At 71.3% G+C, this 57,034-nt stretch carries 55 protein-coding genes and 1 pseudogene (1 of these 56 cut by a window edge); 26 read left to right on the top strand and 30 right to left on the bottom strand.

Annotation, left to right across the window (positions count from 1 at the left end; genetic code table 11):
- The first annotated feature begins 194 nt into the window (after positions 1-194).
- On the top strand, positions 195-794 hold the full coding sequence (gene wrbA / locus A5700_RS01940; RefSeq protein WP_068069111.1) for an NAD(P)H:quinone oxidoreductase: 600 nt from the start codon (positions 195-197) through the stop codon (positions 792-794).
- An 83-nt stretch (positions 795-877) separates the two neighbouring features.
- On the opposite strand, the gene ilvC is transcribed toward wrbA, so the two are convergent.
- The 3 genes from ilvC to A5700_RS01955 all read right to left on the bottom strand — a co-directional run bounded on the left by ilvC (position 878) and on the right by A5700_RS01955 (position 4,303).
- Positions 878-1,879: a ketol-acid reductoisomerase gene (gene ilvC / locus A5700_RS01945; RefSeq protein ID WP_068069130.1), complete on the bottom strand. Its 1,002-nt coding sequence runs from the start codon at positions 1,877-1,879 to the stop codon at positions 878-880.
- Between the two features lie 97 nt (positions 1,880-1,976).
- On the bottom strand, positions 1,977-2,486 hold the full coding sequence (gene ilvN / locus A5700_RS01950) for an acetolactate synthase small subunit (protein ID WP_068069108.1): 510 nt from the start codon (positions 2,484-2,486) through the stop codon (positions 1,977-1,979).
- The gene (locus tag A5700_RS01955) at positions 2,486-4,303 is read right to left on the bottom strand and encodes an acetolactate synthase large subunit (protein WP_231973764.1); all 1,818 of its coding nucleotides are present in this window, start codon (positions 4,301-4,303) and stop codon (positions 2,486-2,488) included. Before A5700_RS01955 ends, ilvN begins: the two co-directional genes overlap by 1 nt.
- Before the next feature lie 387 nt (positions 4,304-4,690).
- Between A5700_RS01955 and A5700_RS01960 the strand changes: the two genes are divergently transcribed.
- The gene (locus A5700_RS01960; RefSeq protein ID WP_068069103.1) at positions 4,691-5,029 is read left to right on the top strand and encodes a PH domain-containing protein; all 339 of its coding nucleotides are present in this window, start codon (positions 4,691-4,693) and stop codon (positions 5,027-5,029) included.
- 12 nt (positions 5,030-5,041) lie between these two features.
- On the opposite strand, the gene A5700_RS01965 is transcribed toward A5700_RS01960, so the two are convergent.
- Positions 5,042-5,902 carry a DoxX family protein gene (locus A5700_RS01965; RefSeq protein ID WP_068069100.1) on the bottom strand — a complete coding sequence of 287 codons (861 nt, stop codon included), beginning with the start codon at positions 5,900-5,902 and terminating at the stop codon, positions 5,042-5,044.
- A gap of 207 nt (positions 5,903-6,109) precedes the next feature.
- Between A5700_RS01965 and A5700_RS01970 the strand changes: the two genes are divergently transcribed.
- A complete protein-coding gene (locus tag A5700_RS01970) occupies positions 6,110-7,240 on the top strand; it encodes a PQQ-dependent sugar dehydrogenase (RefSeq protein WP_082960439.1) in 1,131 nt (376 codons plus the stop codon).
- Positions 7,241-7,258: 18 nt separating this feature from the next.
- Here A5700_RS01970 and gatB read toward each other — a convergent pair whose 3' ends face one another.
- From gatB to A5700_RS01995, 5 genes are all read right to left on the bottom strand, one after another.
- Positions 7,259-8,773, bottom strand: a complete 1,515-nt coding sequence (gatB, locus tag A5700_RS01975; RefSeq protein WP_068069097.1) for an Asp-tRNA(Asn)/Glu-tRNA(Gln) amidotransferase subunit GatB — start codon at positions 8,771-8,773, stop codon at positions 7,259-7,261.
- 61 nt (positions 8,774-8,834) lie between these two features.
- On the bottom strand, positions 8,835-9,866 hold the full coding sequence (locus A5700_RS01980; RefSeq protein WP_068069094.1) for an ATP-dependent 6-phosphofructokinase: 1,032 nt from the start codon (positions 9,864-9,866) through the stop codon (positions 8,835-8,837).
- 43 nt (positions 9,867-9,909) lie between these two features.
- On the bottom strand, positions 9,910-11,391 hold the full coding sequence (gene gatA, locus A5700_RS01985; protein ID WP_068069090.1) for an Asp-tRNA(Asn)/Glu-tRNA(Gln) amidotransferase subunit GatA: 1,482 nt from the start codon (positions 11,389-11,391) through the stop codon (positions 9,910-9,912).
- A complete protein-coding gene (gene gatC, locus A5700_RS01990; RefSeq protein WP_068069086.1) occupies positions 11,388-11,687 on the bottom strand; it encodes an Asp-tRNA(Asn)/Glu-tRNA(Gln) amidotransferase subunit GatC in 300 nt (99 codons plus the stop codon). Before gatC ends, gatA begins: the two co-directional genes overlap by 4 nt.
- A gap of 116 nt (positions 11,688-11,803) precedes the next feature.
- Entirely contained in the window at positions 11,804-13,048 is a 1,245-nt protein-coding gene (locus A5700_RS01995; protein ID WP_068069082.1) for a glycosyltransferase, read from the bottom strand.
- Positions 13,049-13,263: 215 nt separating this feature from the next.
- Between A5700_RS01995 and A5700_RS02000 the strand changes: the two genes are divergently transcribed.
- The gene (locus A5700_RS02000) at positions 13,264-13,920 is read left to right on the top strand and encodes an amino acid-binding protein (RefSeq protein ID WP_156671039.1); all 657 of its coding nucleotides are present in this window, start codon (positions 13,264-13,266) and stop codon (positions 13,918-13,920) included.
- 1 nt (position 13,921) lies between these two features.
- Here the strand turns inward: A5700_RS02000 and A5700_RS02005 are convergent, their stop codons facing one another.
- The 6 genes from A5700_RS02005 to A5700_RS02030 all read right to left on the bottom strand — a co-directional run bounded on the left by A5700_RS02005 (position 13,922) and on the right by A5700_RS02030 (position 22,339).
- Complete coding sequence (locus A5700_RS02005; protein ID WP_068069076.1) at positions 13,922-16,834, bottom strand: RND family transporter; 2,913 nt, start codon at positions 16,832-16,834, stop codon at positions 13,922-13,924.
- Between the two features lie 7 nt (positions 16,835-16,841).
- Positions 16,842-17,279 carry an MmpS family transport accessory protein gene (locus tag A5700_RS02010; RefSeq protein WP_231973763.1) on the bottom strand — a complete coding sequence of 146 codons (438 nt, stop codon included), beginning with the start codon at positions 17,277-17,279 and terminating at the stop codon, positions 16,842-16,844.
- A 129-nt stretch (positions 17,280-17,408) separates the two neighbouring features.
- Positions 17,409-18,020 carry a TetR/AcrR family transcriptional regulator gene (locus A5700_RS02015; protein ID WP_231973762.1) on the bottom strand — a complete coding sequence of 204 codons (612 nt, stop codon included), beginning with the start codon at positions 18,018-18,020 and terminating at the stop codon, positions 17,409-17,411.
- Positions 18,021-18,065: 45 nt separating this feature from the next.
- Entirely contained in the window at positions 18,066-19,166 is a 1,101-nt protein-coding gene (locus A5700_RS02020; protein WP_068069070.1) for a cystathionine gamma-lyase, read from the bottom strand.
- A gap of 25 nt (positions 19,167-19,191) precedes the next feature.
- A complete protein-coding gene (ligA, locus tag A5700_RS02025) occupies positions 19,192-21,273 on the bottom strand; it encodes an NAD-dependent DNA ligase LigA (RefSeq protein ID WP_068069067.1) in 2,082 nt (693 codons plus the stop codon).
- A 37-nt stretch (positions 21,274-21,310) separates the two neighbouring features.
- Positions 21,311-22,339 carry a methionine synthase gene (locus A5700_RS02030; protein WP_068069064.1) on the bottom strand — a complete coding sequence of 343 codons (1,029 nt, stop codon included), beginning with the start codon at positions 22,337-22,339 and terminating at the stop codon, positions 21,311-21,313.
- A 98-nt stretch (positions 22,340-22,437) separates the two neighbouring features.
- Between A5700_RS02030 and A5700_RS02035 the strand changes: the two genes are divergently transcribed.
- A complete protein-coding gene (locus tag A5700_RS02035; protein ID WP_197502801.1) occupies positions 22,438-23,082 on the top strand; it encodes a sensor domain-containing protein in 645 nt (214 codons plus the stop codon).
- Here the strand turns inward: A5700_RS02035 and mnmA are convergent.
- From mnmA to A5700_RS02055, 4 genes are all read right to left on the bottom strand, one after another.
- On the bottom strand, positions 23,079-24,155 hold the full coding sequence (mnmA, locus tag A5700_RS02040; RefSeq protein ID WP_068069058.1) for a tRNA 2-thiouridine(34) synthase MnmA: 1,077 nt from the start codon (positions 24,153-24,155) through the stop codon (positions 23,079-23,081). The genes A5700_RS02035 and mnmA overlap by 4 nt on opposite strands.
- Positions 24,152-25,354 (bottom strand): cysteine desulfurase family protein, encoded by a 1,203-nt coding sequence (locus A5700_RS02045; RefSeq protein ID WP_068069054.1) that lies wholly within the window; start codon positions 25,352-25,354, stop codon positions 24,152-24,154. Before A5700_RS02045 ends, mnmA begins: the two co-directional genes overlap by 4 nt.
- A 79-nt stretch (positions 25,355-25,433) precedes the next feature.
- Positions 25,434-26,402, bottom strand: coding sequence for a 1-acyl-sn-glycerol-3-phosphate acyltransferase (locus A5700_RS02050; protein ID WP_068069051.1), 969 nt, complete (start codon positions 26,400-26,402; stop codon positions 25,434-25,436).
- Positions 26,399-27,253 carry a GNAT family N-acetyltransferase gene (locus A5700_RS02055; protein WP_068069049.1) on the bottom strand — a complete coding sequence of 285 codons (855 nt, stop codon included), beginning with the start codon at positions 27,251-27,253 and terminating at the stop codon, positions 26,399-26,401. Before A5700_RS02055 ends, A5700_RS02050 begins: the two co-directional genes overlap by 4 nt.
- Before the next feature lie 222 nt (positions 27,254-27,475).
- Here A5700_RS02055 and A5700_RS02060 point away from each other — a divergent pair, with 222 nt between their 5' ends.
- On the top strand, positions 27,476-28,966 hold the full coding sequence (locus tag A5700_RS02060) for a cryptochrome/photolyase family protein (protein ID WP_068069046.1): 1,491 nt from the start codon (positions 27,476-27,478) through the stop codon (positions 28,964-28,966).
- Positions 28,966-29,343, top strand: a complete 378-nt coding sequence (locus A5700_RS02065; RefSeq protein ID WP_068069043.1) for an SRPBCC family protein — start codon at positions 28,966-28,968, stop codon at positions 29,341-29,343. Before A5700_RS02060 ends, A5700_RS02065 begins: the two co-directional genes overlap by 1 nt.
- A gap of 73 nt (positions 29,344-29,416) precedes the next feature.
- Here the strand turns inward: A5700_RS02065 and A5700_RS02070 are convergent, their stop codons facing one another.
- Both A5700_RS02070 and A5700_RS02075 read right to left on the bottom strand, forming a co-directional pair.
- Positions 29,417-30,373 carry an electron transfer flavoprotein subunit alpha/FixB family protein gene (locus A5700_RS02070; protein WP_068204398.1) on the bottom strand — a complete coding sequence of 319 codons (957 nt, stop codon included), beginning with the start codon at positions 30,371-30,373 and terminating at the stop codon, positions 29,417-29,419.
- A gap of 40 nt (positions 30,374-30,413) precedes the next feature.
- Positions 30,414-31,205: an electron transfer flavoprotein subunit beta/FixA family protein gene (locus A5700_RS02075; protein WP_068069038.1), complete on the bottom strand. Its 792-nt coding sequence runs from the start codon at positions 31,203-31,205 to the stop codon at positions 30,414-30,416.
- A 270-nt stretch (positions 31,206-31,475) separates the two neighbouring features.
- On the opposite strand from A5700_RS02075, the gene A5700_RS02080 reads away from it, so the two are divergent.
- The 4 genes from A5700_RS02080 to A5700_RS02095 are packed head-to-tail and all read left to right on the top strand — an operon-like array spanning position 31,476 to position 36,485.
- Positions 31,476-32,285 (top strand): bifunctional 2-polyprenyl-6-hydroxyphenol methylase/3-demethylubiquinol 3-O-methyltransferase UbiG, encoded by an 810-nt coding sequence (locus A5700_RS02080; RefSeq protein ID WP_068069035.1) that lies wholly within the window; start codon positions 31,476-31,478, stop codon positions 32,283-32,285.
- Complete coding sequence (locus A5700_RS02085) at positions 32,282-33,862, top strand: glycoside hydrolase family 57 protein (protein WP_068069032.1); 1,581 nt, start codon at positions 32,282-32,284, stop codon at positions 33,860-33,862. Before A5700_RS02080 ends, A5700_RS02085 begins: the two co-directional genes overlap by 4 nt.
- Before the next feature lie 13 nt (positions 33,863-33,875).
- Positions 33,876-35,120, top strand: a complete 1,245-nt coding sequence (locus A5700_RS02090) for a glycosyltransferase family 4 protein (RefSeq protein WP_068069122.1) — start codon at positions 33,876-33,878, stop codon at positions 35,118-35,120.
- 9 nt (positions 35,121-35,129) lie between these two features.
- Positions 35,130-36,485, top strand: coding sequence for a TIGR01777 family oxidoreductase (locus A5700_RS02095; protein WP_068069029.1), 1,356 nt, complete (start codon positions 35,130-35,132; stop codon positions 36,483-36,485).
- A 4-nt stretch (positions 36,486-36,489) separates the two neighbouring features.
- On the opposite strand, the gene A5700_RS02100 is transcribed toward A5700_RS02095, so the two are convergent.
- From A5700_RS02100 to A5700_RS02125, 6 genes and pseudogenes are all read right to left on the bottom strand, one after another.
- A complete protein-coding gene (locus A5700_RS02100; RefSeq protein ID WP_068069027.1) occupies positions 36,490-37,569 on the bottom strand; it encodes an NAD-dependent epimerase/dehydratase family protein in 1,080 nt (359 codons plus the stop codon).
- A 21-nt stretch (positions 37,570-37,590) separates the two neighbouring features.
- Positions 37,591-38,268, bottom strand: a complete 678-nt coding sequence (locus A5700_RS02105; protein ID WP_068069024.1) for a phosphodiesterase — start codon at positions 38,266-38,268, stop codon at positions 37,591-37,593.
- 45 nt (positions 38,269-38,313) lie between these two features.
- Positions 38,314-39,348, bottom strand: a complete 1,035-nt coding sequence (locus tag A5700_RS02110; RefSeq protein WP_068069021.1) for a sulfate/molybdate ABC transporter ATP-binding protein — start codon at positions 39,346-39,348, stop codon at positions 38,314-38,316.
- A gap of 25 nt (positions 39,349-39,373) precedes the next feature.
- A complete protein-coding gene (gene cysW / locus A5700_RS02115) occupies positions 39,374-40,192 on the bottom strand; it encodes a sulfate ABC transporter permease subunit CysW (RefSeq protein ID WP_068069018.1) in 819 nt (272 codons plus the stop codon).
- Positions 40,189-41,036: pseudogene (gene cysT / locus A5700_RS02120) on the bottom strand (sulfate ABC transporter permease subunit CysT). The gene cysW and the pseudogene cysT overlap by 4 nt, the downstream one beginning before the upstream one ends.
- A 51-nt stretch (positions 41,037-41,087) precedes the next feature.
- Positions 41,088-42,122, bottom strand: coding sequence for a sulfate ABC transporter substrate-binding protein (locus A5700_RS02125; protein ID WP_068069015.1), 1,035 nt, complete (start codon positions 42,120-42,122; stop codon positions 41,088-41,090).
- A 682-nt stretch (positions 42,123-42,804) separates the two neighbouring features.
- Between A5700_RS02125 and A5700_RS02130 the strand changes: the two genes are divergently transcribed.
- Entirely contained in the window at positions 42,805-43,293 is a 489-nt protein-coding gene (locus A5700_RS02130; RefSeq protein WP_082960437.1) for an STAS domain-containing protein, read from the top strand.
- Between the two features lie 21 nt (positions 43,294-43,314).
- On the opposite strand, the gene A5700_RS02135 is transcribed toward A5700_RS02130, so the two are convergent.
- A complete protein-coding gene (locus tag A5700_RS02135; RefSeq protein WP_068069013.1) occupies positions 43,315-43,803 on the bottom strand; it encodes a MarR family winged helix-turn-helix transcriptional regulator in 489 nt (162 codons plus the stop codon).
- 295 nt (positions 43,804-44,098) lie between these two features.
- Between A5700_RS02135 and A5700_RS02140 the strand changes: the two genes are divergently transcribed.
- From A5700_RS02140 to A5700_RS02205, 14 genes are all read left to right on the top strand, one after another.
- Complete coding sequence (locus A5700_RS02140) at positions 44,099-45,199, top strand: polyprenyl synthetase family protein (protein ID WP_082960436.1); 1,101 nt, start codon at positions 44,099-44,101, stop codon at positions 45,197-45,199.
- Between the two features lie 27 nt (positions 45,200-45,226).
- On the top strand, positions 45,227-46,744 hold the full coding sequence (gene crtI / locus A5700_RS02145; protein WP_068204399.1) for a phytoene desaturase family protein: 1,518 nt from the start codon (positions 45,227-45,229) through the stop codon (positions 46,742-46,744).
- Complete coding sequence (locus A5700_RS02150; RefSeq protein ID WP_068069467.1) at positions 46,741-47,700, top strand: phytoene/squalene synthase family protein; 960 nt, start codon at positions 46,741-46,743, stop codon at positions 47,698-47,700. Before crtI ends, A5700_RS02150 begins: the two co-directional genes overlap by 4 nt.
- Positions 47,697-48,020, top strand: coding sequence for a lycopene cyclase domain-containing protein (locus tag A5700_RS02155; RefSeq protein ID WP_068069465.1), 324 nt, complete (start codon positions 47,697-47,699; stop codon positions 48,018-48,020). The genes A5700_RS02150 and A5700_RS02155 overlap by 4 nt, the downstream gene beginning before the upstream one ends.
- A complete protein-coding gene (locus A5700_RS02160) occupies positions 48,017-48,328 on the top strand; it encodes a lycopene cyclase domain-containing protein (protein ID WP_068069464.1) in 312 nt (103 codons plus the stop codon). The genes A5700_RS02155 and A5700_RS02160 overlap by 4 nt, the downstream gene beginning before the upstream one ends.
- Positions 48,315-49,022: a class I SAM-dependent methyltransferase gene (locus A5700_RS02165; RefSeq protein ID WP_068069463.1), complete on the top strand. Its 708-nt coding sequence runs from the start codon at positions 48,315-48,317 to the stop codon at positions 49,020-49,022. Before A5700_RS02160 ends, A5700_RS02165 begins: the two co-directional genes overlap by 14 nt.
- On the top strand, positions 49,019-50,551 hold the full coding sequence (locus tag A5700_RS02170; protein WP_068069461.1) for an FAD-dependent oxidoreductase: 1,533 nt from the start codon (positions 49,019-49,021) through the stop codon (positions 50,549-50,551). The genes A5700_RS02165 and A5700_RS02170 overlap by 4 nt, the downstream gene beginning before the upstream one ends.
- Positions 50,548-51,558 carry a DUF5914 domain-containing protein gene (locus tag A5700_RS02175; protein WP_068069460.1) on the top strand — a complete coding sequence of 337 codons (1,011 nt, stop codon included), beginning with the start codon at positions 50,548-50,550 and terminating at the stop codon, positions 51,556-51,558. The genes A5700_RS02170 and A5700_RS02175 overlap by 4 nt, the downstream gene beginning before the upstream one ends.
- 84 nt (positions 51,559-51,642) lie before the next feature.
- A complete protein-coding gene (locus A5700_RS02180) occupies positions 51,643-52,038 on the top strand; it encodes a DUF2784 domain-containing protein (RefSeq protein ID WP_068069459.1) in 396 nt (131 codons plus the stop codon).
- A 253-nt stretch (positions 52,039-52,291) separates the two neighbouring features.
- A complete protein-coding gene (locus tag A5700_RS02185) occupies positions 52,292-52,582 on the top strand; it encodes a lipopolysaccharide assembly LapA domain-containing protein (RefSeq protein ID WP_068069457.1) in 291 nt (96 codons plus the stop codon).
- Positions 52,583-52,712: 130 nt separating this feature from the next.
- Positions 52,713-54,185, top strand: coding sequence for a DUF2867 domain-containing protein (locus A5700_RS02190; protein WP_068069455.1), 1,473 nt, complete (start codon positions 52,713-52,715; stop codon positions 54,183-54,185).
- A 34-nt stretch (positions 54,186-54,219) separates the two neighbouring features.
- On the top strand, positions 54,220-54,435 hold the full coding sequence (locus A5700_RS02195; protein WP_068069454.1) for a DUF2945 domain-containing protein: 216 nt from the start codon (positions 54,220-54,222) through the stop codon (positions 54,433-54,435).
- A 15-nt stretch (positions 54,436-54,450) separates the two neighbouring features.
- Entirely contained in the window at positions 54,451-54,783 is a 333-nt protein-coding gene (locus A5700_RS02200; protein WP_068069452.1) for a DUF3140 domain-containing protein, read from the top strand.
- Positions 54,784-54,926: 143 nt separating this feature from the next.
- Positions 54,927-55,535: a MarR family winged helix-turn-helix transcriptional regulator gene (locus A5700_RS02205; protein ID WP_068069451.1), complete on the top strand. Its 609-nt coding sequence runs from the start codon at positions 54,927-54,929 to the stop codon at positions 55,533-55,535.
- Between the two features lie 11 nt (positions 55,536-55,546).
- On the opposite strand, the gene A5700_RS02210 is transcribed toward A5700_RS02205, so the two are convergent.
- Together A5700_RS02210 and fni are read right to left on the bottom strand one after the other, a co-directional pair.
- Entirely contained in the window at positions 55,547-56,788 is a 1,242-nt protein-coding gene (locus tag A5700_RS02210) for a glycosyltransferase (RefSeq protein WP_068069450.1), read from the bottom strand.
- A gap of 6 nt (positions 56,789-56,794) precedes the next feature.
- Positions 56,795-57,034, bottom strand: the final stretch of a protein-coding gene (gene fni, locus A5700_RS02215) for a type 2 isopentenyl-diphosphate Delta-isomerase (RefSeq protein ID WP_156671044.1). The gene runs 786 nt beyond the window's last position; 240 of the gene's 1,026 nt are visible here — the last part of the coding sequence; its start codon lies beyond the right edge, outside the window — the gene reads right to left on this strand; the stop codon is at positions 56,795-56,797.

A 57,034-nucleotide genomic window follows, 5' to 3' on the forward strand; every position in this document is an offset into this window, starting at 1 on the left:
GGGTTTCGGCGACGGGGCGCACCCGCACCTCGGCGCGGGCGGCGACGGCTCGGCGCGGGCGACCGGCGGCGGCGGCTCGACGGGGGCGGCGCGGGCGGCTCGGCGGGGGTTTGTCGCTACGAGGCGGGCACTTCGCCAACCACTTCCCGACCGGTCCACTACGCCCGCGACCTCCCCGGCCCTACGATGGCGCCGTGACGAAACTCGCGATCATCTACTACTCCGCCACCGGCCACGGCACCACGATGGCGCGCCGCGTCGCCGCCGCGGCGCAGGCCACCGGCGCCGAGGTGCGGGTGCGCCCCGTCGCCGAAACCCTGCCTCCGGAGTCGTTCGCGCACAATCCCGCGTGGACGGCGAATTACGAAGCCACCAAAGACCTTCCGGCCGCGACCGGCGACGACATCGGCTGGGCGGACGCCGTCATCTTCGGCTCGCCGACGCGCTTCGGCTCCCCCGCAGCGCAATTGCGCGCCTTCCTGGACTCCCTGGGCGGCCTGTGGGCGCAGGGCAAGCTCGCCGACAAGGTGTACGCCGCTTTCACGTCGTCGAACACGCTGCACGGGGGCCAGGAGACGACACTGACCTCGCTCTACACCACGCTGATGCACTTCGGCGGCATCATCGTCCCGCCCGGCTACACCGACCCGCTGAAATTCGTCGACGGCAATCCCTATGGAGCCAGCCTGCTCACCACCCACGACAACATCGACAAATTCGACGACGCCACCAACGACGCGCTGGACCACCTGGCCCGCCGCGTGGTGACCATCGCCGGCCGCCTGGCGGCCTAGCCGCGAACGCGAAATCGACGCCAGCGCGGCGGTATCTCGAAAGTCCGCGCGCTGACGTCGATCTCGACGAAGTACCGAAGGACCTAAGCGGTCTCGGTGATCGGGCGGTCCACCCAGCTCATCAGGTCGCGCAGCTTCTTGCCGGTGACCTCGATGGGGTGCTCGGCGTTTTCCTTACGCAGCGCCTCGAGCTGCTTGTTGCCGCCCTCGACGTTGGCGACCAGCTTCTTGGTGAAGCTGCCGTCTTGGATGTCGCGCAGGATCTCGCGCATCCGCTCCTTGGTGCCGGCGTCGATGACGCGCGGGCCCGACAGGTAGCCGCCGAACTCCGCGGTGTCGGACACCGAGTAGTTCATCCGGGCGATGCCGCCCTCGTACATCAGGTCGACGATCAGCTTGAGCTCGTGCAGCACCTCGAAGTACGCCATCTCCGGCGGGTAGCCCGCCTCGACCATCACATCGAAACCGACCTTCACCAATTCCTCGGTGCCGCCGCACAACACGGCCTGCTCACCGAACAGGTCGGTCTCCGTCTCGTCCTTGAACGTGGTCTTGATGACACCGGCCCGGGTGCCGCCGATCGCCTTGGCGTAGGACAGCGCCAGCGCCTCGCCCTCGCCGTTGGGGTCCTGGTCGACGGCGATCAGGGCGGGCACGCCCTTGCCGTCGACGAACTGGCGGCGCACCAGGTGGCCGGGGCCCTTCGGGGCGACCATCGCGACGGTCACGTTTGCCGGCGGCTTGATCAAGTCGAAGTGAATGTTGAGGCCGTGCCCGAAGAACAGCGCGTCGCCGTCTTTGAGGTTGGGCTCGATTTCGTTCTTGAAGATGTCGGCCTGCGCGGTGTCGGGCGCCAGCAGCATGATGACGTCGGCCCACTTGGCGACCTCGGCCGGGGTGTCGACCTCCAGCCCCTGCTCTTCGACCTTGGCGCGGGACTTCGAGCCCTCCTTCAGGCCGACGCGGACCTGCACGCCCGAGTCGCGCAGGCTCAGCGAATGGGCATGCCCCTGACTGCCGTAGCCGATCACACCGACCTTGCGGCCCTGGATGATCGACAGGTCGGCGTCGTCGTCATAGAACAGCTCTAATGCCTCGGTTGGCACTTCGATTTCTCCTTTGTGTTTATTGGCGAATAACTACTTAGCTGTGTTTATTGGCGAATAACTACTTAGCGAAAAATCACTTGGCGGTGCCGATTCCCCGCGGACCGCGCGACAACGACACCACACCCGATTCGACGATCTCGCGGATGCCGAACGGCTCCAGCACCCGCAGCAGCGCCTCGATCTTGCCGCGGTCGCCCGTCGCCTCGATGGTCAGGGCCTCGGGCGAGACGTCGATGACCTTGGCGCGGAACAGGTTCACCGCCTCGATCACCTGGCTGCGGCTGCCGGCGTCGGCGCGCACCTTGATCAGCGCCAGTTCGCGAGACACCGCGTTGCCTTCTTCGAGCTCAACGATTTTGATGACGTTGATCAGCTTGTTGAGCTGCTTGGTGATCTGCTCGAGCGGAGTCTCCTCGGCCGAGACGACGATGGTCATCCGGGACATGTTCTTCGTCTCGGTGCCGCCGACGGCCAACGACTCGATGTTGAAGCCGCGGCGCGAGAACAACGCGGCGATGCGGGCGAGCACACCGGGCTTGTCCTCCACCAACACCGACAGCGTGTGCGTTTTTGCTCCGGTCATCAGGCGTGCCCTTCGCTCTCGTCGTCGAACAGCGGGCGGATGCCGCGCGCGGCCTGGATCTCGTCGTTGCTGGTGCCGGCCGCCACCATCGGCCAGACCTGCGCGTCGGCACCGACGATGAAGTCGATCACCACCGGGCGGTCGTTGATGGCGCGCGCCTGGTTGATCGCGGCCTCGACGTCTTCCTCACGCTCACAACGGATTCCGACGCAGCCGAGCGCCTCGGCGAGCTTGACGAAGTCGGGGATGCGCCGCGAGTGGGTGGCCAGATCCGTTTGGGAGTACCGCTCCTCGTAGAACAGCGTCTGCCATTGGCGCACCATGCCCAGGTTGCCGTTGTTAATCAGCGCCACCTTGATCGGGATGCCCTCGACGGCGCAGGTGGCCAGTTCCTGGTTGGTCATCTGGAAGCAGCCGTCGCCGTCGATCGCCCACACCTCGGCCTCGGGCCGCGCCATCTTCGCGCCCATGGCGGCCGGAACGGCGAAGCCCATGGTGCCGAGCCCGCCGGAATTCAGCCAGGTGCGCGGCTTTTCGTAGGAGATGAACTGTGCGGCCCACATCTGGTGCTGGCCGACGCCGGCCACGTACACCGCGTCGGGCCCGGCGATCTCGCCGAGCTTGGAGATGACGTATTCCGGGCTCAGGCTGCCGTCGCTCTGCGGCCCGTAGCTCAGCGGGTAGGTGGACTGGACCTGGTCCAGGTAGGCCCACCACTCGGTCATGTCGACGGCACCCGGGATCTCGCGCTGGCGCAGCATGGCGATCAGCTCGGTGATGACGGCTTTGACGTCGCCGACGATGGGCACGTCCGCGTGGCGGTTCTTGCCGATCTCGGCCGGGTCGATGTCGGCGTGAATGACCTTGGCCTCCGGGGCGAACGTCTCGAGCTTGCCCGTCACCCGGTCGTCGAAGCGGGTGCCCAGCGCGATCAGCAGGTCGCTGCGCTGCAACGCCGCTACCGCGGCGACGGTGCCGTGCATGCCGGGCATGCCGAGGTGCTGGCGGTGGCTGTCCGGGAACGCGCCGCGCGCCATCAGCGTGGTGACGACGGGGATACCGGTCAGCTCGGCCAGTTCGAGCAGCTGCTCGGTCGCCTCCCCGCGAATGACGCCGCCGCCGACGTAGAGCACCGGTTTGCGGGCGGCCGCGATCAGCTTGGCGGCCTCCCGGATCTGCCGGCCGTGCGGCTTGGTGTTGGGCTTGTAGCCGGGCAGGTCCAGCCGCGGCGGCCAGCTGAACGTGCACTGGGCCTGCAGCACGTCTTTGGGGATGTCGACGAGCACCGCGCCCGGGCGGCCCGACGCCGCGATGTAGAACGCCTCGGCGAGCACCTGCGGGATCTCGTCGCCGGAGCGGACGAGGAAGTTGTGCTTGGTGATCGGCATCGTGATGCCGGAGATGTCGGCCTCCTGGAAGGCGTCCGTGCCGATCAGCGAGCGACCGACCTGGCCGGTGACCGCGACCACGGGGATCGAGTCCATCTGGGCGTCGGCCAGCGGCGTCACCAGGTTCGTCGCGCCGGGGCCCGAGGTGGCCATCATCACGCCGACCTTGCCGGTGGCGTGGGCGTAGCCGCTGGCCGCGTGGCCGGCGCCCTGCTCGTGGCGGACCAGCACATGGCGCAGCTTCTTGGAGTCGAACAACGGGTCATACACGGGCAGCACGGCGCCGCCCGGGATCCCGAAGATGACCTCGACGCCGAGCTCCTCCAACGAGCGGATCACCGACTGTGCGCCGGTAAGTTGCTCGGGCGCAACACGTTTCGGGTGACTGGTGGGGGCGGCCGCGGGTGTTTCCGCCGCGTCCGTGGCGATGTCGGCGGCGCGCTGCGGCTCGGTGGCGTGCGACCTGGTGGGAGCGCTCACTGTGGTTCGGTGTCCTTATTCACTCTGGGAGTCTCGCTGGGGGCAACAAAAAACCCCCGACAGCTCTTCTGCTGCACGAGGGTTGCGCGTTGGTGGATAGCTGAAATGCTGACGAGCTAGTCAGGCACCAACGCGCCGACTAATTACTACGAGCATCCCGGGCTGTCCGGCGGTATCCATAACGTCCGACGGTAGCCTTCGCACAGCTCAGCCGTCAAATCCCGGCCCTTCGCCGGGGGCCGCCCGGGTCACGGCGGATGAAATGATGGGCGGGTGGCTACCGGTTCACCCTCCCCAACGCCGTCCCAGACGCCCGTCGTCATCAGGGTGTCCCCGATGGCCCACCTGGCCGTCGGCTTCCTGACATTGGGGTTGCTGATCCCGCTGACCGTGTGGGCGCCGTCGGCGGTGCTGCTGGTGATCCCGGTGGTGTTGTCGGCGATGATCGTGCGGTTGCGCACCGTCGCCGACGATGGCGGCGTCACGGTGCGCACGTTGCTGGGCAGCCGCCGCCTGGCCTGGGGCGACATCGACGGCCTGCGTTTTCACCGCGGGTCGTGGGCGCGGGCGCGCCTGAAGAGCGGCGCCGAGGTGCGGTTACCCGCGGTCACCTTTGCGACGCTGCCGCAGCTGACCAAGGCCAGCGCGGGTCGCGTGCCGAATCCCTACGAGTGACGCCAGCGGAGGTCAGCCGATCGGGTTGACCCCGTTGAGCAGCACCCACACCCCGACGCCGGCCGCGATGCCGGCCAGCAGGGCGACGAAGGAGCCGATGAAGGGGCGGTGCGCCCAGCCCCGGCCGGCGTCCAGGCCGTAGCGGCCGGGTCCGGACAGGATGACCGCGACGGCCATCACGATGAGGGTGAGCTGGTATTCGTGCCCGTCGGGCAGAAAGTACGTGAAGGTGTGGGTGTGCGGCCGCGCCGAGACGGTGGCCAGCAGGCCGTTGATCAGGAACGCCAGCGCGCCCGCCGCCGCCACCGGCGTGAACAGGCCGAGGACCAGCAGCACGCCCGCCACGGTCTCGCCGCCGGCGCTGACGTAGGCGAGGATGTCGGCGTGCTGATAGCCGACGTCGGACAGTGAGTTTTTGAACCCGGTGACGCCCGCGCCGCCCCACCAGCCGAACAGCTTCTGCAGTCCGTGGGCGATGAGCACCGCGCCGAGCCCGACCCGCAGGACCAGCAAACCGAGGTGCTGGGTGCCGCGGCGACCGAATTCGTGCACCCGGTCGTGGTGTTCGTCCGCGTCGACGTCGGCGGAATCGACGGCGGTGTGCCGCGATACCGACTGCGGCTGGACATAGGGCAGCGGCTCCTGCTGATCGAGCGCGTGGTAGCCGGCGGCCCCCGAGCCCGCCACGGCGGCGTGGTGGCCATAGGGGATGACGGTGGTGGTTCCGGTGCTGGGGTGGAAATCACCGGGGTAACCGATGGGCGTCAGATCATCTTCGGGATCGACCAGGCGCGCAGAGACGGGGCGTCCCGGAATCGGCTCGGAAGCTTCGCCGGGCCGCTGCCAAGGTGCGTCATTCGGTTGACTGCTCACGGGTGTCAGGGTAAGGGCATTCGCCCCTAGATTGGGGATTTGAGCGGCGCTTTCGCCAGGCAATCGGCGGTTTGCCCGCCAAACGGGGCCCAAATCACCGCGCGGGGGCGTCCGGGGGGCCGAAATGGCGCCGTCGGCCGCCGCCGACGGCCGTCCTGACGGGACGTGTGTGGCGGCGCCGCCGCCGGTATCCGTAGCCTTGCGGTCATGCGACTTGGGCGATCGAGGCGGTCGATTCGGCGCGGATTCACCGCGCTGTGTGCGGTCGCGCTGCTCTCGAGCGGTTGCGCCCGGTTCAACGACGCCCAGTCGCAACCGTTCACCACGGCGCCGGAGCTCAAGCCGCAACCCAGTTCGACCCCGCCCCCGCCGCCGCCGTTGCCGCCGACGCCGTTCCCCAAGGCCTGCCCGGCGCCCGGCGTGATGCAGGGCTGCCTGGAGAGCACCAGCGGCCTGATCATGGGTCCCGACAGCAAAACCGCGTTGGTTGCCGAGCGCACCACGGGCGCGGTCAAGGACATCTCGGTGAGCGCCGAACCCAAGGTGAAGATGGTGATCCCGGTCGATCCGTCCGGTGACGGCGGCCTGATGGACATCGTGCTGTCGCCGACCTACCCGCAAGACCGCCTCATGTACGCCTACATCAGCACCCCGACCGACAACCGGGTGATCCGGGTGGCCGACGGCGACATCCCCAAAGACATCTTGACCGGAATCCCCAAGGGCGCCACCGGCAACGCCGGCGCGCTGACCTTCACCAGCCCCACCACCCTGGTGGTGTTGACGGGCGACGCGGGCAACCCGGCGCTGGCTGCGGACCCGAAGTCTTTGGCGGGCAAGGTGTTACGCATCGAGCAGCCGACCACCATCGGTCAGGCACCGCCCACGACGGCGCTGTCCGGCGTCGGCTCCGGTGGCGGCTTGTGCATCGACCCCGTCGACGGCTCGCTCTACGTCGCCGACCGCACCCCGACGGCGGACCGGTTGCAGCGCATCACCAAGACCTCGGACGTGTCGACGGTGTGGACCTGGCCGGACAAGCCGGGGGTGGCGGGCTGCGCGGCGATGGACGGGACCGTGCTCGTCAACCTGATCAACACCAAGATGACCGTCGCGGTCCGGCTGGCGCCGGCGACCGGGGCGGTCACCGGTGAACCCGACGTCGTCCGCAAGGACACGCATGCGCACGTCTGGGCGTTGCGGATGTCCCCGGACGGCAACGTGTGGGGCGCGACGGTCAACAAGACCGCCGGCGACGCCGAGAAACTCGACGACGTGGTGTTCCCGCTGTTCCCGCAGGGCGGCGGTTTCCCCCGCAACAGCGACGACAAGAGCTGAGCGGCAAGGACTTTCGCGCTAGCCCTGCCCGCAGGCGGCCAGGACCAGTTCGCGGACCCGCGCCGCGTCGGCCTGGCCGCGGGTAGCCTTCATCACCGCGCCGACGATCGCGCCGGCCGCGGCCACCTTGCCGCCGCGAATCTTCTCCGCGACGTCGGGGTTGGCTGCCAGCGCCTCGTCGACCGCGGCCTGGGTCACCGAGTCGTCGCGCACCAGGGCTAGGCCGCGGGCGGTCATGACCTCGTCGGGCTCACCCTCGCCGGCCAGTACGCCCTCCACGACCTGGCGGGCCAGCTTGACCGACAGCTTGCCCTCGTCGACCAGCGCCACCACCGCGGCCACCTGCGCCGGGGTGATGGCCAGTCCGTCCAATGCCACGCCGGCCTCGTTGGCCTTTTGCACCAAGAAGTTGCCCCACCACGCGCGGGCCTGCTCGCTGGACGCGCCGTGTGTGACCGTCTCGGCGACCAATTCGACGGCGCCGGCGTTGACCAGGTCGCGCATCACCTCGTCGGAGACGCCCCACTCCTGCTGAATTCGCTTACGGCTCAACCAGGGCAGCTCGGGGATGGTTTCGCGCAGCCGCTCGACGAGCTCGCGGCTGGGCGCGACGGGCTCCAGGTCGGGTTCGGGGAAGTAGCGGTAGTCCTCGGCGGTCTCCTTGACGCGGCCCGGGCTGGTGTAGCCACCGGTCTCGTGGAAGTGCCTGGTTTCCTGGATGATTCGGCCACCGGATGCCAGCACCGCGGCCTGCCGCTGCATCTCGTAGCGCACGGCGACCTCGACGCTTTTCAGCGAGTTGACGTTCTTGGTTTCGGTGCGGGTGCCGAACTCGACCGTGCCGATCGGCCGCAGGGACACGTTGGAGTCGCAGCGCATCGAGCCCTGGTCCATGCGCACGTCGGATACGCCCAACCCGCGCAACAGGTCCCGCAGGGCCGTCACGTAGGCGCGGGCGATCTGCGGGGCCCGCTCCCCCGCGTTCTGGATCGGCTTGGTGACAATCTCGATCAGGGGAACGCCGGCGCGGTTGTAATCGATCAACGACGTCGTGGCGCCGTGGATCCGGCCGGTCTCGCTGCCCAAGTGGGTCAGCTTGCCGGTGTCCTCCTCCATGTGCGCCCGCTCGATCTCGACGCGCCAGGTGCTGCCGTCGTCAAGCGGGGCGTCCAGATAACCGTTGATGGCGATCGGCTCGTCGTACTGGGAGATCTGGTAGTTCTTCGGCTGATCCGGGTAGAAGTAGTTCTTGCGCGCGAACCGGCACCACGGCACGATCTCGCAGTTGAGCGCCAGCCCGATCCGGATGGCCGACTCCACGGCGGCCTGGTTGACCGTCGGCAGCGAGCCGGGCAGGCCCAGGCAGATCGGGCACACCTGCGTGTTGGGTTCGGCGCCGAAAGTGGTGGCGCAGCCACAGAACATCTTGGTGGCGGTGGACAACTCGACGTGCACCTCGAGCCCGAGCACCGGATCGAAGCGGGTGAGGACCTCGGCGTAGGGCATGAGATCGGCGTCGGCAGCAACACTCATGCCGCCGATCCTAATGGTGATCGCGAGCGCCGCGAAGCGGGGCGACGCGGGGCGAAGCGGGTCAGCCGAAGAACGCGACGGCGTCGTCGTAGCGGCTTTGCGGCACCAGCTTGAGCTGGCGCACGGCGTCGGCCAGCGGCACGCGGCCGATGTCTTGCCCCCGCAACGACACCATCTGCCCGTACTCCCCCGCGTGCGCGGCGTCGGCGGCGTTGACGCCGAATCGGGTGGCCAGCACCCGGTCGTACGCGGTGGGCGTCCCGCCGCGCTGGACGTGGCCGAGCACGGTGACCCGGACGTCCTTGTTGATCCGCTTCTCCACCTCGGCGCCGAGCTGGGCCGCGACCCCGGTGAACTTCTCGTGGCCGAACTCGTCGATCCCGCCCTCGCGCAACGAGATCGAGCCCGCGATGGGTTTGGCGCCCTCGGCGACCACACAAATGAAGTGTGAATCCCCGCGCTGGAAGCGGCGTTTGACCAGGCGGCACACCTCTTCGACGTCGAAGGGCTGTTCGGGAATCAGCGTCATGTGGGCGCCCGAGGCCAGGCCCGCGTTGAGCGCGATCCAACCGGCGTGGCGGCCCATCACCTCCACCAGCATCACGCGCTGATGGGATTCGGCGGTGCTGTGCAACCGGTCGATCGCGTCGGTGGCCACCGTCAACGCCGTGTCGTGGCCGAAAGTCACGTCGGTGCAATCGATGTCGTTGTCGATCGTCTTGGGCACGCCGACCACGGGCACGTTCTCCTCGGAGAGCCAGTGCGCGGCCGTCAGGGTGCCCTCGCCGCCGATCGGGATGAGGACGTCGATGCCGTTGTCGTCGAGGGTCTGCTTGATCTGGTCCAGCCCGGCGCGCAACTTGTCCGGATGCACCCGCGCGGTGCCCAGCATGGTGCCGCCCTTGGCCAGCAGCCGGTCGTTGCGGTCGTCGTTCTGCAGCTGCACGCGCCGGTTCTCCAGCAGCCCGCGCCACCCGTCCTGGAAGCCGACCACCGACGAGCCGTAGCGGGAGTCACACGTGCGCACCACCGCCCGGATGACGGCGTTGAGGCCGGGACAGTCGCCGCCGCCGGTGAGAACTCCGATCCGCATCCCCTCATCTTGCCCTGCCGGTCGCCGGCAGCGCAGCGAAAGCTCAGACGGCCGAGGGCAACGCCCCCCGAGCGGCCTCGTACGCCGCGCCCACCCGGTAGAGGCGGTCGTCGGCCAACGCGGGCGCCATGATCTGCAGCCCCACCGGCAGGCCGTCGTCCGGCGACAGGCCCGACGGCACGGACATGCCGCAATGCCCGGCCAGGTTCAGCGGCAGCGTGCACAAGTCGAACAGGTACATGGCCAGCGGGTCGTCGACCTTCTCGCCCAGCCCGAACGCCGTGGTCGGGGTGGCCGGCGAGACGACCACGTCCACCGATTCATACGCCCGGTCCAGGTCGCGGGCGATCAGCGTGCGCACCTTCTGCGCCTGGTTGTAGTAGGCGTCGTAGTACCCGGCCGACAGGGCGTAGGTGCCGATCATGATGCGGCGCTTGACCTCCGGCCCGAAACCGGCGGCGCGGGTCAGCGCCATCACCTCCTCGGCGCTGTGCGTCCCGTCGTCGCCGACCCGCAGCCCGTACCGCATCGCGTCGAAGCGGGCCAAGTTGCTCGACACCTCCGACGGCAGGATGAGGTAGTAGGCGGCCAGCGCGTGTTCGAAGTGCGGGCAATCGACTTCACTCACCTCGGCGCCCAGGCTGGACAGCTGCTCGACGGCGGCCTCGAAGGAGGCCAGCACCCCCGGCTGGTAACCCTCGCCGCGCAGCTGCTTGACCACCCCGACCCGCACGCCCCGCAGGTCGCCCGCGGCGCCCGCGCGGGCTGCGGCGACGACGTCGGGCACGGGCGCGTCGACGGAGGTGGAGTCCAGCGGGTCGTGGCCGGCGATCACCTGGTGCAGCAGCGCGGTGTCGAGCACGGTGCGCGCGCACGGGCCGCCCTGATCCAGCGACGACGCGCACGCCACCAGCCCGTAGCGGGACACGGTGCCGTAGGTGGGCTTGACGCCGACCGTCGCGGTCAGCGCGGCCGGCTGGCGGATCGAGCCGCCGGTGTCGGACCCGATGGCCAACGGGGCCTGGAAGGCGGCCAGCGCCGCCGCGCTGCCGCCGCCGGAGCCCCCCGGCACGCGTTCGACGTTCCACGGGTTGCGGGTGGGGCCGAAGGCCGAGTTCTCGGTCGAGCTGCCCATCGCGAACTCGTCCATGTTGGTCTTGCCCAGAATCGGGATGCCGGCGGCGCGCAGCCGCGTGGTGACGGTGGCGTCGTAGGGCGACCGCCAGCCCTCGAGGATTTTCGATCCGCAGGTGGTGGGCATGTCGGTGGTGGTGAACACGTCCTTGAGCGCGAGCGGCACCCCGGCCAGCGGCGACGGCAACCGTTCGCCCGCGGCCACCGCCTCGTCGACGACGGCCGCCGCGGCAAGCGCCTCGTCCGCGGCGACGTGCAGGAAGGCGTGGTAGCGATCGTCGGTCGCGGCGATCTGGTCCAGGCACGCCTGGGTGAGCTCGACCGAGGACAACTCCTTGGCGGCGATCCGGGCGGCCAGCGTCGCGGCGTCGGACCGGACGATGTCGTTCACTCGCTGTCCCCCAGGATCTGCGGCACCGCGAACCGGCCGTCGGCCGCCTCGGGCGCCTGGTCCAGCGCCTCGGCCTGCGTCAGGCAGGGGGCCGGCTCGTCGGGGCGGGTGACGTTGACGCTCTTGAGCGGGTTGTCGGTCGCTTCGACGCCGGTGACGTCGACCGCCTGCACCTGGCTGACGTGGGTCAGGATGGCGTCGAGCTGCCCGGCGAAGCTGTCGAGTTCGCCGTCGGTCAACGCCAGCCGGGACAGCCGGGCCAGGTGCGCCACCTCGTCGCGGGAGATCTGGGACACGAGCGCAAAGCCTATCGGGATCGGGCCCGCGAACGTGAAGCTGGCCGCACGCTCGGCGCCAGCGTGAAGCTAACCGCACGCTCGACGGGGACGGCCCGCTCATCGCGACGCCGCGCTCACGCAGGCACCCTGTCGAGCAGGCTGTTGTAGATGGCGATGATCTTCTGGGTCTGCAGCGACTGCCGGCCGGCGTCGCGGTGGGCGGTGACCACCCGGGTCATCCGGCGCAGCGTGTCGCGATCCTCGGCGAGGGCGCGGATCGCCGCCGCCAGCGCATCAGGCGACGGGTCGGCGGCCAGGACGCCGCCGCCGTCGGGCACCGTCTCCCCCAGCGCGGGATCGCAATAGATCACGGGCAGCGACATCGCGACCGCCTCCAACAGGACGAGTCCCTGGGTGTCGAAGTCGTAGGACGTGAACAGCAGCGCGTCACCCGACTTCATCGCGACCAGGCAGTCCTCGCGGTCGACGCGGCCGTGCAGGCGCACCCGGTGCGAGAGGCCGGCGGCGTCGATCCTCTTGCGCATCGACGGCTCGAGGTGGCCTTCGCCGTAGATGTCGAGCGTGCAGCCGTCGACCCGGGCGACGGCTTCGAGCGCGGCCAGGGCCCGCTTCTCCGACGACAGGCGCCCGCACCAGATCAGCCGCAGCGGCGCACCGTCCGACGGGGCGGCCACGTCGACTTGCCGGGCCCGGTCGATGACGTCGTCGTCGACGCCGTTGGAGATCGCCGAGATCGGCCGGCTGACCCCGCGGCGGGCCAACGTCTGCGCGAAGTGTCGCGTCGGCGTGATCTCGTGGTCGACGGCCTGCGCGTGGGCCACCATCAGGCGCCAGGCCAGCCGCGAAGCCGCGGTCTCCTTCGCCGGGGTCAGGGTGAAGTCCGGCGAGATGTGCCGCTTCTGCATCTGGGCGAACAGCAGCGCCAGCGGCAGCGGCGTGGCGGTGGCTTGCTCGAAGTACACGTCGAAGCGCGTGTGCTTGGTCTGCACCACCGGGACCCCGTGCCGGCGCGCGGCCGCCACGCCCGCGATCGCGACGCCGAGGTCGCCCTGCGTGTGCACGATGTCGATGGGCGCCCGGGTGCGAAACGCCTTGTCGATGATCGCGCGATTGGTTTTGGACGGCCACACGAAGACGAAGTCGTCGTGGCGGCCCAATGCGCGCATCAGTGGGGCGATCAACGGCACGGGCTTGAGTTCGACCACGCCGGGGTCCCGATCGACCGAGTGGGCCATCGGCGCGGTGAAGACGGTGACCTGGTGCCCGCACTGCTCCAGCGCACGACGCTGAGTGGCCACCGATACCTGCGTCCCGCCGAGACTGTCGGGGTGGAGGTCGGTGAAGAGGGCGACATGCATCAAGGGACTCCAGAAGTTAGGTCGGTTGGGCGCTCATCGGCGCTGGTCAACGGCGTACGACCTGACGCGTTCGCTGATCGCGCGGAAAGGTCAAGTAGCCGCAGCCGCCATCCTACTGAGCGCCACGCCGCCGGGCGGTCGGTCGCCGGTGAGCGCGGGTCGCGAGGGGTTGTGCGGAAATGCCACGCGCGCCGCACTGTGCGACAGTGTTGGCCGTGCCGTCGTATCTGTTACGCATCGAGCTCGTCGACCGCCCGGGCAGCCTGGGGTCGCTGGCCGTGGCGCTCGGGTCGGTGGGCGCGGACATCTTGTCGCTCGACGTCGTGGAACGCAGCTCCGGATACGCGATCGACGACCTGGTCATCGAGCTGCCGCCGGGGGCGATGCCCGACACCCTGATCACGGCCGCCGAGTCGCTGTCCGGGGTGCGCGTGGACAGCGTGCGCCCGCACACCGGCCTGCTGGAGGCGCACCGCGAGCTGGAGCTGCTCGACCACGTCGCGGCCGCCGAGGACAACGCGACGCGGTTGCAGGTGCTCGCCGACGAGGCGCCCAAGGTGCTGCGGGTCAGCTGGTGCACGGTGATCCACGGCGGCGACGGACTCCTCGAGCGGCTGGCCGGCAGCCCCGGCGCCCCCGAGACGCGGGCCGACTCGGCCCCCTGGCTGCCGATCGAGCACGCCGTCACGCTGGACAACACCGCCGACTGGGTGCCGCAGGCGTGGCGCGACATGGACACGACGATGGTCGCCGCCCCGCTCGGCGACGCGCACACCGCGGTGATCCTGGGCCGCCCCGGCCCCGAGTTCCGGCCGTCGGAGGTGGCCCGGCTGGGTTACCTGGCCGGCATCATCGCCACGATGCTGCGCTGAGTCAGCGCACAGCCGCCGGTTCGGGGGTGGGGGCCACCGCCTCGTCGTCGTCCTCCCACAGCAGCAGCTGACGCACCGCCGGGCGCGGCCCGTAGGGCCGCAGCATCGTGCTGGCCGGGCGTGGGCGCACCCGTTGCGGCCACCAGAACCAGCGGCCCAACAGCGTCGCCACGGCCGGCGTCATGAACGACCGCACGATCAGCGTGTCGAACAGCAGCCCCAGGCCGATCGTCGTGCCGATCTGCCCGAGCACCTGGAAGCCGCTGAACACGAAGGCGCACATGGTGAGCGCGAAGACGAGCCCGGCGGAGGTGACCACCGAGCCGGACCCGGCCATGGCGCGGATGACGCCGGTCTTCAAGCCGGCGTGGATCTCTTCGCGGAACCGCGAGATCAGCAGCAGGTTGTAGTCGGATCCCACCGCCAGCAGCAAGATGACGGCCAGCGCCAGCACCACCCAGTACAGCTGGATGCCGAGCATGTACTGCCACACCAGCACGGATAACCCGAACGACGCACCCAACGACAGCGCCACCGTGCCGACGATGACCAGCGCGGCGATCAGGCTGCGCGTGATGATCATCATGATGAGCAGGATGAGGCTGAGCGCCGCGAACGCCACGATCATCAGGTCGTACTTGGCGCCGCCCTGGATGTCCTTGTACGTCGCGGCGGTCCCGCCGAGGTAGACCTTGGCGTCGGCCAGCGGCGTGCCCTTCAAGGATTCGTGCGCGGCCTTGGTGATCGGGTCGATGTGCGAAATGCCCTGCGGCGTCGCGGGATCGCCGTCGTGGGTGACGATCATCCGCACGGCCTTGCCGTCGGGCGACAGGAACAGTTTCAGGCCGCGCTTGAAGTCGGGGTTGCTGAACACCTCGGGCGGCAGGTAGAAGGTGTCGTCGTTCTTGGCGGCGTCGAACGCGCGCCCCAGCGCCGTCGCGTTGTCGATCGCGGCCGCCGTCTGCGCGTAGATACCCGACAGGGTGGCGTAATTGGCCAGTGTCAGATCGCGATTGGTCTGCTGGCTGGCGATCTGCGGCGGTATCAGCCCCACGAGTTGGGGCTGGAGCGCGTCCAGCTTGTCCAGGGTGGCCGTCAGGTTCTCGAATTTCTCGGTGAGCTGGTCGATCCCGTCGAGGGCGTCGAACAGCGACCGGAACGCGAAGCAGATCGGGATGTCGTAACAGTGTTTCTCCCAATAGAAATAGGAGCGGACCGGCCGGAAGAAGTCGTCGAAGTTGGCGATCTTGTCGCGCAGGTCCTTGATCGTGTCGATCGTGTCGTGGAAGTTCTGCGCCTCGCTGTGGGTGCTGTCGGCGAGCTGCTGCTGCAAGACGTACTGCTGTTTCAAGATGTTGATCGTCTTGCCCAGTTCGCCGGCCTGGCGCAGCAGGTCGTCGGCCCGATCCCGTTGGTAGGTAAGGTTTTCCTGCTGGGCGGCGCTTTGATTGCTCACCACGAACGCCAGCGAGCTGTGGTCGAGCGGGGTGCCCAGCGGTCGCGTGATGGTCTGCACCTGGGCGACGCCGGGGACGTGGAAGACGCCCTTGGCCACCCTGTCGATCACCAGCATGTCGGCGGGGTTGCGCATGTCGTGATCGGCTTGCAGCATCAGCAATTCGGGCTCCAGCCGGGCCCGCGAGAAGTGCCGCTCGGCGGCGGTGTAGCCGATGTTGGCCGGGGCGCTCTGCGGCATGTAGGGGCGGGTGTCGTAGCTGGTGGTGTAGCCCGGCAATGCGAGCAGACCCACCAGGGCCAGTGCGCTCGCCGCCGCGAGGACGGCGCCCGGCCAGCGGACGATCGCGGTGCCGATCCGCCGCCAACCCCGGGTCTGGATGGCCCGCTTGGGGTCGAAGACACCCACCGACGAGCCCAGCGCCAGGATGGCAGGGCCGAGGGTGAGCGCGGCGAGCAGGGCGACGACGATGCCCAGCGCCGCCGGGATGCCCAGGCTCTGGAAGTACGGCAGCCGGGTGAAACTCAGGCATGCCACCGCGCCCGCGACGGTGAGCCCGGAGCCCAGCACGATGTGGGCCGTCCCGTGATACATGGTGTAGAAGGCCGATTCGCGATCCTCGCCGGATCCGCGCGCTTCCTGGTAGCGGCCGACGAAGAAGATCGCGTAGTCCGTCCCGGCGGCCACCACCAACAGGGTCAGCAGGTTGGTCGCGTACGTCGACAACCCGATGACGCCGGCGTTGCCGAGGAAGGCGACGATGCCGCGCGCGGCGGACATCTCGATGAGGACCGTGGCGAGCGTCAACAACGTGGTGAACACCGAGCGGTAGACGAAGAACAGCATCAGCGCGATCATCCCGATGGTGATCGTGGTGACCTTGGCGGTGCCCTGGCTACCGACGTCGAATTGGTCGGAGATCAGCGGGGCGGGGCCGGTGACGTAGGTCTTGAGCCCCGGCGGCCGCGGGGTGTGGTCGACGATATCGCGAAGCGCGCCAACGGATTCGTTGGCCAACGCCGAACCCTGGTTGCCCGCCGTGTTCACCTGGACGTAGGCGGCCTTGCCGTCGCTGCTCTGCGAGCCTGCCGCGGTCAGCGTGTCACCCCAGTAGTCCTGGACGTGTTCGACGTGCTTGTGGTCCTGCTCGAATTTGCGGATCAGCGAGTCGTAATAGCGGTGGGCGTCCGCGCCGAGCGGCTGGTCACCCTCCAAGACGATCATGGCGGTGCTGTCGGTGTCGAACTCGTGGAACGACTGGCCGATCGCCTTGATTGCCTTGAGCGACGGCGCATCTGGCGAATTCAGCGCGACGTTGTGGGTCTTGCCGACCTCTTCGAGTTGCGGCACCGCGATGTTGGTGATCGCGGCCAGCGCGACCCAGAGCAGCAGGATCGGCAGGGCGAGGCGCCGAATGGTGCGCGGTATCCGCGCCCGCTGGGGTCCGTCAGTGCTCATAGGGCGGTCATCCCGACTTGTCTAGGCAGAAGGTGTAGGCGTCGGCCTTGTGGACGGTGCGTTCGTCCTTGACAGCGCCGTTGACGGTGATGCGGCAGCCGAGGGTGTCCCCGTCGCCCTGCGCCACGACGTTGCCCACGATCGCGGGCTCGGTGCTGGTGATGGTGAACGACCACGGCAACGGCGCGTTCGTCACCTGCTGCGGCTGGGCGTTGACGTCAAGGTAGTTGATGGTGGCGGTCGCGCCGGGCGCGCCGAACACCTCGAGCACCACCTGTTTGGGGTTGAACGGAACGATCTCGTTGGACAACCCGCTGTTGGCCGAGGTGTTGTCCGCGGAGCCGAAGATCCCGTGCAGGCGGTAAATGGCGAATCCCGAGATCGCGACCACGAGCACCGCGACCAGCACCATCCACCGCCGGGCGAGGAGGTTGGACACGGGCATCGCCTTCACGCGCCGGCCTTTCGGTGGTCGGGTGTTCACCATCGCTTGGGTGCTGCGCTCGCCGCCGAACCTGGGCGGCAGCTATGACAGTACGGTACTGGACCGTACTGAACAAGGGACTCGCCGTGCTTACCCGGCGGTGTGCGTCAGGCCCGGGATGAGGAACCCGTCGACCAGGGCCTGCACCGTCCGGCGGGTGGGTGGGCGCCCCGGGATGATCGCCCGGAAGATCAGATAACCGGGCAGCAGGTCCCACAATTCGTCGTCGGCGGCGGCGTCCTCGGCGATCTCGCCGCGGTCGATGGCCTGTTGCAGCACGTGACGAATCACGGCCTTGCGCTGCTTGAGGAATTGCTCTTGCATGGCCTCGTTCAGCGCGGGGTGCCGGGACACCTCGACCATCACCGCGCGGATGGTGCTGGCGTGTTCGCGGCCGTGCTGGCCGCAGGCCTCCCCCAGCAGCAGCAGATCACCGCGCAGGGTGCCGGTGTTGGGCGTGGGGGCGACCTGACGGACGCCCTCGATGAAGGCGGCCAACACCAGTTCGGCCTTCGACGGCCAGCGTCGGTACACGGTCGCCTTGCTGGCGCGCGCCGCGGCCGCCACCGCGTCCACCGTCAACTGGTCATAACCGTGTTCCTGCAGCAGTTTCAGGGTGGCCGCCAAGATCTCCGCCTCGCGGGGTGACCAGGGCGACGCCTGCGCGCACGGGTCGGCCGTCTGAGTCATAGCGCCCACCATAGAACCGGCGGCGGGGAAAGGCCCAGCGCCGCGCGTCGCCCGCGGTCAGGCCAGGGCACGCTCGATGTCGGCCAGCAGGTCGTCGGTATCCTCGATTCCCGTTGCGAGGCGGGCGAATCCGGCGGGAACGGCGTCGCCCCAGCGCGCCCGGCGGTCCACCGAGGTGTGGATGCCGCCGAAGCTGGTGGCCGCGACGAGCAGCTCGCTGCGCCGCACCAGCGCGTGCACCGCGGCGGCGTCGGCCAGCTCGATCGACACCAGGGCGCCGAACCGGCGCATCTGCGCCGCCGCCACCGGGTGCGCCGGATCGTCGGGCAGCCCCGGGTAACGCACGGCACGCACCGCCGGGTGCCGCGCCAGCAAAGCCGCCACGGCCGCGGCGTTCTGGCATTGCCGCTCGAACCGCAGCCCGGCCGAGCCGAGGCTGCGCAGCAGCAGCCACGCCTCGAAACCGCCGAGGATCGCGCCGGCCAGCAGCCGCTGGCGCTCGACGCCGGCGAGCGCCTCGGGAGCGCCCGCGACGTACCCGGCCAACAGATCGCTGTGCCCGGACAGCGACTTGGTGGCGCTGGCGACCACCAGGTCGGCGCCGAGGGTCAGCGGCTGCTGGCCCAGCGGCGTCGCCGCGGTGTTGTCGACGATCAACCGCGCGCCGCGGCCGTGGCAGATCGCGGCCAACCGGCGCACGTCGACCGCGTCGAGCGCCGGGTTGGTGGGGGTCTCGGCCAGCACCACGTCGGCCCGCGCGGCGGCGTCGTAGACCTGGGCGCTGGTGGCCTCGACGACCGTCACTGCGGCGGGCGCGAGGTTCTCGGCGGCATACCGGCGCACCTGGTAGTAGCCGTCGGCCGGGACCACCAACGTGGACCCGGGTGGGGCGTGGGCGCGCAGCGCCGCGGCGATGGCCGCCATGCCGGAGCCGAAGACCAGCGCGCCCGCCGCCGATTCCAGCTCGGCGAGCGCCGACTCCACCCGCAGCCACGTGGGGTTGAAGCCGCGGCCGTAACCGCCGGCGTCGGCGGCCTCGTCGTCGGACAGGTGGTAGGTCGACGCCAGCACCGCCGGCGCGGCGACGGGGTCGCCGGGCACCGCCGCGGCGCTCGACGCCTTGACCGCGCGGGTGGAATCGCCGTAGCCGCGGCTCATCGACGGCGACCCCTCGCTACCGGCGTCACTCCCCCGGACCATCCTGCGGCCCGTCGTCGAGCAGGCGCCGGAACCCGTCCTCGTCGAGCACCGGCACTCCGAGCTCGACGGCCTTGTCGTACTTGGAGCCCGGGGAATCGCCTGCGACGACGTAGTCGGTCTTCTTCGACACCGAGCCGGCGGCCTTGCCGCCGCGCGCCAGGATCGCCTCCTTGGCGTCGTCGCGGGAGAAACCGGCGAGCGAGCCGGTGACCACGACCGTCAGCCCCTCTAGCGTGCGCGGCACGCTGGAGTCGCGCTCGTCGGCCATCCGCACTCCGGCGGCCTTCCACTTGTCGACGATCGCGCGGTGCCAGTCGACGGTGAACCACTCGGTGAGCGCGGCGGCGATGGTCGGCCCCACCCCGTCGACCGCGGCCAGCCGCTCGGTGGGCGCCGCCATGATCTCGTCCAGGTCGCCGAACTCGGTGGCCAGGGCGCGCGCGGCCGTCGGGCCGACGTGGCGGATCGACAGCGCCACCAGCACCCGCCACAGGGCCACCTTCTTCGCCTTGTCCAGGTTGCCGAGCAGGCGTTTGCCGTTGGCGGACAGCGTGCCGGCCTTGGTGCGGAACAGGTCGGTGCGCAGCAGGTCGTCCTCGGTGAGGGAAAAGAGGTCGCCCTCGTCGGTGATCACCCCGGCCTTGAGCAGCGCGATGGCCGCCTCGTAGCCCAGCCCCTCGATGTCGAACGCACCGCGGCCGGCGACGTGGAACACCCGCTCGCGCAGTTGCGCCGGGCAGGACCGGGCGTTGGGGCAGCGGATGTCGGCGTCGCCCTCCTTGGCCGGCGCCAGCGTGGTCCCGCATTCGGGGCACTCGGTGGGCATGACGAACTCGCGCTCGGTGCCGTCGCGCAGGTCGACGACGGGGCCCAGGACCTCGGGGATGACGTCACCGGCCTTGCGGATCACCACGGTGTCGCCGATGAGCACGCCCTTGCGCTTGACCTCGCCGGCGTTGTGCAGGGTGGCCAGCCCGACGGTCGAGCCGGCCACCTTGACCGGCGTCATGAAGGCGAACGGCGTGACCCGCCCGGTGCGCCCGACGTTGACCCGGATGTCGAGCAGCTCGGTCTGCGCCTCCTGCGGTGGGTATTTGTAGGCGACCGCCCACCGCGGCGCGCGCGACGTGGCGCCCAGCCGGCGCTGCAGCGCGACGTCGTCGACCTTGACCACCACGCCGTCGATCTCGTGCTCGAGCTCGGAGCGGTGTTCGCCCCAGTACTGGATCCGCTCCTCGACGGCGTCCAGGCCCTGCACGCGCGCGGTCTGCGCGGCGACCGGCAGCCCCCAGGCGTGCAGCGCGGCGTACGCCTCGTGCTGGGTGGCCGGCGTGAAACCCTCGGTGCGGCCGATGCCGTGGCAGATCATGCGCAGCTTGCGCCGGGCGGTGACGGCCGGGTTCTTCTGGCGCAGCGAGCCGGCGGCGCTGTTGCGCGGGTTGGCGAACGGCGCCTTGCCGTCTTCGACGAGGCTGGCGTTGAGCGCCTCGAAATCGGCCAGCAAAAAGAACACCTCGCCGCGCACCTCCAACAGCGCGGGGACGGCGAAATCCTGGTTGGGGCGCAGCTTTTCGGGAACGTCGTCGATGGTGCGGGCGTTGAGCGTGACGTCCTCGCCGACGCGGCCGTCACCGCGGGTGGCGGCGCGTTCCAGCCGGCCGTCGCGGTACACCAGAGACAGGGCCACGCCGTCGATCTTGAGCTCGCACAGGTAGTTGGTGTCGCCGCCGATCTCGTTGACCACGCGGGTGTGCCAGGCGGCCAGCTCGTCGCGGTCGAAGACGTCGTCGAGGCTGAGCATCCGCTCGAGGTGCTGCGCCTCGGCGAACTCGGTGGCGAAGCCGGCGCCGCCGACGAGCTGGGTCGGGGAATCGGGCACGCGGAGCTCTGGGTGCCGCTCCTCGAGCGCGAGCAGCTCGTTGAACAGCGCGTCGAATTCCGCGTCCGAGACGATCGGCGCGTCCTTGATGTAGTAGCGGAACTGGTGTTCACGGACCGTCTCGGCCAGGTCCTGCCACTGCCGCCGCACCTCGGGCGCCACCGGATCAGCGTCTGCTGAGCTCACCTTCGCAGGCTATCGGAGGCCGCCGACACCCCGGCGCCTACCCGATGGCGTCCGGGTCGTCGGCGAACGCCTCGGCCGTCTTGCGGGCCAGCTCGATCGCGGTGCGCGCCCACTCGGGGGTCGCGCCGGCCAGGCCGCACGCCGGCGTCACGCCGATCCGGTCCCGCAGCGCCGCGCGGCCGAAGCCGAGGCGGTCGGTGACCGAGACCAGCGCGGCGGCCGTCTCCTCGACCGACGGGTGCCGCGGCGGGGCGGTCGAGGAGACCACGCCCAGCATCACCGTGCGCCCGGACTCGACGAACGCGGCGATGCCGTCGAGGTCGGCGGCCCGCAGCGTGCCGGCGTCCACCGACACCGCGTCAAACCCGCTGCCTTCCAATAGCTCCCACGGCAGGCCGGGCGCGCAGCTGTGCAGCATCGCCGCGGCGCCCACGCCCTGGGCGCAGGCGTCCAGTAGGGCGCCGGCCACCGCCTCGTCCAGCGCCGCCACCGGGCTGAGCGCCGTGACGCCGGTCAGCTCCCCGGCGAGCGCCCGGGGCAGCGACGGTTCGTCGAACTGGACCACCACCGGCGCCTGCAGCCGCCGGGCCAGCGCGGCGCGGTGCGCGGCCACCCCTTCGGCCAGCGACGCCGACAGGTCGCGCAGCGCGCCCGCGTCGGTGATCGCGCGGTGGCCGTTGGCCAGCTCCAGCTCGGCGGCCAGCGTGATCGGCCCCGGGGCCTGCACCTTGACCGCGCGTTCGCCGCCGCGCAGGCCGGCCACCTCCCACGCCTCCTCGAGCGCATCCATGTCCTCGTCGAGCAGGCTGACGGCCCGCCGGGTGACCGCGCCGGGACGGGCGGCGATCCGGTAACCGCGCGGCACGGTGTCGATGGCCACGTCGACCAGCAGCGCGCCGGCCCGGCCGATCGTGTCGGCACCCACCCCGCGGGCGGGCAGTTCGACGATGTGCGCGAGCGCGCCGGCCAGTTCGCCCACCACCACCTCGGCGGCCCGCCGCGGGGTGACGCCGGGCCACGAGCCGAGGCCGCTGCCGGTGGCGAAGGGACGCGCCAAAACACTCACCGGGCAACCGTATTCGACGTCACTCGGCGCGCCGGTCGGCAGGGGTGTCCGCCGGGGTCCGCGCCCGGGTAGCTTCGACGCCAGAAGGGTGCGAAACGGTGTCGCGAACGGCGAGGTGGATCGGGCCGCTGCTGGCTGTGGGGGCAGTGGCGCTGACGGCGGCGTGCACCCGGGTCGTCGACGGGTCCGCCGCGGCGCAGTTCGGCGCGACGCGCCACTCGGTGCAGGGCGTCAGCGTCGACGCGATCCTGTTGGACCAGACGCGCATGCGGGCGATCACCGGCGCCGGTGAGCACCTGAGCATCATTCCGTCGATGGACGGCACCAACCCGGTGGACATCGACGCGCTGGCCGACACCGCGCCCCGGGAGTGCCGGTTCATCTACGCCGAGACCGCCACGTTCGGCGCGGACTTCGAGCAGTTCCACAAGACCACCTATCAGGATCCGCCCGACGGCGCGTTGATCTCCGAGGGCGCCGCGGCCTACCCGAACGTCGACACCGCCCGGCACGCGTTCGCGAGCCTGGTGGGCACCGTCGAGGCCTGCGCGAACGGTTCGGGCGGCCAGCTCTACGTCGGGGACTGGAACGCCGACGCGACGTCGCTGCGGCTGCGGCCCGGCGGCTGCGGCCGCGAGTACCAGGTGCTGTCGGTGGCGCTGCTGGAGGTCACCTCGTGCGGGTTCGCGCAGTCGGTGTCCGACATCGTGATGACGAACATCGCCGCGAACGTGCCGCGCTAGCGGCCGGTGCCGCAGATGGTCGCGCTGCCCAGGACCTCGTCGCCCGCGGCGTCGGGCCGATACAGCGCCAGCGTCTGGCCCCGCGCGACGCCGCGCAGCGGCTCACGCAGCCGCACGACGAGTTCGTCGCCAACCAATTGCGCTGTCGCCGAGGCGGTTTCGCCGTGCGCCCGTACCTGCACCGCGCACTCGAAGGGGCCGGCCGGTGCCACGCCGGCGGTGAAAACCGGGCTGCTGCCGGTCAACTCGTGCACGTCGAGGTCGGCCGCCTCGCCCACCTGGACGGTCGCGGTGTCGGCGTCGATGGCCGTCACGTAGCGGGGCCGGCCGTCGGGGCCCGGGCCCGCGATGCCCAGACCCTTGCGCTGGCCGATGGTGAAGCCGTGCACGCCGTCGTGCTCGGCGAGCACGGTGCCCTGGGCGTTGACCACGGCGCCGCGGCGCACCCCGATGCGCTCGCCCAGGAAGGCCCGGGTGTTGCCCGAGGGGATGAAGCAGATGTCGTGGCTGTCCGGCTTGTCGGCGACGGCCAGGCCGCGGCGGGCGGCCTCGGCCCGGATCGCCGCCTTGGGGGTGTCACCGACCGGGAAGGCGGCGTGACGCAGCTGGTCGGCGGTCAGCACGGCCAGCACGTAGGACTGGTCCTTGTCCTCGTCGACGGCGCGGCGCAGCCGCCCGCCCGAGAGCCGGGCGTAGTGGCCGGTGGCCACCGCGTCGAAGCCGAGCGCCAGCGCCTTGGCGGACAGGGCCGAGAACTTGATGCGCTGATTGCAGCGCACGCACGGGTTGGGGGTTTCGCCGCGGGCGTAGGAGGCGACGAAGTCGTCGATGACGTCCGCGGCGAACCGCTCGGCGAAATCCCAGACGTAAAACGGGATTCCGAGCACGTCGGCGACGCGGCGCGCGTCGCCGGCATCCTCCTTCGAACAGCAGCCCCGCGAGCCGGTGCGCAGCGCGCCGGGCGCGGCCGACAGCGCCAGGTGCACGCCCACCACGTCGTGCCCGGCCTCGACCATGCGGGCGGCGGCGACCGAGGAGTCGACGCCGCCGCTCATGGCGGCCAGCACCCTCACGACGCCCCCGCCGAGGCCAGCGCGGCGCGGCGGGCGCGCTCCACCGCCGCGGGCAGCACCCGCAGCACCGCGTCCACGTCGTCGTCCACGCTGGTGTGGCCCAGCGACAGCCGCAACGAGCCGCGGGCCGCCGTCGGGTCGGCGCCCATCGCGGTCAGCACGTGCGAGGCCTGCGCGACCCCGGCCGTGCACGCCGAGCCGGTCGAACACTCGATGCCGTTGGCGTCCAACAACATCAGCAGCGCGTCGCCCTCGCACCCGCGGAAGGTGAAGTGCGCGTTGCCGGGCAGCCGCTGGGGGTACCTCCCGCTTGCGGGGGACGGGTCGCGGACGCCGTTGAGGGTGACGTCGTCGATTCGGGTCAACACGCCGTCGATCAGGCGGTCCCGCAGTACCCGCAGCCGCGCGCCGTTGGCGTCCAACCCGTCCACCGAGATCTTTGCGGCCGTGGCCATTCCGACCGCGCCCGCGACATCGGCGGTGCCCGAGCGGATGTCGCGCTCCTGCCCGCCGCCGTGCGCCAGCGGCACGCACGCCACGTCGCGGCGCAACAGCAGGGCACCCACGGCCGGCGGGCCGCCGAACTTGTGCGCGGTGACGCTCATCGCCGACAGCCCGCTGGCGCCGAAGTCGACGGGCAGCTGGCCCACCGCCTGCACGGCGTCGCTGTGCATCGGCACGCCGAATTCGGCCGCGAAGGCGGCCAGGTCGTGGACGGGCAGCACCGTGCCGACCTCGTTGTTGGCCCACATCACCGAGACCAGCGCGACGTCGTCGTGGTGCGCCAGCACGTCGCGCAGCGCCTCGGCCGACACCGAGCCGTCGGCGGCGGTGGGCAGCCAGGTCACCTCGGCGCCCTCGTGCTCGACCAGCCAGCGCACCGAGTCCAAGACGGCGTGGTGCTCCACGGCGCTGCTGACGATGCGCCGGTGTCGCGGCTCGGCGTCGCGGCGGGCCCAGTAGATGCCCTTGACGGCCAGGTTGTCGCTCTCGGTCCCGCCCGCGGTGAAGATGACCTCCGACGGCCGCGCCCCCAGCCGGTCGGCGATCAGCTCCCGGGACTCCTCGACCCGTCGCCGCGCCGCCCGGCCGCTGGTGTGCAGCGACGAGGCGTTGCCGACGCTGCGGAACACGGCCGTCATCGCCTCGACGGCGGCGGCGTGCATCGGGGTGGTGGCGGCGTGATCCAGGTAGGCCATGACGCGCCCCAGAATACCGGCTCGGCCCGGCGGCGCTGCAGGCCGCAAGCCTCGGCGGGCCGGGCGGCGCAACCGGGGGTCAGGCGACGAGCGCGTGCCCGTGACCGGCCCGCGGCGACGGGCCGACCCCGACGGCCGACTGGCACCGGCCGGCCAGGGCGCGCCGGTCGACCCCCGGCAGCTGCAGCGACTCGACGTGCACCCGGGCCCGGGTGCGCCGGACGGTCAGCAACCGGCCGATCGACCGCGGCAGCGTCTCGTCGCCGACGAAGGCCGGGACGGTCGACAGGCTGCCGTCGACGTGGTGATAGGTCAGGCGCAGCGGCTGCACCGGCCGGCCGGCGTCGATCGCCGCCTGGAACATCGCCGGGTAGAAGGCGCCCCGGCCGGTGTGGAACTGCCCGCCTCCTCCTCCGGCCGGTGCCCGCCCGGAATCGTCACCGGGCGGGTGGAACTGCCCGCCTCCTCCTCCGGCCGGTGCCCGCCCGGAATCGCCACCGGGCGGGTGGAACTGCCCGGGCCGGCCGCACCACGTCGTGCCCTCCGGGAACGCCACCACCGTCTGCCCGGCCCGCAACCGCCGTGCGACGGCGGCGACGACGTCCGGCAGCCGCCGCAGGCTGGCCCGCTCGATCGGGATGACCTTCAGGATGCGGGCCACGATCCCGGTCGCCGGGCCGGTGAACATGTCGGCGCGGGCGACAAACGACCCCGGCAGCACGGCGCCGATGGCGAACACGTCCAGCCACGACATGTGCGGGCTGACCACCAGCACCCCGCGCAGGTTACGAATCGGGTTGCCGGACACCGTGATTCGCACGCCCAGGCAGCGCAGCACCAGCCGGCAGTAGATCCGTTGCACGCGGGTGCGGCCCGGCAGCGGGACGGCCAGCAACGGCAGCCCCGGCGCCAGGATCAGGGCGAGCATGATGCGCAGCGTCACGCGCAGCACCACCACCGGCCGCCACTCGGCGGTCGCGTCGCCGACGCTCACGCACCCGGCGTTGCACGAGGCCCGCGGCAGCCAGGGGTGCGCGGTGGTGGTCATCGGTCGCCGCCGGCCACGTTCGAGGCGGCCGACACCGAGCGGAGGCGCCGCAGGTACCGGGTGTCGGCGTGCTGCTTGTCCAGCAGGACGCAGAAGTCCCCGACACCGAAGTCCGGGTCGTGCGCCGGCTCGCCGCAGGCCTTGGCGCCCAGCCGCAGGTAGCCGCGCAGCAGCGCCGGGACCGATGGCCGCGCCGGCGCGGGGATGTCGTCGAGGGCCGTGCCGTCGAGCACCACCGGCCGGTGCGGCCGCACCCGGTGCTGCGCCGGGGCGGCGTGGCGGCTCAGGATGAAGTCGCGGACGCCGCGCAGCTCGCTGCCGGGCGGCGGGCCCTTCGGGTCCGCGCCGCCGATGGGCACCGACACGCAGCCGGTCACGTAGTCGTAGCCGTAGCGATCGAGGTAGGCCAGGATGCCCGCCCACATCAGCAGGACGACGCCGCCGTTGCGGTGCCCGTCGCGCACCACCGCCCGTCCCATCTCCACCAGCGAGGGCCGCAGCGGGTCGAACGCGCGGATGTCGAATTCGGTCGCGGTGTAGAGCCCGCCGGCCGCGATGGCGCCCGCCGGCGCCAGCATGCGGTAACAACCGACCAGCTCGCCGGTGTCGTCGTCGCGGACCAGCAGGTGGTCGCAGAACTCGTCGAAGCGGTCGATGTCGCGCCGCAGGCCGTCGGCGTCCGGCAGCGCGAAGCCGGGCGTGCTGGTGAAGACGTCGTAGCGCAGCCGCTGGGCCGCCTCGATCATGCTGGGGTCGGTGGAGAGCAGGAGCGAGTAGCGCGGCGCGGCGGCCGAGCTGGTCATCGCGCCGTCTGGTGTGTCGCTGGGTATGAGGACCGAAGCAATGCTCATGGAACCCAACGTCGCGCAAGCGGTGAGCGAGTCGGCATCGCCGCTGTGACGTGTCGGTGCACGTCAGATGACGAACTGTGCGCGAAAAGGTCATGCCCTCCCCCGATGCGACGCAGCTCACACGGGCTGCGTCGGGGCCGGGTGAACGGCGCGTGGCGCGGTCCCGCGGTTGAGCGCGGACGGCGCCGGGTAGCACGTGCTAGTGAGCAGTCGGATTTCCCCATGACCCCGTCGAGCGCGGACACGCGCCGGTGGTGCTTCGCCGACCAGCTCGGCCCGCACTTTTTGGACCTCCCCGACCAGCCGGTGTTGCTCGTCGAGTCCCGCGCGGTGTTCGGGCGCCGCCGATTCCACCGCCGCAAGGCCCACCTGGTGCTGTCCGCGCTGCGCCACCGCGCCGCCGAACTGGGCGAGCAGGCGCAGTTCCTGCAAACTCGCACCTACGCAGAGGCGCTGGAGCGGGTGCGGGACCCGCTGAGCGTGTGCCAGCCCACCACCTGGGCGGCCGACGCATTCGTGCGGTCCAGGCCGCAGCTCGAGGTGTTGCCCGCGCGCGGCTTCTGCACCGACCGCGCGGACTTCGACGGGTGGGCCAAGCGGCAGCGCACGTTGCTGCTGGAGAACTTCTACCGCGACGCGCGGCGCCGGTTCGACCTGCTGATGGACGGCGACCAGCCGGCGGGCGGGCGGTGGAACTTCGACGCCGACAACCGGGAGCCGGCGCCCAAGCACGCCACCGCGCTGGGCGTGCCCCCGCCCTGGCGGCCCGACGAGGACGAGATCGACGAGCAGGTCCGCGCGGACCTGGACCGCTGGGAGCGCGACGGCGACGCCTCGTTCGTCGGCCGCGACGGCCCGCGGGAATTCCCCGTGACCGCCGCCGAGGCACAGGCCGCGCTGCGGGTGTTCGTGCGGGATCGGTTGCCGCACTTCGGCCCCCACGAGGACGCGATGCTCGCCGGCGACCGGGTGATGGCGCACAGCCTGCTCTCGGCGCCGATGAACCTCGGCCTGCTCGACCCGCTGGACTGCGCGTACGCGGCCGAGGACGCCTACCGCGCGGGGCAAGCCCCGCTGGGCAGCGTCGAGGGCTACATCCGCCAGCTGATCGGGTGGCGCGATTACATCTGGCACGTCTACTGGCATTTCGGCCCGGACTACCGGCGCCGCAACGCGCTGCGGGCGCGCGCGGAGCTGCCGGACTGGTTCGCCGATCTGGACGCCGACGCCGTCGAGGCGCGCTGCCTGCGCGACGTGCTCGGCCAGGTGCGCGATCACGGCTGGGTGCACCACATCCCGCGGCTGATGGTGCTGTCCAACTACGCGCTGCAGCGGGGCTGGCACCCCGCCGCCGTCACCGACTGGTTCCACCGCTGCTTCGTCGACGGCTACGAGTGGGTGATGGTCGCCAACGTGGTGGGCATGTCGCAGCACGCCGACGGCGGGCTGATGGCGACCAAGCCGTACGCCGCGGGCGGCGCCTACATCAACCGCATGAGTGACTACTGCGGGCGCTGCGCGTACCGCCCGACCGAGCGGGTCGGCGAGCGTGCCTGCCCCTTCACCGGCGGCTACTGGGCGTTTTTGAACCGCAACAAGAACCAGCTGGAGGGGAACCGGCGCATGACCCAACCACTGGCGGGCCTCAAGCGGCTCCGCGACCTCGACGACGTCGTCGAACAGCAGCGGCGGCTCGGGCAGGCCGCGCCGTGATGCTGACCGTCGACAGGGATATCGCGGCCGCCCCGGCCGCGGTGTGGCGGCTGCTGGTCGACCTGGACGCCTGGCCGAAGTGGGGCCCGACGATCAGCGGCGGGCGGCTCGACGCGCCGTACACGGAGCTGGGCCCGCACGTCACGGGGACGGTGCAGACGTCGCTGCTGGTCTCGGTGCCGTTCGTTGTCACCGAGTTCGAGGCCGGCCGGTCCTGGGCGTGGCGGGTGGCCGGCGTCCCCGCCACCCGGCACCGGGTGGAACCGCGGGGCGACGGGGCGCGGGCGTTCATGGACGTGCCGTGGTGGGCGGCGCCGTACGCCACGGTCTGCGCGATCGCGCTGCGCCGCATCGACGCGATGCTGACCGGCGGCTGACGCCGCCCGGCTCCGGGCCCGGTGACGCGAAAGGCCCCCGGCGCGTGCCGGGGGCCTTCAGCGTCGAGCGAGGTCAGCCCTTGCGCTGCTTGATCGCGTCGGTCAGCTGTGGGGCGACCTTGAACAGGTCGCCCACCACGCCGTAGTCGGCGATCTCGAAGATCGGCGCCTCCTCGTCCTTGTTCACGGCGACGATGGTCTTCGAGGTCTGCATGCCGGCGCGGTGCTGAATGGCGCCCGAGATGCCCAGCGCGATGTAGAGCTGCGGCGACACCGTCTTGCCCGTCTGGCCCACCTGGAACTGGCCCGGGTAGTAGCCGGAGTCCACCGCGGCGCGCGAGGCGCCGACCGCGGCGCCCAGCGAGTCGGCCAGCTCCTCGACCACGTGGAAGTTGTCGGCGCTGCCCACGCCGCGACCGCCGGAGACCACGATGGTGGCCTCGGTCAGTTCCGGGCGGTCACCGGCGACCGCGGGCTCGCGGGCCGTCACCTTGGTGGCGTTCTCGGCGGGCGCCGGGACCTCGACGGTGACCTGCTCGCCGGCGCCGGCCTGCGGCTCGGCGTCGATGGCTCCGGCGCGCACGGTGATCACCGGGGTGTCGCCGTTGGCCTGCGCCTCCACGGTGTACGCGCCACCGAAGATGGAGTAGGTGGCCTTGTTGTCTTCCTTGACGTCGACGACGTCGACCAGCAGGCCGGAGCCGATCCGGGCGGCGAGCCGGCCGGCGATCTCCTTGCCGTCGGCGTTGGCCGACAGGATCACCCCGGCGGGCGAGTTGGACTCGGCCAGCGAGGCCAGCACGTCCACTACGGGGGTGATCAGGTACTTGTCGACGTCGTCGGACTCGGCGATGTAGATCTTGGCGGCGCCCGCCTCCTTGAGGCCGTCGATCAGCGGCGCGGCGGTGCCCGGGGCGCCCACCACGACGGCGGCCGGCTCGCCCAGCGCGCGGGCGGCGGTGATCAACTCGGAGGTGACCTTCTTCAGGGCGCCTTCTGCGTGCTCGACGAGCACCAATACTTCAGCCATGGGTTGTTTCGCTCTTCTCGTGTGTGCGGAGGGGTCCGTGCTAGATGATCTTCTGGCCGACCAGGTACTTGGCGATGTCGTTGCCGCCCTCACCCTCGTCGGTGACCTTCTCACCCGCGGTCTTGGGCGGCTTCGGGGTCGACGACAGCACGGTCGACCCGGCGTTCTCCAGCCCGACCTCGTCGGCCTCGACCCCGATGTCGGCGAGGGTCAGCACCGTGACCTCTTTCTTCTTGGCGGCCATGATGCCCTTGAAGGACGGGAAGCGCGGCTCGTTGATCTTCTCGGTGACGCTCACCACCGCCGGCAGCGTGGCTTCGAGGGTGAACACGCCCTCGTCGGTCTCGCGCTCACCGGTGACCTTGTCGCCCTCGATCGACAGCTTGCGCACGTGGGTGAGCTGCGGAAGGCCCAGGTACTCGGCGATGACCGCGGGAACCGCGCCGCCGGAGCCGTCGGTGGCCTCGTTGCCGGCGATGACCAGCTCGGTGCCCTCGATGGTGCCCAGCGCGCGGGCCAGCGCCCAGCCGGTCTGGATGACGTCGGAACCGTGCAGGCCGTCGTCCTTGAGGTGGACGGCCTTGTCGGCGCCCATGGACAGCGCCTTGCGGATCGCCTCGGTGGCGCGCTCGGGACCCGCGGTGAGCACGGTCACCGAGCCCTCGCCGCCCTCGCGCTCGCGGATCTGCAGCGCCTCTTCCACGGCGCGCTCGTTGATCTCGTCCAGGACCGCGTCGGCGGCCTCGCGGTCCAGCGTGTAATCGCCGTCAGACAGCTTTCGCTCCGACCAGGTGTCCGGGACCTGCTTGATCAGGACCACGATGTTCGTCATGAGTGTGGTTCGTCCTCCTCGAAGGGGGCTCGCAGCAATCGACTGCGAACCTCGGTACGCATTTTCGCCACGCACGGCCGTGTTACTACCCGGTAACTTTGTGCGCTCTGCTTTCACACCATAGCTGAGCGCTCACGCCGAAATTCTTGTCCCCCGCACGTGAGAACCGCTCCGACCTCCCGGTCCCCCGCGCGCGCGTCGTGACGCCGGGCGACCGCGGGGCGGCATCGCGGTTCGCGAATCCGACACTTCGCGTTAGCCTGCTCACCAATGAGCGCAATGGTTCCCGACGTTCCCCCCGGCTCCGCGGCGCCGGGCACCGATGCGGTGTTGACGCTGACGGGTGAGCGCACCATTCCGGGGTTGGCCATCGAAAACTACTGGTTCCGCCGGCACGAGGTGGTCTACCAGCGCCTGGCCCAGCGCTGCGCGGGCGCCGAGGTGCTCGAGGCCGGGTGTGGCGAGGGCTACGGCGCCGACCTGATCGCGGGCGTCGCCCGCCGCGTCGTCGCGGTGGACTACGACGACGCCGCGGTGGCCCACGTGCGCAGCCGTTACCCGCGGGTCGAGGTCATGCAGGCCAACCTGGCCGAGCTGCCGCTGCCCGACGCGTCGGTCGACGTCGTGGTGAACTTCCAGGTCATCGAGCACCTGTGGGACCAGGGGCAGTTCGTCGCCGAATGCGCGCGGGTGCTGCGTCCCGGCGGCCTGCTGCTGATGTCGACGCCCAACCGGGTGACGTTCTCCCCCGGCCGCGACACTCCGATCAACCCCTTCCACACCCGCGAACTCAACGCCCGCGAGCTGACCGAACTGCTGGCCGACGGCGGCTTCGCCGACATCGCGGTCAGCGGCTTGTTCCACGGCCCGCGGCTGCGCGCGATGGACGCCCGGCACGGCGGCTCCATCATCGACGCGCAGATCCAGCAGGCATTGGCCGCCGACGCCGGGGCGCCGTGGCCGCCGGAACTGGCCGCCGACGTCGCCGCGGTGACCGTCGACGACTTCGAGCTCGTCGGGGCGCACGACCGGGACATCGACGGCAGCCTGGACCTGATCGCCATCGCGGTGCGGCCGTGACCGCGGACCGCGTGCCCGGCCTGTTCACGCTGGTGCTGCACACCCACCTGCCGTGGCTGGCGCACCACGGGCGCTGGCCGGTCGGCGAGGAATGGCTGTACCAGTCCTGGGCCGCGGCCTACCTGCCGCTGATGCGGGTGCTCAACACGCTGGCCGACGAGGACCGCCGGGGGGTGGTGACGCTGGGCGTCACGCCCGTGGTCAACGCCCAGCTCGACGACCCGTATTGCCTGGACGGCATGCACCACTGGCTGGCCAACTGGCGGCTGCGGGCCTTGGAAGCGCAGACAGCGGCCGCCGGCGTGCGCGCGATCGCGGCGTCGAAGTCGGCGAGCTACCCATCCTGCACCCCGGAAGCGTTGCGCGCGTTGGGGATTCGCGAGGGGGCCGAGGCGGACCGGTCGCTGGACGAATTCGCCACGCTGTGGCGGCATGGCGGCAGCCCGCTGCTGCGCCGGCTGATCGACGCCGGCACCGTCGAGTTGCTCGGCGGCCCGCTGGCCCATCCGTTCCAGCCGCTGCTGGCGCCGCGGCTGCGCGAGTTCGCGCTGCGCGAGGGCCTGGCCGACGCCCAAGCGCGCCTGGGGACGCGCCCGGGCGGCATCTGGGCGCCCGAATGCGCCTACGCGCCCGGGCTGGAACACGACTACGCCGGCGCGGGCGTCACCCACTTCATGGTCGACGGCCCGTCGCTGCACGGTGACACCGCCCTGGGCCGCCCCGTCGGCGACAGCGACGTGATCGCGTTCGGGCGCGACCTGCAGGTCAGCTACCGGGTCTGGTCGCCCAAGTCCGGCTACCCCGGCCACGCCGCGTACCGCGACTTCCACACCTACGACCACCTCACCGGCCTCAAGCCCGCCCGGGTGACCGGCCGACACGTGCCCTCCGACGGCAAGGCCCCCTACGATCCGGCCCGCGCGGACCACGCCGTCGACGCCCACGTCGCCGATTTCGTCGAGGTCGTGCGCAACCGGCTGCGGTCGGAATCCGAGCGGATCGGCCGGCCGGCCCACGTCGTCGCCGCCTTCGACACCGAGCTGTTCGGCCACTGGTGGTACGAGGGCCCGACCTGGCTGCAGCGGGTCCTGCGCGCCCTGCCCGAGGCCGGGGTGCGCGTCGGCACCCTCAACGACGCGATCTCCGCGGGGTTCGTCGGTGACCCGGTCGCCCTGCCGCCCAGCTCCTGGGGTTCGGGCAAGGACTGGCAGGTGTGGGCGGGTGACCAGGTGGCCGATCTGGTCCAGCTCAACACCGAGGTGGTCGAGACCGCGCTGAGCACGGTCGACAAGGCGCTGTCGCAGACGTCCGGCGGCCCCGCACCGCGGGACCCCGTCGCCGACCAGATCCTGCGCGAAACCCTGCTGACGGTATCCAGCGACTGGCCGTTCATGGTGAGCAAGGACTCGGCGGCCGACTACGCGCGCTACCGCGCCCACCTGCACGCCCACGCCGCCCGGGAGATCGCCGGCGCGCTCGCGTCCGGCCGCCGCGACGCCGCCCAGCGGCTGGCCGAGGGCTGGAATCGCGCCGACGGCCTGTTCGGGGCCCTCGACGCGCGCAGGCTGCCCCGATGAGGTGGGCCGGCGCGTGAAGATCCTGATGGTGTCCTGGGAGTACCCGCCGGTCGTCATCGGCGGCCTCGGGCGCCACGTGCACCACCTGTCGACCGCGCTGGCCGCGGCCGGGCACGAGGTGGTCGTGCTGTCGCGGCGACCCACCGGCACCGACCCCAGCACCCATCCCGGCACCGACGAGGTCGTCGACGGCGTCCGGGTGATTGCGGCCGCGCACGACCCCCACGAATTCAGCTTCGGTGACGACATGATGGCGTGGACGCTGGCGATGGGGCACTCCATGGTGCGAGCCGGGTTGGCGGTGAAGAAGCGCGGCCACAGCCGGCCCTGGCGCCCCGACGTGGTGCACGCGCACGACTGGCTGGTGGCCCACCCCGCGGTCGCGCTCGCCCAATTCTTCGATGTACCACTGGTTTCCACGATTCACGCCACCGAGGCCGGCCGGCATTCCGGCTGGGTCGTCGGCGCGATCAGCCGTCAGGTGCACGCGGTCGAGTCGTGGCTGGTGCGCGAATCCGATTCGCTGATCACGTGTTCGGCGTCCATGGCTGACGAGATCAGCGAGCTGTTCGGACCCGGGCTCGCCGCGATCACGGTGATCCGCAATGGGATCGACGCGGCTCGCTGGCCGTTCGCGCCGCGCCGCCCGCGCCGCGGCCCGGCCGAACTCCTCTATCTGGGGCGGCTGGAGTACGAGAAGGGCGTGCACGAGGCCATCGCCGCGTTGGCCCGGGTCCGGCGTACCCACCCCGGCACCACGTTGACCATCGCCGGGGAGGGCACCCAGCAGGCCTGGCTGGCGGAGCAGGCGCGAAAACACCGGGTACTCAAGGCGACTCACTTCGCCGGGCACCTCGAACACGCCGAGCTGCTGGCGGTGTTGCACCGGGCCGACGCCGCGGTGCTGCCCAGCCACTACGAGCCGTTCGGGATCGTCGCACTGGAGGCCGCCGCGGCCGGTGCCCCGCTGGTGACGTCGAACATCGGCGGGCTGGGCGAGGCGGTGCTGCACGGGCGCACCGGGATGTCGTGCCCCCCGCGCGACGTGGCCGCGCTGGCCGACGCGATCCGCACGGTGCTCGACGACCCGGCGGCCGCGCAGCGGCGGGCCCGCGCCGCCCGCGAGCGGCTGACGTCGGCCTTCGACTGGCACACGGTGGCCACCGAAACCGCGCAGGTCTACGTCGCGGCCAAGCGCGGCGAACGGCAGCCGCAGGCCCGGCAGCCCATCGTGGAACACGCGCTGCCGAACCGCTAACCTGCCGGGGTGGGGCTGGAATTCTCGAGCGTCGTCGACGCTCCGATCACCGACGTCTTCGACTGGCACGCCAGGCCGGGCGCGTTCACGCGGCTGTCGCCGCCGTGGCAGCCCATGCGGCTGGTCTCCGAGGCCACGTCGCTGCGGGACGGTCGCGCCACGCTCGCGCTGCCCGGCGGGCTGCGCTGGGTGGCCGAGCATCAGCCGGACGACTACGACCCGCCCCGCCGGTTCGTCGACGCCATCGGCGGTGACCAGCTGGCGGCGCTGCCTGCCCGAAAGGCGTTGCGCTGGAGGCACGTTCACGACTTCGCTGACCTCGGCGACGGGCGCACCCGGGTGATCGACCGGGTGGACACGTCGGTACCGGGGGCGTTGCTGCGGCCCATGTTCGTGTATCGGCACCGCCAACTGGCCGACGACCTGGCCGCGCACCGGCGGGCCGCCGAGCGGGGGCTGCCGCCGCTGACCGTCGCCGTGACCGGGTCGTCGGGGCTGGTCGGGGCCGCGCTGACGGCGTTTTTACGCACCGGCGGCCACCGGGTGATCGCCCTGGTCCGGCGCCCCGCGCGGGGGGCCGACGAGCGGCAGTGGGATCCGCGCGATCCGGACCCGGGGTTGTTCGACGGGGTTGACGCGGTGATCCACCTGGCCGGCGCCTCGATCGCCGGCCGGTTCACCGACGAGCACCGCGAGGCGATCCGGGACAGCCGGATCGGGCCGACCCGCCGGCTGGCCGAACTGCTGGGCCGCGCCGGGACCAAACCCGCGGTGCTGGTGTCGGCGTCGGCGATCGGTTTCTACGGCTACGACCGCGGCGACGAAACGCTCACCGAGGACAGCGCGCGCGGCGACGGGTTCCTGGCCGACGTGGTGCACGACTGGGAGGCCGCGACGGCGCCGGCCGAGCAGGCCGGCGTCCGGGTGGTGCGGGTGCGCACCGGCATTGTGCAATCCCCGCAGGGCGGCACGCTGAAGCTGCTGCGGCCGCTGTTCAGCGCGGGGCTGGGCGGCCGGCTCGGCAGCGGCCGGCAGTGGCTGTCCTGGATCGGACTCGACGACCTCGTCGACGTCTACCACCGCGGCCTGTGGGACACCGACTTGTCCGGATCGGTCAACGCCGTTGCGCCGCAACCGGTTCGCAACAGCGACTACACCGCCGTCCTGGCGCGGGTGCTGCGCCGTCCCGCGGTGCTGCCGGTGCCCGCGCTGGGGCCCCGGTTGCTCTTGGGCGCGCAGGGCGCTCGCGAATTGGCCTGCGCCAGTCAGCGCGTCAGCCCGGCCAAGCTCGCGGCCGCCGACCACCGGTTCCGCCAGCCCGGCCTCGAGGAGGCGCTGCGGCATCTGCTCGGCCGGGTTCGCTGAGCGCTCAGGGCACCGGGCGCACCGTCAGCGGCCCCTTGCGGACGTCGCGGGTCAGGGCGGCCACAAACGACCGCGGGCTCAGCACCGGGCTGGGCGTTCCCGCTTCCCGCCAGAAACCCTCGAGGAAGTCGGACAGGGCCGCGGCGGAATCCCACCGCGGCGCCCAGCCGAGTTCCGCGCGGGCCCGGTCGGTGGCCAGCAGCGGCAGCGTGAACGCCATGTCCAGCCAGCCGCGGTCGATCGGCTGCAGCCTGGCCCGCCACGACGCGTCGACCAGCAGGCCCAGCAGCTTCGAGGGCACGTGCACCGGTCGCGCCTGCAAGGCCCGCGCCAGGCCGTCACGGGTCAGCGGCGGTTCGGCCGCGAGGTTGAACGGCCCGAGCGCGCACCGCTCGATCGCCGCGACGCACGCGGCGGCGACGTCGTCGGCGTGCACGATGGACACCGCGAGCGAGCGGTCCAGCGGCAGCACCGGCAGCGCGCGCACCAGTCGGGGATCCAGGTAGGCGGGCAGGGTGTAGCGGCGCAGGCCGGCGGCGGCGTCGCGCTGCAGGATGAAGCCCGGCCGCATCCTGGTGATGCCGACGCCCTCGGGATTGCGCCGCTCGTAGTCGTCGAGCAGGTTCTCCACGGTCGCCTTGGCCCTGCTGTAGGGCGAGGAGCTCACGCCGGTGGTGGACCACGACTCGTCGACCCGCTGCCCGTACCGCCCCGGCGCGTAGCTGCCGACCGACGACATGTGCACCAGCTGACGGACTTTCGCGTCGTGCGCGGCGCTCAGCACGGCCGTGCTGCCGCCGATGCCCACCGCGTCGAGGTAGCGCACGTTGCGGGTGGGTTGGAACCCCCAAGCCAGGTGCACCACGCACGCGGCGCCGCTGAACAGGTCGCGCAGCGCGATCTGTACCCCGGGATCGGCGAGGTCGAGCTGATGCCAGTCGACCGACCGGTACGAGCCCTGCTGCGGGGGTTTGCGACGGGTGACCCCGACGATGTCGTACTCGCCGCCGCGTTCGGCGAGCGTGCGCAGCAGCGCGGTGCCCACGTTGCCGCTGGCTCCGGTGATGACTATCCGCTTGGCCATGTCGGCCCCTCCTCGTCGCGATCAGGTTTCTTCGGCGTCGCGGCCGTCGCGGCTGCGCCGGTACGCGCGGCCCCGCAGGTCCGCCAGCCATTGCGGGTGCAGCCCCGTGCCCGGTGCCGTGTTGGCGACCGGATCGAACGACACGTCGTCCGCCGAGTCGATGACGCCGGTCAGCGTCAGCCGCGCCAGCGGTGTGAAAGACCCTGCGCCGCAGGCTTGGTCGATATCGACGTCGATGGTGCCGCGCTCCAGCCGGCCGCGGATCGCGTCCAGGGACAGCCCGGCGCCGTCCGTGTCGCCGTCGGTGCGGGCCCGCAGCCACCAGTTGTCACCCCGGTAGTGCACGGGCATCAGCGTGGTCAGCGTCTGCGAGTTCCACGACGTCGCCGGCCGCAGCGCGACGGCGCGGGCCAGCACGCCCGAACCCGCCGAGACCAGCAGGACGTCCCACGGCGTGCCGGCGTCGCCGGCGGGCACGCGGACCGCCAGGCCGAGGAAATCGGGCAGCGCCCCGGGCGTGCCGGTGGCCTTGGACACGCGGGCGATGACGTCTGACGACGGCAGCGGCAGCCCCTGGTGCGGCGGCGCCACGCGCTCCAGGACGCCCTCGGCCAGCACGCCGTCGGGATGGAAGAACCGTTTGCCCCGCAGGGCCGAACCCCACTGGAACGGCAGCGCGGCAAGCTCGAAAAGATTCACTGGCCGCGAATTCCCGTTCTCACGGCCGGGAAACAGCTCGACCGGTTACCCCCGGGTCAGCGCGCCGTCGATGGGGGGCACCCGGGTCGCGCGCACGTACACCGTGTCACCGTCGCGCAGGGCCAGGGCCTCGGCGTCGCCGCGGGTGATCTGGGCGGTGAAGGGGCCGCCGGTGGCGGCGCTGGTCAGCTCGACGCGCACCTCGAAGCCCAGGGCGACCACCCGGTCGACGGTCGCGGCCACCACGCCGATGGCCTCCGCCGAGCCGTCGCCGCCGGCGATCGCCAGCTCGGGGTTGCGGCCCACCCGGATGTCGTGCGGGCGGACCAGCGCCCCGTTGAGCTCGGACACCGCGCCCAGAAAGGACATCACGAACGGGTTGGCGGGCGCGTCGTACACCTCGGTCGGCGAGCCGACCTGTTCGATGCGGCCCCTGTTGAGGACGGCGATCCGGTCGGCGACGTCCAGCGCCTCGGTCTGGTCGTGGGTGACCAACACCGTGGTGACGTGGACCTCGTCGTGCAGGCGTCGCAGCCAGGAGCGCAGGTCCTCGCGCACCTTGGCGTCCAGCGCGCCGAACGGCTCGTCGAGCAACAGCACCTGCGGGTCGACGGCGAGCGCGCGCGCCAGCGCCATCCGCTGGCGTTGGCCGCCGGAGAGCTGGTTGGGATAGCGCGCGTGAAAACCGCTGAGCCCCACCACCTCGAGCAGATTGTCGACCTTGGCCTTGATCTCCGCCTTGGGACGCTTGCGAATTCTGAGCCCGTAGGCCACGTTGTCGCGGACCGTCAGGTGTTTGAACGCGGCGTAATGCTGGAAGACGAACCCGATCCCGCGCCGCTGCGGTGGCACCCGCGTCACGTCGCGGCCGTCGATCGTGACGACACCGCTGTCGAGCTGGTCTAGGCCCGCGATGGCGCGCAACAGCGTCGACTTGCCCGAGCCGCTGGGGCCCAGCAGCGCCGTCAACGAGCCGGTGGGCACCGTGAAGTCGACGTGGTCCAGCGCGACGAAATCGCCGTAGTGCTTGTAGGCGTCGCGCACCGTGATCGCGTCGGGCTCGGGCGGGTTGTCGGTCATGTCGGTGGTCCCTTTCGCGGACTTCTCAGGCGTGGGCCCTCGCCCGCGCCCGGCGAACGAGCAGGATGGTCTTGACGACGAGGAACGCGACGGCGACGCCCATCAGCAACGTCGACAGCGCGTAGGCGCCGTCTTCGGCGCCGCGGTTGTAGCGGTCGTTGACCAGCAGGGTGAGGGTTTGCGATTCGCCCGGCAGGTTGGACGAGACCATGATGACCGCGCCGAACTCCCCGAGCGTGCGGGCGGTGGTCAACACGATGCCGTAGGTCAGGCCCCACCGGATGGACGGCAGCGTGATCCGCCAAAAGGTCTGCCACGCATTCGAACCCAGCGTCGCGGCGGCCTGCTCCTGCTCGGTGCCCACCTCGACGAGCACCGGTTGCACCTCACGCACCACGAACGGCAGCGTGACGAAGATGCTGGCGAGCACGATGCCGGGGACACCGAAGATGATCCGCCACCCGAGGTCGTTCTCGACGAAGCCCAGCGCCCCGGCCGACCCCCACAGCAGAATCAGGGCGACGCCCACGATGATGGGAGACACCGCGAACGGCAGGTCGACGATCGCCTGCAGTACTCCCTTGCCGCGAAACCTGCTGCGGGCCAACAATAACGACGTGAAAACCCCGAACACCACGTTGAGGGGCACGACGACGGCGACCACCAGCAGCGACAGGTACAGCGCCGACTCCGCCGCCGGGGTGGTGATCCAATCGACGAACTGGCCCAGGCCGGGGGCGAACGTGCGCCACAAGATGACCGCGACCGGCGCGAAGAGCATGACGCCGATGTAGGCCAGCACCACCGACCGGGTGGTGTAGCGGGCCCAGGGCACCGTGGTCACGACGCCTTCTCCTCACGTTTGGCCCGCCGACCGCCGACCACGCGCAACAGGATCAACACGCTGAACGAGATCGCCAGCAGCACAATTGAAATGGCGGCGGCACCGGTCCGGTCGTCGTTTTCGATGAGGGCGCGGATCCACTGCGACGACACCTCGGTCCGGCCCGGGACGGCGCCGCCGATCGTCACCACCGAGCCGAACTCGCCGATGCAGCGCGAGAACGCCAAACCCGCGCCGGTGAGCAACGCCGGCGTCAGGGACGGCAACACGATCGAGGTGAAGACCTTGGTGCCGGTGGCGCCCAGCGACGCGGCGGCCTCCTCGATCTCGCGGTCGACCTCGAGCAGCACCGGCTGGACAGCGCGCACCACCAACGGCAGGGTGACGAACGCCAGCGCCATCGCGACCCCCGGCGGGGTGTGCTGCAGGTGCACACCGACCGGGCTGTTCTTGCCGTACAGGGCCAGCATCACCAGGCTGGTCACGATGGTCGGCAGCGCGAACGGCAAGTCGATGACGGCGTCGATGAAACCCTTGCCGACGAAGTCGTCGCGCACCAACACCCACGCCGTCGCGAGGCCGAACACCACGTTGAACACGGTGACCACGACGGAGACGGTCAGCGTGACCCGAAACGATTCCACCGCGGCGTGCGAGGTGATTGCGAGCCAGAAGGCTTGCCAGCCACCGCCGCCCGCCTGCCAGGCGATGGCCGACAACGGCAGCAGGACGATCACCGACAGCCAGAGCATCGTCACGCCGACCCGCAGCGACGTGGCGCCCGGCCGGCCCGCCGTCGCCGGGATCGCGGTGGGCGGCGGTGCGAGCGGCTCGCCGGGGTCATCGACCTCGGCCCGCAGTGCCGGCACCGCCGCGCGCTCGTCCACCGAGCGCGTCATCCCGTGGCCTGCTTGTAAATCGTGGTGATGCTGCCGGTGTTCTTGTCGAACAGCTGCGGGTCGGCCGCGCTCCAACCGCCCAAATCGTCGATGGTCCACAGCTTGACCGGCACCGGATACTGGTCGCGGAACCGCGCGGCCACCGCCGGGTCGGTGGGCCGGAAACCGGCCTGCGCCCATACCTTTTGCGCCGCCGCCGTGTACTGGAAGTTCTTGAACGCGACCGCCGCCTCGAGGTGCGGGCTGGTGATCACGACGGCCACCGGGTTCTCGATCTTGAAGGTCTGTGACGGGATGAGGTGTTCGACGGCCTTGCCTTGGCGCTCGGCGGCGATGGCCTCGTTCTCGTAACTGATCAGCACGTCGCCGCTGCCCTCCACGAAGACGTCGGTCGCGATCCGCCCGGACCCCGGCCGCAGTTTCACGTGCTCGCGCACCAGCTTGGTGATGTAGTCGATGCCGGCGCGGCTGTCCGCGCCGCCGCCGCTCTTGGCGGCGTACGGCGCCAACAGGTTCCACTTGGCCGAGCCCGAACTCAGCGGGCTCGGCGTGACCACCTCGATACCCGGGCGCAGCAGGTCGTCCCAGTCCCTGATGTTCTTCGGATTGCCCTTGCGGACCACCAGCGTCACCACCGAACCGAACGGGATCCCCTTGGTGTCGTCCTTGTCCCAGTCGGCGGACACCTTGCCGGCCTTCACCAGTCGGGTGATGTCGGGCTCGACGGAGAAGTTGACCAGGTCGGCGGGTTTGCCCTCGACGACGCCGCGCGACTGGTCGGCCGAGGCGGCGTAGGAGGCGATCACCTGCACGCTGCGGCCTTCCTCCGAGGCATTGAACGCCGGAATCACCTTGCTCCAACCCGGTTCCGGGACGGAGTAGGCGACCAGGGTGATCTTCGTGTTCCCATCGGTCAGGCCGCCGCCGCCCACGGCGTCGCTGGCGCCGGCGTGACACGCGACGGCGGATGCGGCGACGACGGTCAGCGCGACGGCCGTCCGCCAGCGCGGCGCGTTGCCGGTGCTGAACATAGGTGGCCTTCCGGGAGGGCTGCTGGGGAATTCCGGTGCCGCGGTCGGGCGACGGACGCGCCGGGACCGGTCACCGATGCACCGGGCCGCTGCACAGCGTCAGCGGCGACAACACAGCGCGAGGGCGGAGCAAACATCCGACGCCACGGGCATGGCGGGAAGCCTAACAGCGGTCGCGGGGGGCCGCCGGGCGTCGCGGCCGGCGCGACGAGCGGTCTGCCAGCCACCGTTTCGCCGCAACCGGTGCCGCGCTATCCGGGTGGAACGGTGCCGCGGGGGGCGCGCGTCACAGCCACTGGCGGCGGGAGCCCAGCAACGCACGCCGGTCTCTGGGCCACCCGAGGCGACCGCACCCCGAAACGCACAGCGTGAGGGCCGTCGCGGCGCGCGGTCCGGGGGCGTGGCGGGGCCGGCACGCAACGCCGCGCGCGGCGTGCAGCGCGCCGGGCCCGGCACCGCCGATCGAGGTGCGCGAACGCGCCGTGTGACCCAGCAGCGGCGTAAAAGTCACGTTGAGGCAAAGCGGCCGGCGGCCGCGAGCGTCGGCCACGCGCATGCCGCCCGCCAGAAAACGAAAATCCGCCGTGACCGGCGCTGGGCGGACGATTTCCGGGGCTACGCTGCGTTCAGGTTGAGTCCACAGCTGCCTCCCCTTCTCGAACTCTCTCGATGGGCTCCGTCTATGACCGCCACTGCGCATTCCGAACTTCACCCGCTGGCCCAGCCCCGGCCGCGGGGTCAGCACCCTCTCGCCGAGTTGTCCCGCGCCCGCCTCTACGCCTACGCGCGCAGCCTCGCCACGGTCGTACGCGTCGACGGCCAACTCGACGCGGCGAACGCCCGCGACGTCGCGCGGGCCCTGACCCGTTTCGCCGGGTTGAAATCGCCGCTGATCCTCGACCTCAGCCAGTTGAGCTTCGTCGGGGTCGACGGGTTCGGCGCGCTGCTGGCGCTCAATGCCGACCTGCGCGCCGCCCGCGTGCACTGCAGCGTGGTGCCCGGGCCGGCGCTGCGGCCGCTGCTGCGCATCGTGCCGGACAATGGCCTGGCGCTGTCGGAGTCGGTGGCCGAGGCGTTGCAGACCATTGACGACGTTCTCCAGGCGCGCCGTCAGGCCCTGTTCGACCTCGTCGGGCGCCGCCGGCCGGTGCGCCCGGCCGCCACAGCGTGAACCACCGAATTCCTTGAGCGGCTAGGCTTTCGGCGCCTCGCCCAGCTCGGCCCGGAAGCCGCGCATCGCCGACATCAGCGCGCCCAGCACGCGGTGGGCAGCGCGGAGTTCCTCGTCGGGCACGTCGGCGAGGGCCAATCGGGTGTGGGTGCCGAGCGGACCGAAGAACGAGCGGGCGGTCGCTAACCCCGACTCGCCGTGGCGCAGCACCACCTTGCGCCGGTCGCCGGGATGGTTGTCGCGGTGGATGTGTCCGGAGTCGATCAGCCGGTCCACCAGATAGGTGATCGCCGAACCGGACATGCCCATTTGCTGGCTCAGGTCCCCCGAGGTCATCGGCCGCCCCGCCGTTTCGGCCACCATGATGTAGAGCAGCGCACGAAAATCGTTGGCGCGCATACTGTGTGACGCCGCGAACAGCCGGCCGATCTGATCGGATTCGGTGGACAGCTCCCGCAGGTCGGCCGAGATGAGCGACTCCAGGGCGGCGCGCTGCTCGTCGGCGTTCATAACGGTGGCAGCATATCCCCGACCGCCCGTTCTATTCAGTTAGTTAATGTTTAAATTGTTGAAACGGCGGCGACGGTGGGCCGACCCCGGGTGGCGCACGGCGAAGATGTTCATTAAGTTAATCTTTAAGTTATTGAACGTAGGCTTGGCGTGCCGGACACGGCGGACAGGGGGCGGTTCGTAGCCGGTGCGGGGCCGACGTCTGTTTTGGCCGCTGAGCAGCGGGTATGACCGCGAGTGTTGGGCCGGTTGCGGGCTGATCATGCCAAGCCGTCCGGGAGGGAGCTTGCGCGCGATGAGAGTGTCTTTACAGTCGCCCGTCGCGGCGACGCTACGGCCGGATGACTTCGACGCCTGGCGGTCCGACGTCCGGCGTAGCGTGCTTGGCGAGCTGGCCCAGTTCGTCGACCGCCGCTGCGCGGAGCTCGACGCCACCCGCGTCGACGCCACCGCGGAGATCCTGGCGGACTTCGTCTCCGGCGGTAAATGTTTGCGGTCCACCTTCCTTTATCTGGGCTGGCTGTGCGGCGCGCCCGCCAGCGCCGCTGCCCTGCGCGCCGCGGCCAGCCTCGAGCTCATGCATGCCTTCGCCCTGTTACAGGACGACGTTATGGACTCCTCCCCGCAACGGCGGGGCCGCCCGGCCGCGCATCTGCGGTTCGCGCAATGGCACCGCGACCGCGGGCTGTCCGGGTCGTCGCAGCGATTCGGGGAATCGTCGGCGGTGCTGCTCGGCGACCTGTGCCTGATCTGGGCCGAACAGATGTTGCGGGAAAGCGGAATCGCGCCGGATCGCCTGGCGGGGGTGTGGGCCCGCTATGACGCCATGCGCACCGAGCTGGCCGTGGGCCAGTTCGCGGACCTGACCAGCGATGTGCGGAACATGCCCGAGCTCGAGACGGTGCTGGACGTGGCGCGGCGCAAATCGGGCAACTACACGGTGCGCCGCCCGCTGGAAATCGGTGCCGCACTGGCCGGGTGCGACGACGCCACGCTGGCGCGGTTGGGCCGCTACGGCGCGGCCGTCGGCGAGGCCTTCCAGCTGCGCGACGACGTGCTCGGCGTCTTCGGCTCCCCCGCCGCCACCGGCAAGCCGTGCGGCGGTGACCTGCTGGAACGCAAGGCCACCAGCGTCGTGGTGGCCGCGCATCAGCTGGCCGACCCGGCGACCCGGCGCGAGCTGACGGCCTTGATCGAGCGCGACACCCTCGACGACGAGGCGATCAATCGGTGGCAGGCCTTGATTGTGGCGACCGGAGCTGTTCAGCTGATTGAGGAGATGATCGGCGATCGTGTCGCAGCGGCCCGCGACCTGGTGAACGACCTGGCCATCGACGAGCCCGTCCGCGCCGCGCTGGGCGCAATGGCGGCTGCCTGCACGGATCGCGCCGAATGACCGTTACGACGTGGGGAGCTCTCTAGCATGCGAACCGTCAAGGGGCGCGGCGATCACGTGGTGGTGATCGGCGCCGGGCTGGCCGGGCTGGCCGCGGCGTTGCACCTGGCCGGGCGAGGACGCGCGGTCACGGTGGTCGAGCGGTATCCATGGCCGGGCGGGCGGGCCGGAAGGCTCGACATCGACGGCTACCGGATCGACACCGGGCCGACGGTGCTGACGATGCCGGACATCATCGACGACACCTTCGCCGCCGTCGGCGAGACGCGGTCGGACCGGCTCGAGCTGCTACACCTCGACCCGGCCTACCGCGCCACGTTCTCCGACGGCAGCGCGCTGGACGTCCACAGCGACGCGGACCGGATGACGGCCGCCGTCGAAGAGTTCGCTGGCTTCGGGCAGGCAGCGGGCTATCGCAAGTTGCGCGAATGGCTGACGCGGCTGTACCGCATCGAATTCGACGGCTTCATCGCCGCGAATTTCGATTCGCCACTGTCGCTGCTCACGCCGCAACTCGCGCGGCTGGCCGCCATCGGCGGCTTCCGCAAGTGGGACCGGATGGTCAAGCGTTACCTCAGCGACCCGCGGCTGCAGCGGGTATTCACCTTCCAATCGCTGTATGCGGGGGTGGCGCCGCGGGACGCGCTGGCGGTCTACGCGGTCATCGCCTACATGGACACCATTGCGGGCGTGGTGTTTCCGCGCGGCGGCGTGCGCGCGCTGCCGGATGCGCTGGCGGCGGCCGCCGCCGACGCGGGCGTGCGGTTCTGCTACGGCGCGCCCGTCACCGCGCTCGAGCGTTCCGGGGATCGGGTCGTCGCCGTGCGCACCGATGCCGAGCGCATCGCCTGTGACGCGGTCATCCTGACCACCGAGCTGCCGCAAACCTACGCGTTGCTGGGCCGCACGCCGCGCCGCGCGGTACCGCTGCGCGCCTCGCCATCGGCGGTAGTGGCCCACCTCGGGTGCCCGGCCCTGGCCTCCGGAACCGCGCACCACACCATCCTTTTCGGTGACGCCTGGGACCGGACCTTCACCGACATCATCCGCGACGGGCGGGTGATGACCGATCCGTCGTTGTTGGTGACGCGGCCCACCGCGGGCGACCCGAGCCTGGCGCCTCAGGGGCGTGACCTGCTCTACGTGTTGGCCCCCGCGCCGAACCTGGACCGCGGCACCGTCGACTGGGCGAGCACGGCTGACGGCTACGTCGAGACCATGATCGCCACGGTCGCCGACCGGCTGCTGCCCGGTTTGGCCGAGGAGGCACAGGTGCTCGACGTGGTCACGCCCGTGGACTGGGCCCGGCAGGGCATGGCGGCCGGCAGCCCGTTCGCGGTGTCGCACACCTTCGGCCAGACCGGCCCGTTCCGCCCGGCCAACATGGTGCGAGGCATCGAAAACGCCGTCCTCGCAGGGTCTTCCACCGTGCCGGGAGTGGGCGTTCCCACCACGCTGATCTCCGGGCGGCTGGCCGCGGACCGCGTCACCGGGGTGGCCAAGCGCCCGGCCACGCACGTCGACCTGAAAGCGGCGCTGCCATGATCCGCGGCGAGCTGGACGCGGCGGGCATCGACGATCCGCGGCTGCGCGACGGGTATCGCCGCTGCCGCGAACTCAACGCCGCGCACGGCCGCACGTTCTTCCTCGCGACCCGGCTGCTCGCCCCCGACCAGCGGCCGGCGGTGCACGCGTTGTACGGCTTCGCCCGCTACGCCGACGACATCCTCGACGACCTCGACTCCCAGGAAGGCGTCGAAAGCCGGGGCAGGCGCCTGCAGGAGCTCTCCGAGCAGTTCTTCGCCGGCGGTAACCACCTCGAGGACCCGGTGCTGGCCGCGGTCACCCACACCGCGCGCCGCTACGGAATCGCGACCGAACTCTTCGACGACTTCCTGGCATCCATGCGCATGGACCTCACGATCACCGACTATCCCCATCGCGAGGCCCTCAACCAGTACATGCGTGGCTCCGCCGAAGTCATTGGCCTGCAAGTGCTTCCGGTGCTAGGGACGGTGGCGCCGGTCGAGGAGACCGCCCCCTACGCCGCCGCGTTGGGCCGGGCGTTCCAGCTCACCAACTTCCTGCGCGACGTCGACGAGGACCTGCTGCGTTGCCGGGTCTACCTGCCGGCCGACGAGCTCGCCGCCGGCGGGGTCGACCGCGACCTGCTGATGTGGTGCCACACGCACCGCCGCACCGACCCGCGGGTGCGTGACGCCCTGGCCGCTCAGCACGAAATCACCAGGCGGACCTACCGATTCGCCGCGCAGGGGATCGACATGCTGGCCCCCCGGTCACGCCCGTGCGTGGCGGCCGCGGCGACGCTGTACTCGGAGATCCTCGACCGCATCGAGGCCAGCGAGTTCGCGGTGTTCTCGCAGCGCGCCACCGTCGGCACGATGCGACGCCTGCAGGTCGGCGGCCTGGGCCTGTTACGGTCGTGGCGGGCGCGTAACGCCGCGCCGAGCGTGTCGGGTTTCACCTCGGGGGCCGCATGACGGATCGGTGGCAGTACCTGGCGGTCCTGGCCGCATGCCTGGCCGTCACCGCGCCGTTGGAGGCCTTCGGGCCGGGCGTGTACCGGCAGCTGCGCCGGCTCGTCGTCGCCGTCGTGCCCGTCGCGGCGGTCTTCTTGCTGTGGGACGAGATCGCGGTGGCCGCGCGGGTGTGGAACTACAACGAGCGCTACCTCGTCGGGCTCGACGTTCCCTTCCACGTCCCGATCGAGGAAGTGTTGTTCTTCGTCGTCATTCCCGTGTGCGCCCTGCTGACCTACAACGCGGTGAGCACCATCCTGGCCCGGGTGCGGCGGCGATGACCGGTCTGGGTTACACGGTGCCGGCGGTCGCGGCGGTCGTGGCCGTCTGCGCCGCCGAAGTGGTGGTGTTGCGGACCGGGCTGTTCCGGCGCCTGGCCTACTGGCTGTCGATGGTGATCGTGCTCGGATTCCAGATTCCGGTCGACGGCTGGCTGACCAAGCTGAGCTCGCCGATCGTGCGGTACGACGAACGGCAGATCAGCGGCTGGCGCTTCCCCTTCGACATCCCGGTGGAGGACTTCCTGTTCGGCTTCGCCCTGGCGACCGCGGTGCTGCTGTTGTGGGAGCGGCAACGTGCGCGCCGGTAACCAGCTGGCGGCGGCGTTCGACGCGGGCGCCGACGCCTACGACCGCCTGGTGGGCCGCAGCCCCGGCTACCACGACCAGCTGCTGCTCTCGGCCAGCCGGATGCGAATTCCGAACCGCGGCAGGGGCCTACGGCTGCTTGACGCGGGCTGCGGAACCGGCGCGTCGACGGCCGCGCTGCTCGCGGTCGCCCCGGAGGCCGACATCGTCGCGGTGGACGCGTCGCGCGGCATGCTCGACGTGGCGCGCGCGAAGCCGTGGCCGGACTCGGTGCGCTTCGTGCACACGCCCATCGAGCGGCTCGCCGAGCACGGCATCTCCGGGCCGTTCGACGGCATCCTGGCCGCCTACCTGATCCGCAACCTCGCCGACCCCGATCAGCAACTGCGCGCGTTCCGGACGCTGCTGCGGCCCGGCGGCACGCTGGCCGTGCACGAATACTCGGTCCGCGACTCCCCCGCGGCCACCGCGATCTGGCACGCCGTGTGCTGGGGCGTCATCATCCCGTCCGGGTGGTGGCGCACGCGCGACGCCGGGCTGTACCGCTACCTGTGGCGCAGCGTGCTCGGCTTCGACGGCGTCACCCGGTTCCGCGCCCGCCTGCGCGAGGCCGGGTTCACCGCGGTGCACAGCGACACGATGCCCGGCTGGGAGGCCAACATCGTGCACACCTTCCTGGCGGACGCGCCGCGATGACCGACCCCGTGGACCGTCGCCGCCGCACCCTGCCCGCGCCGCTGGGTCGGCCGGACGTGGGCGCGCTCCCCGAGCGGCCGCGCGTGGCCGTCGTCGGCGGCGGCATCGCCGGGCTGGCCGCCGCCACCGGGCTGGCCGAACGCGGCGTCGCCGTCGACGTCGTCGAGCTTCAGGACTACCTCGGCGGGCGGGTCGGTGGCTGGACCGAGTCCGACGCCGGGGCCGACCTCGCGATGAACCGCGGTTTCCACGCGTTCTTCCGCCAGTACTACAACCTGCGCGCCCTGCTGCGGCGCGTCGACCCGGCGCTGCGCATGCTGGTGCCCGTCGACGACTATCCCCTCATCGACGAGATGGGCCGGCGCGACAGCTTCCGCGGGCTGCCGCGCACCCCGCCGTGGAACGCGATGGCGTTCGCCGTGCGCAGCCCCACCTTCCGGGTGCGCGACTTCGCCCACATCGACGCCCGCGCCGCCGCGCCGCTGGCCGCCGTGTCGGTGCCCGGCATCTACGAGCAGCTCGACGAGGTCGACGCCGCGGAGTTCCTCGAGCGCATCCGGTTTCCGGCGCCTGCAAGGCATCTCGCGTTCGAGGTGTTCTCCCGCAGCTTCTTCGCCGACCCGTCCAAGCTGTCGGCGGCCGAGCTGGCCACCATGTTCCACATCTACTTCCTGGGTTCGTCGGAGGGCCTGATCTTCGACGTGCCGGACGCGAACTACGACACCGCCCTGTGGGAGCCGCTGCGGCGCCACCTCGAGGGCCACGGTGTGCAGTTCCGGCTGGGCACCGGCGTCACCGGCATCGCCACCGACGGGCCCAAACCGTATGCGGTGCAACTAGATTCCGGTGACGAAGTCGACGTCGACGCGGTGGTGCTGGCCACCGACATCGCCGGCCTGCAACGCATCGTGGCGGCATCGGCCGGGCTGGGCACCGACGGCTGGCGCGAGCAGATCGCCCGGTTGCGCACCGCGCCGCCGTTCGCGGTGCACCGACTGTGGCTCGACCGTCCCGTGGCGGATCACCGGCCGGCGTTTCTGGGCACCGCGGGGCACAAGCCGCTGGACAACATCAGCGTGTTGGAACGCTACGAGCGGCAGGCCCGCGAGTGGGCCCGCGCCCACCGAGGCTCGGTGGTCGAATTGCACGCGTACGCCTTGGACTCCGCGCCGTCGCGCGCGGCGGCGCTGCGCGAGCTGCACCGCATCTACCCGGAAACCGCTGCGGCGCAGATTGTCTCCGAGCGCCTGTTGCATCGCAGCGACTGCCCGCTGTTCTCCCCCGGCTCCTACGAGCTGCGGCCCACCATCAGCACCCCGCAGCCCGGTCTGCTGCTGGCCGGTGACGCGATCCGGATCGACCTGCCGGTCGCGCTCATGGAACGCGCCGCGACCACCGGCTGGTGCGCCGCCAACCAGTTGCTGGCCCGCTGGGGCGTGGCCGGGCATCCGTTGGCCACCGTCCCCACCCATGGCCGGTCGCCGTTGCTGCGCCGGCTCGCCACCCGCGAAAGAGCCCGGCATCGATGACCATCCGCGATCGGCTGCGCCTGCCGCGGCCCCCGGCACGGCCCAAAGATTGGCCGCTGCAAGTGATCCCGCGCCAGCCCTGGGCCGAGCAACGCCCCACCTACCGCGACGCGCGACCCGGCCTCATCGAGGCCGCGCTGCGACGCTCACAGCACCGGCCCACCGGCAACTGGTATGCCTTCGCGGCGAGCCGCGACGTGCGGCCCGGGCGACCGTTCGGCGCCCGCGTGGCGGGCGTCGAGCTGGTGGCCTGGCGCGACGATCAGCGGCGGCTGTGCGTCGGGCCGCGCAGCTGCCCCCATCTGGGCGCAGACCTCGCGACCGGGATCGTGCACCGCGGCACCCTGATCTGCCGGTGGCACGGCTTGGCCCTCGACGGGCACGACCGCGAATTCGGCTGGACCCCGCTGCCCAGCCACGATGACGGCGCCCTGGCCTGGGTGCGGCTGGACACGATCGGCGGCGAGGATCCGCTGCCGCAGCCGGTGATCCCCGACCGGCCGGCCGGCGCGACCCTGGCCGCGGTGGCGCGGGTGGACGGAGTCTGCGAGCCGGTCGACATCATCGCCAACCGGCTCGACCCCTGGCACGGCGCGTGGTTTCACCCCTACTCGTTCACCCGCCTTGACGTGCTGAGCACGCCGACCGAGGACGCCGATCACTTCTTGGTGGCGGTGACCTTCAAGATGGGGCGCCTCGGCGTGCCGGTCATCGCCGAGTTCACCTGCCCCGAGGCGCGCACCATCGTGATGCGCATCGTCGACGGGGAAGGGGTCGGCAGCACCGTCGAAACCCACGCCACGCCGCTGGGAGCGGGCACGGACGGACATCCGCGGACCGCGGTGCTCGAGGCCACCATCGCGCATTCGGAGCGACCGGGTTTCGCGCGGGCAACGCGGATGGCGCCGCTGATCGCGCCGTTCATGCGCTACGCGGCCGCCCGGCTATGGCGCGACGACCTCACCTACGCCGAACGCCGATATCAGGTCCGCGCCGGCCTCGCCTAGCGCGGCGACCCCGCGCGGGCGTGGGACACTCGAGACATCACCGCCCGCACCGACTCCGCCGCACCCCAGCGCTACACCGCCGCCGTGCTAGCGACCGCCGGCGCGCATTTCGCCTACCTGCTCTACATCCCGGCCGGGGGCCTGCTCGCGCTGCGCTGGCCGCGCACGCTGATCGCCCACGTCGCCGCCGTCGCCTGGGGCGTCGCCGTCGTCACGCTGCCGCTGCGTTGCCCGCTGACCACGCTGGAGGATTGGGCGCGCCGCCGAGCGGGGCTCGAGCCACTGCCGCCCGCGGGGTTCATCGACCGCTACGTCGAGGGCCGGTGGCTGCCGACGGGCCGCGTCGGCGTGGCGCAGGCCGCGGCGTTCGCCGCGGCCGCCGCCTCATGGGGCGTGCTCGCCGCCCGGCGTCGACGCGACGGGGGCCGCGGGCGGGGCGGCGACAGCGAGGTCGGTCGTGGCCGGCGCCTGGCCGGCTGAGCGCCGCCACAGCAGCCAGCCCGCCGCGGCCAGCAGGACCGCCAACAGCAGCACCGTCGGCCACAGGGCCAGCTCCGCCAACCAGAGCCGCCGCTGCCACTTCATCAGCCGTCGTTCGCCACGGCGCACGCGCCGGGACGTCTCCACGAGATTCATCGCTCATCTAAGTACCCGCGTTGGCCTTGTTCAAACGGCGCCCAGGCGCCGGACCGCGAAGGGGTTTGACCGGCCCGATTGGCGGCTAGTCAGCATCATGAACACCAAATCGCCCGCTTCCTCCCGGGCCGCGGATCACCCCTTCACGCGGCTGGCGGCCGCGTGGTGGGCGCTCGTCGTCGGCCTGGTCATCCTCATCGCCCTGCTCGTCTTCGTCGCCCAGAACACCGAGTCCGTCGCCGTGCACTTCCTCGGCTTCGACTGGAGCCTGCCGGTCGGCGTCGGGTATCTGCTGGCCGCGGTCGCCGGCGCGACCACCACCGTGCTGGTCGGCGCGGCCCGGATGATCCAGCTGCGCCGCGCCTCCCGCCGCACCGCTGCCCGCTGAGCGGGCCGGGTCCCGAGCGCGCCCTAGCCGGCGCGCCAATAGTTCATTTTCTTAATCACTTTGTCGGTGCCGTCACGGTTCGGTGCGCGCCGCAGCGGGAATGCTCGACACGACATGCGGGAGGAATGCAATGAGTAAACGCTGCGTCGTGTTCGGTGCCACCGGCTACCTGGGCACCCGGCTGGTTCCGCAGCTGTTGGCGGCCGGGCACAGCGTGCGCGTGCTGGCGCGCACCCCGGAGAAGCTCGACGGCGTCGCCTGGCACGACGAGGCGGAGATCGTGCAGGGCGACGTCAGCGATCGGGCCAGCGTGGCACGGGCCCTCGACGGCCAGGACGTCCTCTACTACCTGGTGCACTCGCTGATGCGGCCCGACTTCGTGGAGTTCGACGACCGCGCGGCGCACACCGTGGCCGAGGCCGCCGCCCGGGCCGGGCTGTCCCGCATCGTCTACGTCGGCGGCATCATCCCCGCAGGGCAGGAGTTATCCGATCACCTCGCCTCCCGCCAGCAGGTCGGCCAGGTGCTGCTCGACTCCGGCGTGCCGACCGTCGAACTGCGCGCGGCCGCGATCATCGGCGCGGGTTCGGCGAGCTTTGAGATGTTGCGCTATCTCACCGAACGACTGCCGCTGATCGTCACGCCGCGGTGGCTGCGCACCCGCGTACAGCCCATCGCGGTGCGCGACGTCCTCTACTACCTGGAGCATTCGGCGGACTTACCGGCCGAAGTCAACCGTCCCTTCGATATCGGCGGGCCCGACCGCTTCACCTACAGCGAGATGATCCGCAAGTACGCCGCGGTCGCGGGCCTGCCGCGCCGGCCCACCCTGCCGGTACCGCTGCTGAGTCCCCAGCTCTCCGCGCCGGCCGTCGACCTGATCACCCCGATTCCGAGGCAACTGGCCGTGTCGCTGATGGAGTCGTTGGAAAACGACGTGGTGTGCGCCGACCACGACATCGCCCGCCACATCCCGGACCCCGAGGGCGGGTTGACCCACTACGAGGAGGCCGTCGAACTGGCCCTGGCGCACGTGCGCGAAAAGGACCTGCAGACGCGATGGTCGAGCGCCGACACCAACGGCGCCCCCTCCCAGCCGCTGCCGACCGACCCGGAGTGGGCCGGCGGATCCCTCTACGAGGACACCCGGCAACGTCACAGCCGCGCCGACCCCGCCACGCTGTGGCGCGCCATCGAAACCGCCGCGGCGGAACGGAATTGGTCCGCATTGCCATGGGAATGGCCGGTGCGGGGCTGGATCAACAGCGTCCTCGCCGGCATCCGGCCGCGGCGGCGCCCGCTCGACGGGAAGGCCCTGCACGAGGGCGAGGCGCTCGACTGGTGGCGGGTGGAGCACATCGACGCACCGCGGCTGCTGCGGCTGCGGGCCGACATCCCCCTGCCGGGGCGCCTGTGGCTCGAGCTGTCCGCCACCCCCGACGAGAACGGCGGCTCGCTGTACCGGCAGCGGGCGTTCTTCCAACCCTACGGGCTTGCCGGGCAACTGTTCTGGGCCGCGTCGGCGCCGTATCGCGACGCGGTATTCGGTGGGATCGCGCGCGACGTGACCGCCACCGCCCGGGTTGCCGAGACCGCGGCCTGACCGCGGCGGTGACACAACACGAAGAGGAGTTGGCATGAGTGACAAGACGTTTCGCAAGGGCGACAAAGTCGAGTGGAAGAGCCACGGCAACACCGTGGAAGGCAAGGTCGAGGAGAAGATCACCTCGGACACCGAGGCCGCCGGCCGCACGGTGCGCGCGTCGAAGGACGAGCCGCAGTACCGTGTCGTCAGCGACAAGACGGGCGCGGACGCCGTACACAAGCCGAGCGCGCTGCGCCCCGCCGACTGATCGCGCAGATCAGCGATGGCCGCCGACGACGACACCACCTGGCGCGAGTTCCACGACACTGTCAACATGACCGCGCGCGAGCTGCAGAAGTGGTTGACGAGCGACGAGTCCCGCAGCGTGGGACAGAAGAAGGGCGGCGACGAGTCGACGGGACACGCCAGCGGCCGCCGCATCGTCGACATCCTGCAGGCCAAGCGCGCCGATCTCACCGACGACGACTACGCGCACATGCGCAAGGTGGTCGGGTACGCCAGACGGCACCTGGCGCAGCGGCCGCACGGCGACATCGACGAGAGCCCGTGGCGCTATTCGCTGATGAATTGGGGCCACGACCCGTCCAAATCCTGACCCGCGACGGCGGCCGCCGCGCCGCCTTCGCGAGCATTCGCCGCGGTTGCCGTAGGCTGAGGGGCCACCGACCGGACGAAACCGCCGGGACCAGCGTCGCCGACAACCCTGACCGGCGTCTCTGCCACGAAGGATGCGGGTAAGTGACCAAGCGCGGCGCTGTCAACCAGCGACTGGATCGAGCCGAACTCGAGAAATTGATGTCGGCCGATTTGCGGATGATGACGGCCCAGTCCGACCACATCGGCCGACACTTCGCCCGGCAGAACAATGTCGGCGGCACCGACTTCCACGCCCTGCTGCACATCATGGTCGCCGAGACCGCCGGCACGCCCCTGACGGCCGCCCAGCTGCGTCGCCGCATGGACGTCTCGCCCGCCGCCATCACCTACCTGGTGGACCGCATGATGGAGGCCGGCCACATTCGTCGCGAACCCGATCCCGAGGACAGGCGAAAGACGCTGCTGCGCTACGAGCACCCGGGGATGACCCTGGCTCGCAGCTTCTTTGCTCCGCTCGGCGCGCATCTGCACGCCGCCCTCGCGGATCTGCCGGACCGGGATCTTGCTGCGGCGCACCGTGTTTTCACCGCGATGATGGCGGCCATGGCGACGTTCGAGGCCGAACTCGCCGCGCCGGCACCCGAGGCGCCGGACAAGGGCGTCGACACCAAGGCTGAACCCCGGGCCGACACCAAGGCCGCCGCCGCGACCGGTCCCGCGGCGAAAGGGCGGCGCCGCGCGGCTCGGTGACGCCCGTCACGCTAACGAACGGGCCGGCCCGCCAGCGCCATTCGTTCGACGAGGTCTGCCCCGCGCGCCACGCCGCCGGTGGCGGCGAAGCCGGCGGCGACCCGGCGTGCGCCATCGCCCATCGTCATCGCCGCGCGCACGCTGGTCCGTAGTCGCTCGGGCGTCAGCTTTTTGGCCGGTAGCCGGGTGCCGCACCCGGCAATCTCGACGCGGCGGGCCACCTCGGCCTGGTCCCGGGCGAAGGGCACCACGCAGACCGGCACGCCGCGGTCGAGGGCTTTCACCGTCGTCCCCATGCCGCCGTGCGTGACGGCGCAACAGGCCCGGTCCAGCACCGCGCCGTGCGGCACGAAGCGGCGCACGGTGGCGTTCGCGGGTCGGGGCAGCCCCGCGGGCACGCCCGCCGGAAACGTGGCCACGACGTGCACGTCCTCGTCGGCCAGGGCCTGCAACGCGACCCGGCCCAACGCCTCGTCGCACTGCCGTAGCGACGAGGTGTTGACCAGCACCACCGGGCGGTCGATCGCGGCCAGCCAGTCCGGCGTCGGCGCCGGGCGGGGCTCGAACGCGCAGGCGCCGATGTGCTGCACCAGGTTTCCCCATCCCGGATGCGAGTATTCGAAGGGCTCACCGCCGACGGCCAACACCAGCGGCGCCCGGCGCATCAGGGCGTCCACCGACGCGACCGGCGCCACCCCCAGGCCGGCGCGAATCTCGTTGATCGACGGCAACACCGGCCGGTCGAACAGGTGCCGGACAATCGGGCGCACCGAGGCGTCGCGGAACGCGCCCACGAGGCCCCGCAGGGGTCGGAACCCCGGACCGAACGGCGGCACCCCGCGCGAGCGCAGGTAGGGCGTGAACGGCGAGAAGAGCAGCCACGGCGTGTCACCGGCCTCGGCCGCCGACAGCGCCCCCCAGCAGTTCGCGTCCACGATGACCGCGTCGGGCCGCACCGCCTCCACCGCCCGCCTCAGGTCGGCCACCTCCAGCGCCGCCCGCGCGCACAGCACGTCGATCGTTGACTTCAACACGCCCAACGCGTTTCGCGCCTGCCAGTCGCGCCCGGTGATCGCCTCGATGGCGGGGTCGACGGGTTCGGCGTACACACCGGCGGCCCGCATCGTCGCGACGCCGTCCGCCATGGTGCGCGCGTGCACCTCGTGGCCGCGGCGCACCAGCTCTTGCAGCAGCGCCCCGACCGGCAGCAGGTGCCCGAGGGCCGGTGAGCCGTACGCCAAGATGGCAGCCACGAGAGGTTAAGCGGTGGGGCGGACGCGGACGTCGCGCAGTTCGGCGAGCGTGGCGGCCCCGCAGCCGTGCAGGCAGACGCGCAGCTCGTCGATGAACGGTTGAAGCCAATCCACAACTGACGCAGCGGATTCGATGGCGGCTGGCAGCAGCGGGCGGGCCACCGCGACGACGTCGGCGCCCAGCGCGATCGCCTTAGCCGCGTCCATGCCGGTACGGATGCCGCCCGAGGCCACCAGCGGCACGTC

It is taken from the genome of Mycobacterium sp. E1214 (assembly GCF_001666755.1).
In the GTDB taxonomy this organism is placed as follows: Bacteria; Actinomycetota; Actinomycetes; order Mycobacteriales; family Mycobacteriaceae; genus Mycobacterium.

Coding starts and splice junctions, on each gene's coding strand:
- gatB (WP_068069097.1), bottom strand. CDS start 8,773: ATGAGTGTTGCTGCCGACGCCGATCTCATGCCCTACGCCGAGGTCCTC.
- A5700_RS02080 (WP_068069035.1), top strand. CDS start 31,476: ATGAGCGCAATGGTTCCCGACGTTCCCCCCGGCTCCGCGGCGCCGGGC.
- A5700_RS02175 (WP_068069460.1), top strand. CDS start 50,548: ATGACCATCCGCGATCGGCTGCGCCTGCCGCGGCCCCCGGCACGGCCC.
- A5700_RS02005 (WP_068069076.1), bottom strand. CDS start 16,834: ATGAGCACTGACGGACCCCAGCGGGCGCGGATACCGCGCACCATTCGG.
- A5700_RS02010 (WP_231973763.1), bottom strand. CDS start 17,279: ATGCCCGTGTCCAACCTCCTCGCCCGGCGGTGGATGGTGCTGGTCGCG.
- A5700_RS02075 (WP_068069038.1), bottom strand. CDS start 31,205: ATGACGAACATCGTGGTCCTGATCAAGCAGGTCCCGGACACCTGGTCG.
- A5700_RS02125 (WP_068069015.1), bottom strand. CDS start 42,122: ATGTTCAGCACCGGCAACGCGCCGCGCTGGCGGACGGCCGTCGCGCTG.
- A5700_RS01960 (WP_068069103.1), top strand. CDS start 4,691: ATGGCCCACCTGGCCGTCGGCTTCCTGACATTGGGGTTGCTGATCCCG.
- A5700_RS02155 (WP_068069465.1), top strand. CDS start 47,697: ATGACGGATCGGTGGCAGTACCTGGCGGTCCTGGCCGCATGCCTGGCC.
- ilvN (WP_068069108.1), bottom strand. CDS start 2,486: ATGACCGGAGCAAAAACGCACACGCTGTCGGTGTTGGTGGAGGACAAG.
- A5700_RS02015 (WP_231973762.1), bottom strand. CDS start 18,020: ATGGTGGGCGCTATGACTCAGACGGCCGACCCGTGCGCGCAGGCGTCG.
- A5700_RS02170 (WP_068069461.1), top strand. CDS start 49,019: ATGACCGACCCCGTGGACCGTCGCCGCCGCACCCTGCCCGCGCCGCTG.
- A5700_RS02100 (WP_068069027.1), bottom strand. CDS start 37,569: ATGGCCAAGCGGATAGTCATCACCGGAGCCAGCGGCAACGTGGGCACC.
- A5700_RS02060 (WP_068069046.1), top strand. CDS start 27,476: ATGACCCCGTCGAGCGCGGACACGCGCCGGTGGTGCTTCGCCGACCAG.
- A5700_RS02185 (WP_068069457.1), top strand. CDS start 52,292: ATGAACACCAAATCGCCCGCTTCCTCCCGGGCCGCGGATCACCCCTTC.
- A5700_RS02200 (WP_068069452.1), top strand. CDS start 54,451: ATGGCCGCCGACGACGACACCACCTGGCGCGAGTTCCACGACACTGTC.
- A5700_RS02045 (WP_068069054.1), bottom strand. CDS start 25,354: ATGGCCTACCTGGATCACGCCGCCACCACCCCGATGCACGCCGCCGCC.
- A5700_RS02130 (WP_082960437.1), top strand. CDS start 42,805: ATGACCGCCACTGCGCATTCCGAACTTCACCCGCTGGCCCAGCCCCGG.
- A5700_RS01995 (WP_068069082.1), bottom strand. CDS start 13,048: ATGCATGTCGCCCTCTTCACCGACCTCCACCCCGACAGTCTCGGCGGG.
- A5700_RS02135 (WP_068069013.1), bottom strand. CDS start 43,803: ATGAACGCCGACGAGCAGCGCGCCGCCCTGGAGTCGCTCATCTCGGCC.
- A5700_RS01980 (WP_068069094.1), bottom strand. CDS start 9,866: ATGCGGATCGGAGTTCTCACCGGCGGCGGCGACTGTCCCGGCCTCAAC.
- A5700_RS02065 (WP_068069043.1), top strand. CDS start 28,966: ATGCTGACCGTCGACAGGGATATCGCGGCCGCCCCGGCCGCGGTGTGG.
- A5700_RS02020 (WP_068069070.1), bottom strand. CDS start 19,166: ATGAGCCGCGGCTACGGCGATTCCACCCGCGCGGTCAAGGCGTCGAGC.
- A5700_RS02150 (WP_068069467.1), top strand. CDS start 46,741: ATGATCCGCGGCGAGCTGGACGCGGCGGGCATCGACGATCCGCGGCTG.
- A5700_RS01970 (WP_082960439.1), top strand. CDS start 6,110: ATGCGACTTGGGCGATCGAGGCGGTCGATTCGGCGCGGATTCACCGCG.
- A5700_RS02160 (WP_068069464.1), top strand. CDS start 48,017: ATGACCGGTCTGGGTTACACGGTGCCGGCGGTCGCGGCGGTCGTGGCC.
- crtI (WP_068204399.1), top strand. CDS start 45,227: ATGCGAACCGTCAAGGGGCGCGGCGATCACGTGGTGGTGATCGGCGCC.
- A5700_RS02195 (WP_068069454.1), top strand. CDS start 54,220: ATGAGTGACAAGACGTTTCGCAAGGGCGACAAAGTCGAGTGGAAGAGC.
- A5700_RS02055 (WP_068069049.1), bottom strand. CDS start 27,253: ATGAGCATTGCTTCGGTCCTCATACCCAGCGACACACCAGACGGCGCG.
- A5700_RS02110 (WP_068069021.1), bottom strand. CDS start 39,348: ATGACCGACAACCCGCCCGAGCCCGACGCGATCACGGTGCGCGACGCC.
- A5700_RS02140 (WP_082960436.1), top strand. CDS start 44,099: ATGAGAGTGTCTTTACAGTCGCCCGTCGCGGCGACGCTACGGCCGGAT.
- A5700_RS02190 (WP_068069455.1), top strand. CDS start 52,713: ATGAGTAAACGCTGCGTCGTGTTCGGTGCCACCGGCTACCTGGGCACC.
- A5700_RS02070 (WP_068204398.1), bottom strand. CDS start 30,373: ATGGCTGAAGTATTGGTGCTCGTCGAGCACGCAGAAGGCGCCCTGAAG.
- A5700_RS02050 (WP_068069051.1), bottom strand. CDS start 26,402: ATGACCACCACCGCGCACCCCTGGCTGCCGCGGGCCTCGTGCAACGCC.